The sequence below is a fragment of the Paenibacillus sp. J22P15 genome (assembly GCF_056269345.1).
The window spans coordinates 1-57,671 of record NZ_JBWDNT010000006.1 but is presented as its reverse complement, the minus strand read 5'-3'; the positions used below and the strand labels follow the sequence as shown (position 1 = coordinate 57,671).

The window sequence follows — 57,671 nt, the reverse complement described above, 5'->3', positions numbered from 1 at the left end:
GATAAGAGGGAGCAGCTTAATACGGAGCGGCTGAATGGCATGCTTAAGGACATTGAGGATCAGGGCAAACGGCTTTCTGAAACCGTAACCGTATCTGATTTGCGGAAATATAAGCAATTAGTCAAGCAATTCATGGAAGAAGCGGTTGAGCACGGCTTGAAGCTGGAAGAGCGGAGCGGCTTTAGCCGCCGAGGAAGACCTAAAGTCTATCGAATCGTTACCGAAGTGGATAAGAAGCTGTTGGAGCTTACGGATGCGATGCTTAAGAAACAAGAAAAAGGGATTAGAATACTCGATCTAGTCGGTGAGATTAAAGGGATGCTTCTCAATATTTACGCTTGATCGAAATCGGTAGATATAAGTTTTCGGCTTATCATTTTCGACATCAAAAGATAAGCCGGAAATCACTTCATACCAACGTTGAATCCGCTTACAAGAAATTGTTTGACAATTCCGTAAAGTGGGTGTTATAGTCAAATTGTGGGTTATACGAAGAGATGCCTCACAGTATTTGAAGATGAAGGGAATGTTTGCACATGCAAGGTAAAGTTAAATGGTTTAACGCGGAAAAAGGTTATGGATTTATCGAGACTGAGCAAGGCGGCGACGTATTTGTTCATTTCTCCGCTATCCAAACTGAAGGTTTCAAGACTCTTGAAGAAGGCCAATCCGTCGAATTCGATATCGTTGAAGGCGCTCGTGGTCCACAGGCAGCAAACGTAGTTAAACTGTAATTATTCGGCTGATCCAGCCAAACTATATTTTGGATCACTAAACAAGCAGCTTCCACAAAGCTCCGGGAAACCGGGGCTTTTTTTTGCGAATTAGGATGGCATAGGGTGTACAAGCAGCTGGTGTCAAAAAAATATTTGTTCTATATCAATATTTATCTGAATATTCTAAATTGATAAAAAACTATTTTGATTTGAGTGCCTACATATGCTATAATAAGACTATGTAAAGGAGGCGTTCTACATGAACTACAACATTCGAGGTCAACACTTTCAAGTGACAGACGCATTGAGAGACTACGTCGAAAAGAAACTCAGCCGATTGGATAAATATTTTGAAGCACCAATCACCTCCGAAATTAACGTAACACTATCCGTCACCAAAGGGAAACATGCTGTTGAGGTGACCATACCGCTCATCGGTGTCATGCTAAGAGCCGAGGAGAAAAGCGAGGATATGTACGCATCGATTGATCTGGTTGCGGACAAACTCGAACGACAAATACGTAAACATAAAACTAAAGTAAATCGTAAGTTCCGCCAAAGCAGCGGTGTACGCGCTCTATTTAAGGAAGAAGGCTCCGCAGTGGGCGTTCTGGAAGAAGAGGACGATCTAGAGCTCGTTCGTACTAAGCGTTTTGCACTCAAGCCTATGGATGTGGAAGAAGCGATTTTGCAAATGAATATGGTAGGACATAGTTTCTTCGTCTTTTCGAATGTAGACAACAAAGAGGTTAGTGTTGTGTACAAACGAAGCGACGGGAAATATGGATTAATTGAGCAAGGCTAGCCGTCATTATACATTACATTTAGATGAGCCTTTTCTCCATTATGGAGAGAGGCTTTTTCTTTTACAATGATCCTCGTTGCGGCGGTGTCGACAAACTGATACAATTTAATGCAAAGAGGCGTTACTACGAAAGGGGAATTCCATGCTCGGATTAGTGAAGAAGTTATTTGGTGACCATAACGAGCGCGAGGTAAAGCGGATCCAACGGACGGTAGATGAAATAAATGCGATTGAGTCAAAGTTTACATCTTTATCTGACGAAGCGCTGCGCGCGAAAACTGAGGAGTTCAAAGCAAGAATTGAAAAAGGCGAGACTTTAGATAAACTATTGCCTGAAGCTTTTGCAACGGTTAGGGAAGCATCCAAGCGTACGCTTGGCATGCGTCACTTTGACGTGCAGCTGATCGGCGGTATGGTATTGCATGAAGGTAAGATCGCGGAGATGAGAACGGGTGAAGGTAAGACGCTCGTTGCTACGCTTCCGGTTTATTTAAATGCGCTATTAGGTAAAGGTGTTCATGTTATTACTGTCAATAACTATCTAGCACAGCGTGATAGCGAGCTAATGGGAGAGCTTTATGGTTTCCTCGGCATGACAGTTGGCTGTAATCTTCATGGGCTATCTCATGATGAGAAGCAAGAAGCATATGCTTGTGATATCACATACGGAACAAATAATGAATTCGGCTTTGATTATTTACGCGATAATATGGTGCTTTATAAGGAACAAATGGTACAACGCCCGCTTTATTTTTCCATTATTGATGAAGTGGATTCCATTCTTGTCGATGAAGCCCGTACTCCGCTTATTATTTCTGGACAAGCAGCTAAATCAACAGAGTTATATTTTGCCGCAGATCGCTTTATTAGCCGTTTGAAGCCTGAAGAGGATTTCACGATCGATATCAAGCTGCGCAGTGTTATGCTCACGGAGTCAGGCGTTGAGAAGACGGAGAAGGCTTTCCAAATCGAGAACCTGTTCGACCATGCGAATGTAACGCTTAACCATCATGTTCAGCAAGCGCTGAAAGCTAACTTTATTATGAAGCGTGATGTAGATTATGTTGTCGAAGAAGATGAGGTTGTCATCGTTGATGAATTTACCGGTCGTCTTATGTCAGGACGTCGTTATAGCGATGGCCTTCACCAAGCGATTGAAGCGAAGGAAGAGCTTGAGGTTCAGAACGAGAGCATGACGCTTGCAACGATTACGTTCCAGAACTATTTCCGTATGTATCGCAAGCTGGCAGGTATGACTGGTACTGCGAAGACGGAGGAAGAAGAGTTCAAGCGTATTTATGGACTCGATGTTATTCAAGTGCCTACAAACCGCTCGATGATCCGTAAAGATATTGCAGATGTTGTCTACAAATCAGAACTCGGAAAATTTAAAGCGGTCGTAGAAGAGATCGTAGAACGTCACAGTAAAAATCAACCGGTGCTCGTAGGTACGATATCGATCGAGAACTCGGAGAAATTATCAGATATGCTTAAACGCAGAGGCGTGACGCACAAAGTGCTTAACGCGAAGTTCCATGCAGAGGAAGCAGAAATTATTTCTCGTGCAGGGCAATTTGGCTCTGTTACGATTGCAACGAATATGGCTGGTCGCGGTACAGATATTTTGCTAGGTGACTCGGTTCCTGAACTGGGCGGCTTGCATATCATCGGTACAGAACGTCATGAAAGCCGTCGGATCGATAATCAGCTGCGCGGTCGTGCTGGACGTCAAGGCGATCCAGGTTCATCACAGTTTTATTTATCGCTTGAGGATGAGCTGATGCGTCGCTTCGGTTCTGAGAATATTATGGGCATGATGGATAAGCTGGGCCTTGATGAGGATCAACCGATAGAGAGCAGGATGATTTCTAGAGCGATTGAATCTGCTCAGAAGCGCGTTGAGGGCAACAACTTCGATATCCGTAAAGTCGTCTTGCAGTATGACGATGTGATGAACCAGCAGCGTGAGGTTATTTATAAGCAGCGCCGCGATATTCTCGGGTCGGAGAACATCCGTCAAGAAGTTATGGATATGATTAAGCCAGTAATCGAGCGTATCGTGGAAGCTCACTGTTCGGAGGATATTCCAGAAGAGTGGGACCTTCAAGCTGTTGTGGAATATGCGCATGCGAACTTCCTGCAAGATGCATCTTTGACCAAGGAAGAAATTTGGGGCAAAGAGAAGGAAGAGATTATCGACTATATCTTTGCTAAGGTTGTTGCTTCTTATGATGAGCGTGAAGCAGAGCTTGGTGATGAATCGATGCGCGAATTCGAGAAGGTCGTTGTGCTTCGTGCGGTAGATAGCAAATGGATGGATCACATCGATGCGATGGATCAGCTTCGTCAAGGTATCCACTTACGTGCCTACGGCGGTACGGATCCGCTTCGTGAATATCAGTTTGAAGGCTTCGAGATGTTCAAGGAAATGATTGAGAACATCCAAGAGGAAGTTGCGAAGTATATTATGAAGGCGCGCGTAGAGAGCAATCTAGAGCGTCAAGAGGTGGCTCAAGGCCAAACGACGACGACGAGCGGCGGCGGAGAAGCGGTTGAGAAGCGCCCAGCAAAGCGTGAAGAGCGTGTAGGCCGTAACGATGCATGCCCTTGCGGCAGCGGCAAGAAGTATAAGCAATGCCACGGCAAGTAAAGCACGACACTCGCAGGCATAGCATAAATTATAGAACGAACAATTATTTTGAGGTGAAGCGGACGCTATGATAGACATAACGGTTAAACAAGACCTGCGTGAAATGGCCAAGCGACTCCAAGAGCTAAGGGGGTCACTTTGACTTAGATCTTAAGCAAGAGATTATTGCTAATTTCGAGGAAAAGATGACATTCCCTGATTTTTGGGATGATAATGACAAGGCGCAAAGCGTAATTTCTGAGCTTAATGCGGTAAAGTCAGTCGTGGATCATTACGAGGGGTTGAACAGCGAGCATGAAGACCTTCATATGATGCTGGAGCTGGCGGAAGAAGAAAGCGATGAGTCGCTTGCAGCAGACGTCGTAAGCGGCGTAGAGAAGCTTATGCGCAAGATAAGCGAGTTTGAGCTTCAGCTTCTCCTTAACCAGCCTTACGATAAGCTCAATGCGATTCTAGAGCTCCATCCTGGTGCAGGCGGAACCGAGTCTCAAGATTGGGGCCTGATGCTGTACAGGATGTACACGCGCTGGGCGGAGAAGAGCGGCTTCAAGGTGGAGCTTCTTGATTACTTGCCTGGTGATGAGGCCGGTATTAAGAGTGTCACAATTTTGGTCAAAGGCTTTAATGCCTACGGATATTTGAAAGCGGAGAAAGGCGTGCATCGATTAGTTCGTATTTCTCCATTTGATTCCGCGGGCCGTCGCCACACTTCTTTTGCTTCCTGTGATGTAGTTCCAGAAATCGATGACAGTATCGAGATTGAGATTCGCAGTGAGGATTTGAAGATAGATACGTACCGAGCAAGCGGAGCGGGCGGGCAGCACGTCAATAAGACGGAGTCAGCTATCCGTATTACCCATATCCCTTCAGGCATTGTGGTCGCTTGCCAGCAGGAGCGTTCGCAAATCCAGAACCGGGAGCGGGCGATGAAGATGCTTCGTTCCAAGCTGTATGATCGGAAGATCGAGGAGCAGATGAAGCATTTGGCGGATATACGCGGTGAGCAATCCGAAATCGCTTGGGGAAGTCAGATCCGCTCGTATGTATTCCATCCGTACAGTATGGTGAAGGATCACCGTACATCTGTTGAGACAGGTAATGTCGGAGCAGTGATGGATGGTGACATCAATGCTTTTATTGATGGATATTTGCGTCACCAGATTCGTCATGAATAATATAATGTTATAAACTAATGTATAGATTCAACGGAGAGTTCCAACACGGCAACAACGTGTGGAACTCTTCTTTTTGCGATAATCAGCTTATGAGGAGACTGAAGAGATGAAAGACAGCACGGTTAAACGGGGAAAAGGCAGTCGCAGATTGAGACCGCGGACGCAGTCGGTTTGGAACATTGTTCAGCTTCTGATCGGTTCGGCTATTGTAGCAATTAGCTTCAATATGTTCATGGTACCGAATGGTATTGCATCTGGAGGCGTATCGGGCATATCCATTCTCGTCCAACGAGCTGCAGGTATTACACCGGCGATCACGCAATGGGCGATCAATATTCCTCTGTTTCTCGCAGGATTGTGGCTGCTTGGCAAACGATTTGGGGCGAAAACTGCACTGGGATCAGTCGTTTTGCCTCTGTTTGTGCTGCTCTCGAATGGTTGGCCTTCGCCCACGGATAATCCGCTGCTGGCTGCTATTTATGGCGGAATCGGGGTTGGACTCGGACTTGGCCTTGTCTTTCGCGCAGGGGCGTCTACAGGCGGTCTGGATTTAGCTGCACAAATTTTACATCGTTATACGGGGCTGCCGCTCAGCTTAGCGATTGTATGCTTCGATGGCTGCGTGATTATTGCCGCTGGTATTATTATTTCGCCTGAGGTTGCTTTGTACGCATTGATCGCTTTATTCGTAACGAGCAAAACGATTGATTTTGTGCAAAGCGGATTACAGCTCTCCAAGGTGGCATTTATTATTAGTGAGCATTCGGATGAAGTGGCTGAAGCGATCCTTCATGATTTGAACCGCGGCTTGACGAGGCTTGATGGTAAGGGAGGCTATACGGGCGTCGGACGTACGGTGCTTATGGTAGTTGTTGGTCAGAATGAGGTGCCAAAGCTAAAGCAAATTGTTCGGTCGATTGATCCTGGCAGCTTTGTTATTATTAGCAATACGGCTGAAGTGATTGGGCAGGGCTTTAAGCTGGAGAGCTAGCCAAAAAGACCATCATTTGTTCGTTGTATTATTATTAATTCGAATGTATAATAATACGAAACAATATGCATATTTCCATCAACTGCCGAATGATGTACAATTATAAGTTGTGGAAGAAAACATCCTTTCCGCGTGCGGAAAGAGCAATAGATGAAGCTGCAGTGCAGGGGGAATACAGCGTGCAGCATCTAGTTTCGGGGAGAGATTAATATGAGCACAAAGGTGAAAATAGCGATCATCGGTTCAACTGGCTACGGCGGCGTAGAACTCATTCGATTGCTCGCATCCCATCCGCTGGCAGAGGTGACATCGGTCATTTCGTCATCCAGCGCAGGTACGCCGATTACAGAAGGTTATCCACATTTGACAGGCATCCGCGAGGAGCTACTTGATGATGTAGATCCAGCTGCAATTAAAGCGAAAGCAGATGTCGTATTTCTAGCTACACCTGCTGGTGTGGCAAGTAAACTGGTTCCAGCATTACTTGAGGTTGGCTTGAAAATTATCGATTTGTCAGGAGATTTCCGGTTGAAATCACCTGGTCTATATGAGCAGTGGTATAAGAAGCCTGCTGCAGATGAGGCCTACTTGAAGCAGGCTGTTTTTGGCCTTGCAGAAATATACGGCGATCAAGTAAAGGATGCTCCATTTATCTCCAATCCAGGCTGTTACCCGACAGCAACGCTATTGGGACTTCTCCCAGCGGTCAAAGAAGGATGGATTGATCCGTCTTCCATCATCATTGACGCTAAATCAGGTGTTTCCGGTGCGGGTCGCGGTGCTTCACTAGGTACTCATTATTCCGAACTAAACGAAAATTTAAGAGCATATAAGCTGAATCAGCATCAACATATTCCAGAAATTGAAATGGTTCTATCCGATACGGCTAAACAGCCTGTCGTAACTACTTTTACGACGCATCTCGTGCCAATGACACGCGGTATTATGTCCACGATGTATGCGACTGTTCAAGGCGAACGGAGCACAAGTGATTTTATCTCGATGTATCGCTCTTATTATGAAGGGCGTAAATTCGTACGTATTCGTCCAGAAGGGCAATGGCCGTCTACCAAAGAAGTATGGGGCTCCAACTATTGCGATATCGGCTTTGCAGTTGATGAGCGTACGAACCGCGTGACCATCGTTTCTGTTATCGACAACCTGGTTAAAGGCGCAGCAGGTCAAGCGATTCAGAACTTGAACCTAATGATGGGCTGGGACGAGACGCTCGGTTTGCAATTCGTTCCCGTTTATCCTTAAAATACGAAAACATTCCTTTTGATCTTATAACCATACTCATACAGGTGAAGGAGATACGATTTTACGATGGGACAGGACAATACGACGGCCTTGTTCTCAGTCGTCGCTGACGGCTCGATAACAACGCCTCAAGGCTTTAAAGCAGGGGGATTGCACTGCGGTCTTAAAAAAACGACGCGTCACGATCTTGGCGCAATCGTATGTGAAGTGCCGGCAGCGGCAGCGGGTGTATACACAACTAACGTATTTCAAGCTGCGCCTCTTCAAGTAACACGTGAGAGTATTGCCTCTGGCGGCGTGCTGCGTGCAGTGCTTGTGAACAGCGGCAATGCAAATGCTTGTACAGGTAAGCAAGGTGAAGCGGACGCATACGAAATGCGCTCTAGATTCGCAGAATCAATCGGCGTTTCGGCGGATCATGTTGCAGTAGCGTCAACTGGCGTTATTGGCGAGCTTCTAAAAATGGACAAAGTTCGTACCGGTATCGACGGTCTTGAAGCTAAGCTAGCTGGAAATCGCGAAGGATCAGATGATTTTTGCCAAGCGATTCTAACGACGGATTTGGTTCAAAAGATGGTATGCGTTGAGCTGGAGCTGGATGGCAAAATTGTCTATGTCGCTGGTGCAGCGAAAGGCTCAGGCATGATTCATCCAAATATGGCAACGATGCTTGGATTCGTAACGACAGATGCGGCTATTGGCGGAGAAGCTCTTCAGCAATTGCTGCGTCAAGCGACGGATCTAACGTTCAACATGATTACGGTTGATGGCGATACGAGCACGAACGATATGCTGGTAGCGATGGCGAGTGGTCTTGCAGGCAACAACGAGCTGACAGAAGCGCATGAAGGCTGGGCTGCATTTGCAGCTGCGATCCGTCATGTGTGCGAGGTGCTTGCGAAAGCAATTGCTCGCGATGGCGAAGGTGCAACTAAGCTTGTTGAGGTGCAGGTAAACGGCGCGATAAGCGACGATTCAGCACAAGCGATTGCGAAGACGGTTATCGGATCATCACTCGTGAAATCGGCTGTATTTGGAGCGGACGCGAACTGGGGACGTATTATTGCAGCGGTAGGCCGGGCAGGCCAGCCGGTTAATCCTGAGACAGTCGATATTCGTCTTGGTGATATTTTGACATTGGAGCAGTCTCGTCCCGTCGTATTTGATGAAGAGGTTGCGTTGGAATATTTGAAAGGCGATACCGTAGTGATTCGCGTTGATTTACATAATGGCGAAGGACATGCAACAGCATGGGGCTGCGATTTGACATATGACTATGTTCGCATTAACGCGGCATATCGGACATAAGCAAAGCAGATGCTTGGAGGGTATGGAACAGTGACGGAGCAAAGATTTGTAATGAAATGCGGAGGCAGCACGCTGGCGGCGCTTCCTAACAGTTTTTTTGACGAGTTGCGTGAACTGCAGATCTCTGGCATTCTTCCGGTCATCGTACATGGTGGCGGTCCTGCAATATCGGAAACGCTCGGCAAGCTGGGTATCGAGACTGGATTTGTTAACGGTTTGCGCATAACGAACGATGCTGTGCTGGACGTCGTAGAGATGGTGCTTGCCGGTCGTATTAATAAGGAAATCGTACGCAAAATTCAAATCAACGGTGCAAAGGCACTCGGCCTATCTGGCGTGGATGGCATGCTGATTCAAGCTAAACCCGTTGTGAATGCAGCAGAGATCGGTTTTGTTGGCGACGTTACGGATGTGAATGCTGAGATTATCGAAGGTGTAATGGGAATGGGGTATATCCCAGTTATTGCGCCAATCGGGATTGATGGTCAAGGACAACGCTACAACATTAATGCAGATACGGCTGCAGGCGCAGTTGCCTCGCATCTGGGCGTAGAACGAATGATCGTTGTAACGGACGTACCGGGCATTCTCAAAACAGTAGATGGAAAGAAGCAGGTGCTTCCAGTTGTCTCTGTGGAGGAGATTGAAGAAATGATCACGAGCGGCGAGATTTACGGAGGCATGATTCCGAAGGTACGAGCTGCCATTCAGTGCATACAGGGACGTGTGCGTGAAGTCGTTATCGTAAGCGGCGAGGAGCCGGGGGTACTGACGAGGGCGGTCCGCGAGGGCGGCGTTGGTACTCGAATTATTCAGACGAATGAAGGGCGGGTGTAAGGTCGATGAGTGAAACCAATACAACAGCTGCTGCTGACCAATCTCTTTTTCCAACCTATGCAAGATATCCGATCGCTTTGGTAAAGGGTGACGGCAGCTGGCTTTGGGATGATAAAGGAAATAAATATCTCGATTTTATGAGCGGTATTGCGGTAACCAATCTCGGTCATGCTCCTAAGCAAATCAAAGCGGCGCTAATTAAACAGCTGGATGAGCTTTGGCATGTATCCAACCTGTTCCATATTCCGAATCAAGCGGATGCTGGCAAACTCATAACGGACAATAGCTGTGCAGATGCGGTGTTTTTCTGCAACTCGGGCGCTGAGGCGAACGAAGCGGCTATTAAGCTGGCACGTCGTTACAATCAGAAGGTGCTGAACAATGGCCGCTTCGAAATCATTTCATTTGAGCAATCGTTTCATGGACGGACATTAGCTACGCTTACAGCAACAGGCCAAGCGAAGGTTAAGGAAGGTTTTGCTCCGCTTCCAGAAGGCTTCAAAACTATTCCTCTAAATGACCTAGCAGCGCTTGAAGCGGCTGTTTCTAATCAGACGGCAGCGATCATGCTGGAAATGGTGCAAGCGGAGGGCGGAATTCATCCGGTTGATCCAGAGTACATGAAGGAGCTTGTCGCAATATGCGAGAAGCAAGGCATTCTACTTATTGTGGATGAGATTCAAACGGGAATGGGACGTACAGGCAAGCTGTTCGCCTACGAGCATTACGGTATTGAGCCTGATATCTTCACTATGGCCAAAGGTCTTGGAAGTGGCTTCCCGGTTGGCGCGATGGCAGCTAAGGAGAAGCTTCGTGAAGGCTTTACCGCAGGCAGCCACGGCTCGACGTTCGGCGGAACGCCGATTGCAACAGCGGTCGTGAAAGCTACTCTTGAGACGATCGTAGGCGAGAATTTGTCGGAGCGCGCAGCACAAAAGGGTGAATATTTGATTTCGCAGCTTCAGGAGAAGCTTGCTGGGAATGATTTTGTTCATGAGGTACGCGGTTTTGGCCTACTTGTAGGCATTGCGTGTGCGGAGCCGATTGCGGATATTTTGAATCAGGCACAGGAACGTGGTTTGATCGTCATTTCTGCAGGACCCAATGTGATCCGTTTATTGCCTAATTTACTCGTCACTGATGAAGAAATTGACATCGCTGTTGCGCTGCTAGTAGAACTATTGGAAGCTAAACGGCCCGTCATTAAATCATAAATGCTAGAAGATTGCTTTAAGTTGAAGGAGGGCTCTACGATGCAAGGATTAGTAAATGAAGATTTGGCGCAAAGCTTGAAGGGACGCGACTTTCTAATGCTGGTTGACTTTAAGCCAGAGGAAATTCGTTACTTGATCGACCTAGCCATTGATTTGAAGCAAAAACAAAAAGCGGGCGAAACTCACCATGTGTTAAAGGGCAAGACGCTTGGTATGATCTTTGAGAAATCATCGACACGTACGCGCGTTTCGTTCGAAGTGGGTATGTACCAGCTTGGCGGACAGGGTCTATTCCTTAGCGGGAATGATCTGCAAATCGGCCGCGGCGAGACGATCTGGGATACAGCGCAGACGTTGTCTCGTTACCTTGACGGCATTATGATTCGTACATTCGCACACCGTAAAGTGGTTGAGCTTGCTCGTGGTGCAACGATTCCGGTCATCAACGGTTTGACGGATCTATCCCATCCTTGCCAGGCACTTGCTGATTACCAAACCATTCTTGAGCAAAAGGGCCGTTTGGAAGGCTTGAAAATCGCCTACATCGGCGACGGCAACAACATGACTCATTCTTTGTTGATGGGTGCTGCGAAGCTGGGTCTTCATATGTCCGTAGCTACACCTGAAGGTTATGAGCCGGATGCGGATATTATTCAACAAACGAAGGATCATGCTGCTGAGACAGGCTCGCAAATTCACATTTGCCGCGATCCGAAGGAAGCTATTGCAGATGCGGATATCGTGTACACGGACGTGTGGGCGAGCATGGGGCAAGAAGCAGAGCAGAAAGAACGCGAAGTTGCGTTTGCGGCTTATCAGGTAAATGAGGCATTAACGAAATATGCGAAGAAGGACTACCTCTTCATGCACTGCTTGCCTGCACATCGCGGCGAAGAAGTGAGCGAAGGAGTTATCGACGGCGGTCGTTCGATTATTTTCGATCAAGCAGAAAATCGTCTGCATGCGCAAAAAGCAATTATGGCAGCAATCATGTCCTAGTGAAATCACTCTAAATCGATGAATTTATTCGAAGGGAAGTAAATAATATTATGGCAAAAGAAAAAATCGTACTCGCCTACTCCGGCGGCTTGGATACTTCGGTTATCCTCAAATGGTTGAAAGAAACATATGACGCAGAGATTATTGCATTTACAGCAGATATCGGACAAAAGGATGAGCTCGACGGCTTGGAAGAGAAAGCACTCGCAACAGGCGCTTCCAAAGTGTACATCGACGATCTTCGTGATGAGTTTGCCAAAGACTTCATCTACCCGATGTTCCAAGCAGGAACGCTTTATGAAGGGCAATACTTGCTAGGTACTTCAATCGCTCGTCCGCTTATTGCAAAGCGTATGGTTGATATTGCTCGCGCAGAAGGCGCAGCATATATTGCACATGGCGCAACAGGCAAAGGCAACGACCAAGTTCGCTTTGAGCTGGCAGCTGCTGCACTTGCTCCAGAGATCGGCGTTATCGCACCTTGGCGTCTTGAAGCATTCCGTGAGGAATTCCCAGGCCGTGCAGAGATGATTGCATACGCAGAGAAACATAACATTCCAGTTACAGCGTCTGCGGCTAAGCCTTATTCGACAGACCGCAACCTGCTGCACATCAGCTTTGAGAGCGGCATGCTGGAAGATCCTTGGTTCGATCCTAGCTCCGAAGAAAACGAAAGCATGTATGTGCTAAGCGTGTCTCCTGAGAATGCTCCGGATCAAGCAGAATATGTAGAGCTTACTTTCACAGAGGGCGATTGCACGGCAATCAACGGCAAAGAGCTTAGCCCGCTTGAAGTGATGGACACGCTCAACGAGCTTGGCGGCAAGCACGGCATCGGACGTGTTGATATGGTTGAGAACCGTTTCGTCGGCATGAAGAGCCGCGGCGTGTACGAAACACCGGGCGGAACAATTCTATTCACCGCTCACCGCAAAATGGAATCCTTGACGATGGACCGCGAAGTTATGCATCTTCGTGATTCGTTGATCGCAAAATATAGCCAGCTCGTATACAACGGCTTCTGGTTCGCTCCTGAGCGTCTTGCTTTACAAGCGCTTGTAACGGAATCGCAAAAGAACGTAAGCGGCGTTGTTCGCTTGAAGCTGTACAAAGGAAATGTTATCGGAGCAGGCGTACAAAGCCCAGTAAGCTTGTACAATCCTGATATTGCAACTATGGAAGCTGATCCATCGCAAGCATACGATCAAGGGGATGCAACTGGCTTCATTCGTCTGAACGCATTGCGCCTAAAAGTATCGTCAGCTGTTAGCAATAAATAAGTTTTACAAGGGAGTGTAACGAACCAGTGAGCAAATTATGGGGCGGTCGTTTTACGAAAAAAACAGACCAATTGGTAGAGGAATATACAGCGTCGATTATGTTCGACAAGGAACTCGCTGAAGAGGATATTCAAGGCAGTCTAGCTCATGTAACGATGCTGGGCAAGCAAGGTATTCTTCCTTTGGATGATGTTGAGAAGATTAAGGACGGCTTGCACCGCGTCCTTCAACGCATTAAACGCGACGATATCGAATTCTCCATCGGAGATGAAGATATTCATATGAATATCGAAAAGACGCTGATTGACGATGTTGGTTCAGTAGGCGGCAAGCTGCACACAGGACGCAGTCGGAACGATCAAGTGGCGACGGATATGCATTTGTGGCTTCGCAAACGCGTAGTGGAGTTTGTTGATATGCTTTATAAGCTGCAATTCGCACTAATCGAGCAAGCGAAAGCAAACATCGATACAATCGTTCCGGGCTATACGCATTTGCAGCGTGCACAGCCGATTCTATTTGCTCATCATTTGATGGCTTATGTATCGATGTTTGGACGCGATATCGAGCGTTTGCAGGACAGCTACAAGCGTATTAATGTGCTTCCGCTCGGAGCAGGCGCTTTGGCAGGGACAACGTTCCCGATCGATCGTCATTTTGTTGCGAGCCAGCTGAAGTTTGATCGTGTTTACGAGAACAGTCTGGACGCGGTAAGCGACCGTGACTTTATTGTTGAGTTTCTAGCGGACGCATCGATCATCATGATGCATCTTTCGCGCCTTAGCGAGGAGCTAATTCTATGGTCGAGCACGGAGTTCCATTTTGTTGAGCTTGATGATGCGTTCTGCACAGGCAGCAGCATTATGCCGCAAAAGAAAAATCCAGACGTGCCTGAGCTCGTTCGCGGTAAAACTGGACGGGTTTATGGTGATCTTGTTGGCTTGTTGACGGTGCTGAAGTCATTGCCGCTTGCTTACAACAAAGACATGCAGGAAGATAAAGAAGGCATGTTCGATACGGTGAAGACGCTGCAAGGCGCGCTTCAGTTGTTTGCTCCAATGATTGCAACGATGAAAGTGAACAAGGATCGGATGCGTCAAGCCGTTAATCAAGATTTCTCAAACGCAACGGATATTGCGGACTTCCTTGTCGGCAAAGGCTTGCCTTTCCGTCAAGCGCATGAGGTTATCGGCAAAACAGTATTGTATTGCATCGAGCAAAACAAATACTTGCTAGACCTCACGATAGATGAGTTTAAGAAGTTCTCGTCGTTGTTCGATGATCGTATCTATGCAGTGCTGCAGCCGGAACAGGTTGTAAATGCGCGTAACGTTTACGGCGGTACGGCAAAATCACAAGTACAAGATGCAATTGGTCGCGCAGAGCTCGTACTCGAGCAAACAGCGGCATGGGTGACAGAGTATCTAGAGCGCAGCAGATAATGGGTTAGCCCTTTATAAAGCGATCTAAAATAAAAGCAGTTCAGCGTTGCCCTGAAGGCAACGAGCTGAACTGCTTTTTTTGATATAGACAAGTATTTATCAGTGCAAAAGAATAAGTCAGATTACATTTTACAATGATTCTTTAGGCATCTGTGTGTACGTTGATACACCATAGCTGCCAAAAGAACCTACAATTAAGCAGTTCAAGCTGTGCCATAGTGGAGGCAGAAAACATTCTATTGCAGAAAGTACAATGAAAACCTCACATAGGGTACCCTCAAATGAGCTACATTGCAGAAATGCAGCAGAATAGTAGCCAAACCATACAACCAGAGCCAAATAGAGAGAATCCATTGCAGAAACTACAACGTAGCTTAAATAGGAGAGTCCCATCCGTTAAACCGTTGCAGAAACTACAATGTAGCTCGAACAGACAAACTCAATGACAACCAGTTGTCCGAAGATCAGCATAGTCTAGTCCGATGAATTAGAAATGTACCATTCGATGGAGTATTTGTAGAAACATTTTCACAGCGACTCCAAACAGCTAAATGCGCCGCCCGCACGGCATTACAACAGAGTGTCAAAATCCTCTAATTCTAAACACCCAGCCTCCGTTTCATAACACCTCTTACAATTAAAGCACTCCATCCTCCAACAGCGGTTCTTTCGTTGACGGTGTCGGAGCCGGCGTTGCTGAAGGCCCTTTTGCTCCCTTGAGCGGACCTACTTCGATAATCCTAGGCTGAGCCTTGTAGGTATCTTTGGATAGCCGTTCCCGCGAGACGACTTCCCCGTCACGAAGCAGCGTGCGGAACGTTTCGACAACATAGCCTTCTTTCCCTGATTCCACGGTAACCTTCTGACCCGGTGATAAACGATTGTTCGCAATCTCCTGAACCGCAGGGGCAATCGTTTTGAGTGTTACGGATTCGATATCGTACCTCTCGTTTTCCTTCATTGTTCCGAACAGCTTGACGGTCAGTTTGCGATCCTCCACAGACGTGCGAATAATGAGATGTTTGCCTGTAGTGTTTTTGAAGCGAAAGTTAATCGCTCCACCCGCATAAGTCGCATCTTGGCCAATAGGCAAATAAGCAACGGGCAGAGAATGATTGCGCCGCTCGACAATTTCCAACCCCGCTCGCAGGATCGCATTATAAAGCGTACTGGATACTTGGCAAATGCCGCCGCCGATACCAGGGACAAGCTTCCCGTTTAAAATAACCGGTGCCTCGCGGTATTCGTACAGCTCTTCAGCCCTCGCGATAAGCTTGCTGTAATCAAATACTTCACCTGGCGCGAGCTCCCAATCATTAAGTGCTTCCGCGGTTACAGTGACATTGTGAGCACGTCCCTCTGCGCTCGTCTTGAAATCGGTGGAAAAGGATATGATTTTTCGTTCGATGCCTTCTTCTTTCAATTTCTCAAGCGTCAGCTCAGGGTGCTTAATGGTAATCGGCAGCTCAGCTTCAAAAGCTTTTTTTACTGGTGTACCTACCTGTTCCTTCTTTAGTACAACCCAGTCATTCACCTCACCGGCCAACTTTCCAGTATCGAGGCGATAGGCATCTACATGAGGCTCATAGATAACCTCGTCTTCAGCTGTAATCGAACGTGAAGCATTTTTTGGTTCATTCTTTTCTATCCAGCTCCACTGTTTGCGGACAGCAGCATCAAAAGCGTCAAAGTTCCAGCTTTGTGATAGCTCGTAAGTTTTGGGGAATTGATAGCGGTAAACAGCACGCTCCCATATATCTCCGTCGCTAAGCTTTAATAAGGCTTCGCGAATACTTTTGAATTCCGCTTTATAGCCAAGCTCAGTTACGGTCCATTGCTTGCTGTCGCCAGCATTAGCAGCAGCATGAATTGTAATTGTTCGCTGCAGCAATGAATTTTCATATTGCTCGAGACGCTCTAAGGCGTCCTCTACCGGTATGCCTCCAATGACGATGCCGCCTGCAGTTACCTCATCAGGAACGGTTTTTTGTAGTGCATAATTCCAGACGAAGCCCCAACCAACTGTTGCAATGAGAAGCAGAGAAGCGGCGATGATAATCCCAATATGGATACGTTTTACGATACGAATCACTCCTTTCTGCGTGTTAAAAAAAGCAGTCTTATATGTATATGCTGACTGCTCTGCAATTTTGTCTAATGCACAGAGCAAGCTGAATTCGACAAATGAATTGATTATGAGATTTGTGAAAAATGAGGAAAGCCAGCTGCTTATGAAGGAATTCAGCACAAACTGTCGAAATAGTAGTACTGACTATAAACAGGATGTGATAATGTGATTGAGATGCAGGACATATGGAAAACGTACACCGACGGAACGCATGCGTTAAAAGGCGTCTCTGTTCGTATAGATCGCAATGAATTTGTTTATCTAGTGGGACCATCGGGTGCAGGTAAATCAACATTTATGAAATTAATTTATCGTGAGGAAGTACCGACAAAAGGACAGATTTCTGTCAATGGATTTAATATAGGGAAGCTGAAACCGCGCAAAATTCCATTTGTTAGACGTAATATAGGCGTTATATTTCAGGACTTTAGACTTTTGCCTAAACTAACCGTATTTGAAAACGTAGCTTTTGCAATGGAAGTTATAGAAGCTCCAACTCGTGTCATTAAGAAGCGAACGATGGAGGTTCTGGAGCTGGTTGGTTTAAAACATAAGCATGCAAGTCTGCCAGCACAGTTATCGGGCGGTGAGCAGCAGCGTGTATCGATTGCTAGAGCGATCGTAAATAATCCAACCGTCATCGTAGCGGATGAGCCTACGGGCAACTTGGACCCTGAGACGTCGCTAGGCATTATGAACCTGCTGGAGGAAATCAACTTCCGCGGCGCGACGATCATTATGGCTACGCACAACAAAGAAATCGTTAACTCTATACGTAAGCGCGTCATCGCAATTGAGGACGGCAATATCGTTCGTGACGAGGCAAGAGGGGAGTACGGCTATGAAGCTTAGAACCTTACTCCGGCATCTCCGAGAAGGCGTTAAAAGCATCCTTCGGAATGGCTGGATGTCGTTTGCTTCAATGAGCTCGATCTTTATCTCCTTGTTCATTCTTGGCATATTTTTGTTGCTGGCATTAAACGTAAACCATATGGCTTCACAGATTGAGAGCCAAGTGCAAATTCGTGTGTTTCTTCAGTTGAATGTAGATCAGGCGAAGATAACGGAGCTTCAGAACAAAATCGGCAATTTAACAGAGGTAAGAAAAGTAACATTTGTGTCCAAAGCAGAAGGGCTTGAGCTGCTTCGTAAAAATCTAGGCGATGAGAATAAGGATTTACTGGACGGCTATGAGAAAGAAAAAAATCCGCTGCCGGATTCGTTTACGGTAGAGGTATATGAACCGCAATCGATCGAGGATGCAGCAAAGCAGATCGAAGCGATTAATAAAGCGGATGAGCTCATTCCGATTGCCAAAATCAAATATGGACAAGGCACAGTTGAGACGCTGTTCAAAATTACAAATGCATTACGTTACATAGGTATCGTTATAGTTGTAGGCTTGTCGGTAACCGCAATGTTTCTGATCTCGAACACGATCAAAATGACTATTATTGCAAGACGCAGAGAGATAGGCATTATGAAGCTGGTGGGAGCGACGAATGCATTTATTCGCTGGCCGTTTTTCATCGAAGGTGCTCTGATAGGGATTGTTAGCTCGGTTATTACAACAATAGCTGTGCTCTCGGCTTATTCACAAATTGTGAAATTTACACAGATGGAATTATCGCTCATGATGATTCAACTCATCACGATAGAGGAGTCTGGTACGCTGACCGCCACACTGCTCATTGGACTTGGAACATTACTCGGTATTTGGGGCAGCACGATCTCGATACGAAAGTATTTGAAAGTGTAGGTGGATGCGAACGTGAAGAAAAGTAAATGGCTATTATTCACAGTTACGATGATGCTCACGGTGTTTGTACTGCAACCAACCGGGGGAGAAGCGGCATCGCTCAGCGAAATCAAGAAACAAATTGCAGCTGCCAAGGCGGAAATGAAGGCAGCGGAAAGACGTGCCGCTAAGGCGGAACGGCAGGCCGCTAATGCTCAAAATGAGGCGAAATCGGCAGCAAGTGAGAAGATAAATATTCAGGGTAAGAAAACAGAGGCTGAAGCTTCGATTGCTAACCTGATGGCAGAGATCGACAATGTCGTAATTAACAAAACAAAGATGGAAGCGCAGAGCGATGCAAAGGAAGAGGAATTGTTGCAAACGGGGCTTGAGCTCGAACAGGCGGAAGAACGTGTAATAACGCGCGATGAGCTGCTGCAATCCCGTATGCGTCTTATGTATACTAATGGTTTCGTATCTTATATGGACGTGCTGCTAAGCGCGACAAGCTTTACTGATTTTATTGATCGCTTCGATGCGCTTCAATCGATTCTCTCACAGGACCGAGATATTCTGGCAGAGCAAAGAAAAGAAAAGGAGCTTGTTGCTCTCAAGAAAAAAGAGGTAGAGAAGCAATTTGCAGAAGTGAAAGCCATTTATGAGAAGCTGGAGCTATATGAAGCCCATCTCGTGAAGAAGGAACAAGAGAAGGAAGTCATGGTAGCGAGCTACAATAGCAATATCAAGCAGCTCAACAACAAGATGGAGGAAATCGACCATGAGTTAGAGGCGCTTGAGGGCATAAGTAAGGAGCAAGAGGACCTGCTCATGGCGCTCGCAGCGAAAGTTTCCAAGCTGAATGCAGACAAAAATAAATTTACGAACCCATATTCGGGCGGCAAGCTAGGTATGCCAATTAGGGATAACTACCGTATAACCTCGAAATTCGGTACAAGAACCCATCCGATTACGGGCAAGAAACATACACATACAGGCTTAGACTTTGCAGCACCGCAGGGCACGGCAATATATGCAGCTGAAGATGGTGTAGTGCTCGTTGCCCAGAAGTGGAGCACATATGGCAATACGGTAATGATTGACCATGGTAATGGCCTATGGACGTTATACGCACATATTCGTAATGGCGGAATCGACGTTAATAAGGGTGAATCGGTTAAGAAAGGCCAGAAAATAGCCGAGGTTGGCAGTACAGGCAATTCAACAGGTCCGCATTTGCACTTTGAGGTGCGCAAGAGTCAAGTGACAGTTAATCCAAGCGGTTATTTGAAATAAGGCAATCCTTCATAGCAATCATACATAGGCAGCCCATGTGGCTGCCTTATTTAAAATCGATGAGAAAATAATTTAAAAAATGATCATCTTTACAGAAAAATACAAATAATTGCAAGCAGCTTGTCATATACTAGTGTGGTCTTAAATCTAAGGCCGTGTAAGATGAGAAGGTGGTGTAGACAGGTGCAGTTCAAAGGACGGACAGTGTTCGCGTTCGTTATGCTAACGATGATGGCATCCGTACTCGTTACGCTGACGATCGCGGATCAAATGATTACTACAGACAAGCCATCAGCGCCCGTACTTTCGGCAGCAGCAGCTGATGAGGGTAATAGCTTCAGGCTTAGAATGGAAGAGCTGACGAAGCTTAATGCGGTACTAGAATTAATTGAAACAAAATATTATCAGAAGGTAGATCGCCAGGAGCTGCTTGATGGTGCAGTGAGCGGAATGATGTCGTCCCTCGATGATCCCTACTCTGTTTATATGGAAAAGGGCGCAGCTCAGCATTTTTCAGAATCGATTGAAGGCTCTTTTACCGGTATCGGAGCTGAGGTAACGCTTGAAAATGGGCGGATTGTTGTCGTTTCTCCTATTAAGGGCTCGCCGGCGGAACGCTCTGGTCTATTGGCGAAGGATATTTTGCTCTCGGTTAATGGCGCAAAGCTGGATGGACTGAATTTGCAGGATGCAGTAGCGAAAATTCGTGGACCTAAAGGAACAAAAGCGAAAATTCAGGTGCAGCGGGCTGGTTTTTCTGATCCGATACAGCTCGTTCTCATCCGCGATGATATCGATGTAGAAACGGTATATGGCAGCTTGCGTCCGGATGGAATAGGTATCATTGAGATCAGACAATTCTCTCTGCATACAGCAGAACGATTTAAGCAGGAGCTTGAGAAGCTTGAGAAGCAAGGGATGAAGGGGCTAGTTCTGGATGTCCGCAACAATCCGGGCGGAGTGCTGCCGGTAGTTGTGGAGATTTCGCAGACCTTCCTAGCGAAAGGCACAACTGTTGTACAAGTTGAGGACCGGGAAGGGAATCGGGAAAAGACGCTGTCGAAGGGACAAAGTAAAACGTATCCAATTGCGGTTCTTATGAATAACGGCAGTGCAAGCGCGTCAGAAATATTGGCAGGCGCCTTACAGGAGAGTGCAGGCGCGAAGCTGGTTGGCGAAACCTCTTTCGGCAAAGGGACTGTACAGGTAAGCTATAACAAGGCGCTAGGAGATGGCAGCCTTCTAAAGATGACAATAGCCAAATGGTTAACGCCAAAGGGCAATTGGATTCACGAAAATGGCATTAAACCTGATATTGCCGTGAAGCCACCAGAAATCTATACAGTGGCAAGACTCACGCTTTCGGAGACGCTTAAGCAGGATATGCTGGGTGAACAGGTGCGAAGCGTACAAATTATGCTGCATGGGCTTGGGTACGAACCAAAACGTGAGGATGGCTATTACGGAGTGGAAACGACAGAGGCCGTTAAGAAATTCCAATCCGAGCATAGCTTGTCGGCTACGGGACAGGTCGACCAGCAAACTGGCGAGGCACTAGAGAAGGAAGTCGTCAAATGGATTCAGGACAAAAAGAATGATAAGCAGCTGCTTGAAGCAATTAAGGCAGTAAGCAGGAAATAAAGTGCATATGTCGAATTAATAAAAGGTTGACTCTGTTTAACAGGGTCGGCCTTTTATTTTTTTATCCTTACAGAGATATGTGGAACGAGCAAAGGAGTGTTAGCTTTGGAAACGGCGATCGAGTTATTTGAAATGCTCGGGCAAGCGGCTGTCCAATTAGTTGCACAGCCATTTTATTATATTGCGGTGTTTTTCATTATTTTACAGTATACAAGGCAAATTCGAGTGGAGAGGCAAATGTTTGCAGTTAAGCTGCATCATTGGCCAAGCTTAGTTCTTAAGGCGATGTTAACAGGTCTCGCGATTGGTATATCCGTTTCTATTGCCGGTGCATTCGTTGGTGTATCGTTATCGGGCGAAGCCGTCCTTTGGTTATGGGCAGTTGCTGCTGTTCTGATGCTGATTCGAATAAGGTACTTATGCTTTGCTTATAGTGCCGGAGTCATTACCCTTCTTCAATGGATTCTTGGATGGACAGCACTTTCAGAGCGTACAGACTGGTTAGGGACATTAGCAGCATCGCTCGCTGGTATTGATGCAGCGGGGTTGCTCGTATTGGTCGCGCTGCTTCATCTAGCTGAGGCTGTACTCGTTCGCTGGCAAGGGGATCGATTGTCTACGCCATTGTTTCTCGAAGGCAAACGAGGAAAGCTGGTCGGCGGCTACATGCTTCAAGGTTTTTGGCCAGTACCGCTTCTTATGCTTATACCGACTGATGCTAGCGGAGCGTCAATGATGGCATTGCCGTGGACGCCATTATTTGGTGCAGATTGGACACAGGGCTGGTCGTTCGTAGCGTTGCCTATGATTATTGGCTTTACAGAAATGACAAGATCGTTATTGCCGCGCGAAAAAGCGAAGCATGCTGCGAAAGGCTTGTTTTTGTACAGCATATGTTTGGCAGGTGCAGCTATACTGGCTTGGTGGCAGCCGATGCTGCTCCCGCTTGCTGCATTGGCATCACTATTGCTGCATGAAGCGATCATATGGAGAAGCCGATCAAGGGAAGCGTCTCAATCGCCATTGTATGTCCATGACTCACGTGGACTGCGAATATTAGGAATTGTACCGGGAACACCAGCTGCGATGATGGGGCTCGCGACAGGAGAGATATTGCATAAGGTAAACGGTATACGCGTGCGTACGAAAGAAGACCTTTACGAGGCTTTAGTGCAAAACTCCGCGTTTTGCAAGCTGGAGGTATTAAATCTCGATGGAGAAATCAAATTTGCACAGCGTGCACGATTTGCTGGCGAGCATCATCAGCTTGGCGTAATTCTGGCTCCGGATGAACAGGCGAACTACTACGCATCGGCTGGGCCCGCTTCATTACTGCAGCTCCTTCGCAGCTATCATGCGTCTAATCGGCGTGATGCACGGGTGGAGAGAATAGATAGCTAGTATTAGGTGTTTAGCAATACAAAAAGGTGGATCAGGAGAAATTCCTGATCCACCTTTTTAAGTTTAAATCTACTTAACGTCTTCTTCGTAAGTTGACCTCGCTCTGCGTATTTTTTTGTTTTTCCCACGTTGCACCGCATGATAGTTAACGATATAATAGAGGGGAACAAACATTCTTATTTTAATAAATTGATGAAATGAATTTCCTATAATTGACTATAATGATAAGATAATAAAATTCGGATTGACGGAGGTGGATGATAAGCGTGAGTGGGCTTGCTAAGGAATCGAAGCTGTTTGAGCTGAAATCGGATTATACTCCGCAAGGGGATCAGCCGAAGGCGATCGAGGAGCTTATAGAAGGTATTAATGAAGGTAAGAGGCATCAGACGCTGCTTGGCGCAACCGGAACAGGCAAGACGTACACGATAGCGAACATGATCACGGAACTGAATCGGCCGACACTCGTAATTGCGCACAATAAGACGCTTGCCGCGCAGCTGTGCAGCGAGTTCAAGTCTTTTTTTCCCGATAATGCCGTGGAATATTTCGTGAGCTATTATGATTACTACCAACCAGAAGCCTACATTCCCTCCAGCGATACTTTTATTGAGAAGGATTCAAGTATTAATGATGAAATTGATAAGCTTCGACATTCAGCGACGAGCGCTCTGTTTGAACGTCGCGATGTCATCATCGTTGCCAGTGTTTCCTGTATTTACGGCTTAGGATCACCTTCGGAATACGGTGGTCTTGTGTTTTCCCTCCGTGTAGGGATGGAGAAGTCGAGGGATACGATTTTGCACAAGCTGGTCGATATTCAGTATAAGCGTAACGATATTAGCTTTACACGCGGAACATTTCGTGTTCGCGGCGATATTGTTGAGATTTTTCCCGTTGGGAATAATGAGCGTGCCATTCGAGTCGAGTTGTTTGGTGACGAAATTGAGCGTATATCAGAAATTGATGTACTAACTGGTGAAATTATCGGTGAACGCGATCATATTGCTATTTTTCCTGCTTCTCACTTCGTAACTCATGAAGAGACGATGAAGGTAGCACTCGTCAATATTGAACGGGAATTAGATGAGCGCCTCGCCGAGCTGCGCGAAGAAGGCAAGCTGCTTGAAGCTCAGCGGCTGGAGCAGAGGACAAGGTATGACCTCGAAATGATGGCGGAGATGGGCTTTTGCTCAGGAATCGAGAACTATTCTGGGCCGCTTACCTTTAGGGAGCGAGGGGCTACGCCATACACGCTGCTTGATTATTTCCCTGATGATATGGTAATCGTGATTGATGAATCACATGTATCACTGCCGCAAATTCGAGCGATGTACAATGGTGACCGTGCTCGTAAAGAGATGCTCGTTAATCATGGCTTCCGACTTCCGTCAGCGATGGATAACCGTCCGCTTCGCTTTGAGGAGTTTGAAGGGAAGGCGAAGCAGCTCGTTTATGTATCTGCAACACCAGGTCCATACGAAATTGAGCATACGGACAAAATGATCGAACAAATCATTCGGCCTACAGGTCTAATTGATCCGATTATCGACGTCCGCCCAAGCAAAGGTCAAATTGATGACCTGCTGAATGAAATTCGAGACCGCATAGCAAAGGATGAACGTGTGCTTGTCACGACACTGACTAAGAAAATGTCAGAGGATTTGACTGATTACATGAAGGAGATCGGTATTAAGGTTAGATATCTCCATTCTGATATTAAGACGCTTGAGCGATTAGCTATATTACGTGATCTAAGGCTGGGCGTTTTTCACGTCCTCATCGGAATCAATTTGCTTCGAGAGGGCCTCGATTTGCCTGAGGTATCGCTGGTGACTATTCTCGATGCAGATAAAGAAGGTTTTCTTCGTTCGGATCGTGCACTTATACAAACGATTGGACGTGCAGCAAGGAATAGTGAAGGCCGCGTTATCATGTATGCTGACAAAATAACAGACTCCATGGATCGGGCGATCAAAGAAACTGAGCGTCGCCGTACGATTCAGCTTGCATATAACGAGAAGCATGGCGTTACGCCGCAAACGATTAAGAAAAAAGTTCACGATGTAATTGAGGCAACAAAAGTAGCTGAGCAGAAAGCGGATTACTTAACCGGTGTTGGTGTGGACAAAATGACAAAGAAGGATCGTCTGGCGCTAATTCAAAAGCTGGAGGCAGAAATGAAGGATGCAGCGAAGGGCTTGCAGTTCGAACGTGCTGCCGAGCTTCGGGATGCGCTGCTTGAATTGCGTGCCGAGATGGGCTAAGAAGTAGGGGGAGAAACGATTGGCTAGCGATAAAATAGTGGTTAAGGGCGCTCGTGCCCACAATCTAAAAAACATTGACGTTACGATACCGCGCGATAAGTTTGTAGTACTGACGGGGTTAAGCGGATCTGGTAAGTCCTCGCTTGCATTCGATACCATTTATGCGGAGGGGCAACGTCGATACGTTGAATCATTGTCCGCCTACGCGCGTCAATTTCTAGGACAAATGGAAAAGCCGGATGTCGATTCTATCGATGGACTATCACCGGCCATTTCCATTGATCAGAAGACGACGAGCCGTAATCCGCGTTCTACGGTCGGAACGGTTACAGAGATTTATGATTATTTGCGGCTCTTATTTGCCCGTATCGGCAAGCCGCATTGTCCTGAGCATGGCATTGAAATCACATCGCAGACGGTTGAGCAGATGGTTGACCGAATTATGGAATATCCCGAGAAGACTAAGCTGCAAATTTTGGCTCCTCTTATTTCAGGACGCAAAGGCGAGCATACGAAACTATTGGCTGATATTCAGAAGCAAGGTTTTGTGCGTGTACGTGTGAACGGTGAGCTGCGTGAGCTGAGTGAGAAGATCGAGCTCGAAAAAAATAAAAAACACAGCATTGAAGTGGTTGTTGATCGTATTGTTGTGAAAACAGATATTCAAACGAGGCTGGCGGATTCTCTTGAAACGGCGCTTAAGCTTTCTGAAGGTCGCGTACTCGTTGATATTATTGATCAAGAGGAGCTTCTTTTCAGTTCAAACCTCGCTTGTCCGGAGTGCGGCTTTAGTATTGAAGATTTGGAGCCGCGCATGTTCTCGTTTAACAGCCCTTATGGCGCATGTCCAGATTGTGATGGATTAGGCATGAAAATGATCGTTGATCCAGATCTGCTCGTACCAGATATGAGCAAGTCGATTGCGGATGCTGCTTTCCTTGCTTGGGCAGGCAGTACGTCAAATTATTATCCGCAGTTTCTAAGTGCGGTTTGCGAGCACTATAGCATACCGCAGGATGTGCCGGTATCCGAGCTTGAGCCGGAGCAAATGAAGAAGATTTTATATGGAACAGGCGGAGAGCGTGTTCGTTTCCTATATGAGAATGATTTCGGTCATCGCAAAGAAGCCTATGTTCCATTCGAAGGCATCGTTCATAACCTTGAGCGACGTTATAGAGATACCGCATCGGATATGATGCGCGAGCATATTGAGAACTATATGAGTGCTAAGCCATGCGCAGGCTGTAAGGGACAACGACTTCGCAAGGAAACATTAGCGGTTACTATTAATAAGCAGCATATTTCTCAAGTGACCTCCTTTTCCATTGGCGAGGCACAGCGTTATTTTGAATCACTTGAGCTCTCACCGAAGGAAATAACGATTGCGAGCTTAATTTTGAAAGAGATTAACAGTCGACTAGGATTCCTTGTGAACGTTGGCTTAGAGTATCTATCGTTGAGCAGAGCCGCAGGCACACTCTCAGGCGGAGAAGCGCAGCGTATTCGATTAGCCACACAAATCGGCTCCAGTCTTATGGGCGTCCTCTATATATTGGACGAGCCGAGCATCGGCCTCCATCAGCGGGATAATGACCGATTGATCGAGACGCTGGAGCATATGCGAAATCTCGGAAATACGTTGATTGTTGTTGAGCATGATGAGGATACGATGCTCGCTGCTGATTATATTATCGATATCGGCCCAGGAGCGGGTATACATGGAGGCATGGTCATTGCTGAAGGTACACCAGCGGAAGTAATGGCGAATGAAAACTCGTTAACGGGTCAATATTTAAGCGGACGCAAATTTATTGAGGTGCCGATAGAACGTCGCAAGACGAGCGATAAATGGTTAGAGGTTCGCGGTGCGAAGGAAAATAATTTAAGAAACGTTAATGTGAAAATTCCACTTGGTGTCTTTTCAGCGGTGACGGGCGTTTCTGGCTCAGGTAAGTCGACCTTCGTAAATGAAATTTTGTACAAAACACTAGCTCGTGATTTGAACAAGGCGAAGACGCGTCCGGGGCAGTACAAGGAAATGCGAGGCATCGAGAATTTGGAGAAGGTCATCGATATTGACCAATCGCCAATTGGTCGGACTCCAAGATCGAACCCAGCTACCTATACAGGTGTATTTGATGACATCCGTGATTTGTATGCTAGTACGACGGAATCGAAAGTGCGCGGCTACAAGAAGGGAAGATTCAGCTTCAACGTAAAGGGCGGACGCTGTGAAGCATGTCGCGGAGATGGAATCATTAAGATCGAAATGCACTTCCTGCCTGATGTCTATGTACCATGTGAGATTTGCAAGGGCAAGCGCTATAATCGGGAGACGCTTGAAGTGAAATATAAAGGGAAAAATATTGCAGAAGTATTGGAAATGACGATTGAGGACGGCTGCACTTTCTTTGAGAACCTTCCACGTATTCACCGGAAGGTGCAGACGCTGCTGGACGTTGGTCTTGGCTATATGAAGATGGGGCAACCGGCGACAACTTTATCCGGAGGAGAAGCACAGCGCGTGAAGCTGGCTGCTGAGCTTTATCGTCGTTCCACAGGCAAGACGCTTTACATTTTGGATGAACCGACAACGGGCCTGCATGCACATGATATTGATAGATTGTTGACGGTGCTGCATCGCTTAGTTGATTCGGGTGAGTCAGTACTTGTTATTGAGCATAACCTGGATGTCATCAAAACGGCTGATTATTTAATTGACCTAGGACCAGAGGGCGGCAACGGCGGCGGTATGATTGTTGCGACGGGTACACCAGAGCAGGTTGTTAAGGTAGAGGGATCGTACACTGGTAAATATTTAAAACCAATTTTGGAGCGTGATCGTGAACGGACGATAGCGCGGAGTAAAGAGAATCTAAAGGTTGCTGCGGCAGCCGAATAGTCAATTGAAAAGTGGGAGCAAGCTGAGTTTACTCAGTCTGCTTCCACTTTTTTTGCATATTTACAACCAAACTGAAATATCTCAGCGATGGACGATAGACAAGAAAACGTCATTTGAGAGAAGCTTGTAATAAGATAAAAAGTAAAATTTGTTTCAAAATACAAAGATCTAATTCTTATGAGCTCCCTTTTTATTTTCTACAATGAAGCATATAAAGAAAGTTTGAAGGAGGAGCTTCATGAGAAAGAAAAATACGTTAGTCCAGCTCAGTATGGGAGCAAGGGAGCAAATTGCAGGCTATTTATTCGTTGCTCCTTTAATGATCGGGCTCGTAGTTCTTACGTTGATTCCCGTATTGGGGTCACTACTGCTGAGCTTTACGAGTTGGAATTTTGTTGCGGGAATTGATGCAATAAAATTTGTAGGTTTGGATAACTTTGAGCGATTATTTAATGATGATGTTTTTATGAAAAGCTTGTTAAACAATCTTATCTTCATCATAACGGTACCCATTACGATTGTACTGGCATTGGTGCTGTCCATTATCATTGATAAGCATGTTTATTTGAAGGATATGTTTAAAGTTGTATATTTTTTACCTTACATTTCAAGTGTTGTGGCTGTAGCTATGGTATGGCAGGTACTCTTTCATCCCTCGCATGGACCTGTAAACAACTTCTTAATCTCAATTGGCATCGACAACCCGCCGAAATGGCTGGCTGATATCGATTATGCGATGCCATCGTTGATGATGATTCAAATATGGATTCTGCTAGGCTATAACATTATTATTTTCATTGCCGGTTTGCAGGGTATTCCCAAGGACCTGTACGAAGCTGCTGATATTGACGGTGCGAATACGTGGACTAAATTCCGTAAGATTACGGTGCCTTGCATATCACCGACTACTTTCTTCTTGCTCGTAACCGGAATTATAGGCACTTTCAAAATTTTCGATTTGATTCAAGTATTAACACAAGGCGGCCCTGCTAATTCGACGACCGTTATCGTATATGAGCTATATGATACGGCATTCAATCAATTGAAAACAGGCTACGCATCAAGTATGGCACTCATTCTTTTTGTCATTTGTCTTGCTATTACGGGCTTGCAAATGCTCGCACAAAAAAAATGGGTAAACTATTAATTTAGAAAGGAGGAAATGGCGATGAAAAATGTGAATGTATCCAAAATCGTATGGACGATAATTATGGCAGCTTTCGGCATGTTGTCGTTGCTTCCATTCTTGTGGATGCTGACCACCTCATTCAAACCGGAAGCAGACGTTTTTAATTTCCCTATTGAATGGATTCCAACGAAGTGGCATCTTATCGAAAATTACAAGCAAGTGTGGACAGGAGGATTTCTCCGGTATTACACCAACTCCATATATATTACACTCACGACAACTTTGATTAATGTATTCGTATGCGCGCTAGCGGCGTTCGGTTTTTCCAAATTACGCTTCCGAGGCAGAGACACGATGTTTCTTCTCGTGCTTGCCTTGTATATGGTTCCTCCGCAAGCATCACTTGTACCGCAATTTCTATTATTTAATTGGTTGAACTTAATCGATACGCATATTGGTCTTATTCTTATCAACAGCTTCAGTATTATTGGAGCATTTATGCTCAGACAATTTTTTATGAGTGTGAACAACGAGTTTATGGAATCCGCCCGCATGGATGGTGCAGGTCATTTCCGTTCCTTTTTTCAAATTGCGCTTCCGCTTATTCGTCCTGGCTTAGCGACCTATGCAATACTACGCTTTATATGGACATGGAATGACTACCAGTATCCGCTTATCTTCTTGAAATCTAAGGACCTATTTACGATTCAGCTCGGTATCAGACTTTTTGGTGACCAATACGGAGACATTTACTCACTAATGATGGCTGGCGCTGTATCGGCGATCGTTCCTCTGCTTATCATTTTTGCGCTTGGTCAAAAACAAGTTATTGAAGGAATTTCACTTGGTGGTGTAAAAGGGTAACAAAGTCAAAATAGTTTCTCTTCAGTAAAATTTGGGAACTTCGAACCAGATTTGAACGTGGTAGGATTTGTTTGTAGACGTTTTCATAACGAGTCGTGTTATAAATATTAGGAGGGTTATTATGAAAAAGAGATTAACGATGATGTTATTGGGATTAGCTGTATTCGCATCGGCTTGCTCCGGGGGCAACAATGGCGGGAACTCAAATGCTGGCAGCGCCACAAACGCTGCTAACGCAACGAATGCTCCTAAAGAGCCAGCGGCAGAGCAAGTAACGCTGAAGTTAAGCACATGGCAAACCGACGGCAAGGCAAAGTGGACTGAAGTGATTTCGGCATTCGAAGAAAAACATCCGAATATTAAGGTAGAGCTTGACCTGTTAAATGAAAAAGGTGATTCAATTGCTTCCATGCAAAAGCTAGATCTCATGGCTGCATCGAATGATCAGCTTGATATTATTGAGCTGCCATACACGAACTATTCACAGCGCGCTGATATTGGATTGCTTGAGCCTTTGGATAGCTACATTGAGAAAGACGGCTATAAATACGAAGACGAGTATCTTGTAGATACGAAGGTAAACGATAAAATTTATGCTTTGCCTTCCTCCATGCAGCGTTGGTTCGTACTCTTGAATAAAGAAATGCTCGACGAGGCTGGATTGCCTGTTCCAACGGACTGGACTTGGAGCGAGTTTATGGAATATGCGCAAAAATTAACGAAGGGTGAAGGAACAACGAAGCGTTACGGAGCTTATTTGCATAACTGGCCGGATTACTTCCAATTGCAAATGATGAGCAAACCTTCGGAAAACACATTCCTGAAAGCGGATGGTACTTCCAACGCGACAGACCCTGTGCTTAAAGCAAATCTAGAAATGATGAAAAAAATGATGTACGAAGACAAAAGCGCAAATATGTATGAGGATATTATTTCGCAAAAGCTTGCTTACCGTAACCAATATTTCAACGGTCTAGCTGCAATGCTGCCGATGGGAGACTGGATGGTAGCTGAATCCGGAGGCACGGATGCGATTCCAGCTAACTTCCTAACTGCATTCGCCCCACTGCCTAAACTAGATGGAGAAAGCAAACATTATTCGCCAGTACAACCGACGTATATGGGTGTAGCTGCGAAATCAAAAAACAAAGAAGCAGCCTATACCTTTGTAAGATGGTACACCTCTGAAGGTCTTGCTGTAAGCGGTCGCGTATTCTCAGGCTGGGCGAAGTCTGATTCCAGCAAGCTAATCGATACCATAGTAGCTGCAGCTAAAGATCCTTCGAAAATCGATGTAGAGTCATTGAAGTATACGATGAGTACTACGGTTCCAGGTAATGCGCCAGTTCCTGCGAAATATGCTGATGAGGCCAAAAATACGGTTATTCCTGAGGCGGAGTTGTATATTCTAGGCAAGCAAGACGTGGAAACTACGATTGCGAATATTGATAAAAATATCGCAGAGGTTGTGAAAAACAACGGGAATTAATGATGAACTAAGTTGAAATTGATCTTTCGTAATAAAGGGCATACAATGTTGTGGGACAGGAGGAGCATCAATTTCTGTCCCTATTCTATTCAGATATGAGGCCTGCACTTGTGTTAAAACGACAAGCTACATTACGGATGAAATTAGTATGGTCAGCATTGATTTGTTTTGTCATTCCGCTCGCTGTTATTTATCTCGTCACAAACTATTTAACGAAAGATATCATTTTAGACAAAGTGGTATTGAATGCGGAAGATTCACTTAAGGTCGCGAAGTCAGAGATTAACAGCATATTTGAGCAGACATTAAATTTATCGAATTTTGTGTTGATGAACTCTGAAATACGTCAAATGCTTATGGTAAACAAGACGGGATTAACCTCACAGGAGCAGAAGCGAGAATACGCGGTTAATTTCAGCAAGCTATCACGAATTTTGGACGATCTTTTTATTCAAAAAAACGACTTTCAAGTTACGATTTTAGGGGTAAAGGAACCCTTTTATACAAACTATTCGCATAGTGATTTGAATCCAAGCTTATGGTATGAGAAGAAATGGTTTAATCAATTAAACGAACTACCGATATTTTCTGCCTATTGGCTAGGTGAACAATTTCAAACAGCCAAGATGACGACTAATTTCGTAACGATGGCAAGACCGATCAAAAAGACGGCAAGTATTCCCATTGGTTATATGATCGTTAATATAAATGAGCGCTTAGTTCGTCCCTATCTAACGACAAATGAAAATCAGGAAATGTATTTGTTAGACCCGAACGGTGTCGTGATCTCACAGGCTGATCCATCCCGAATAGGAACAAAGCTGGATTGGTGGAAGCGAGAGGGAATTGAACGAACCATCGAAATAGATAGAAAAAAATATGTTTATGTCGAGCAAAAACTAGAAAGCAACGACTGGCGAGTCGTTAGTCTTATTCCGATGTCAGCAGCAATTGATAAAAACAGACAGGTCTTGTTAATTAGTTTCATCGTTCAAGCGTTATTTTTCTCCTTATTCTTCGTTCTGTTGACGATTCGAATATCTGCATTGACGAAGCCGATTCGTGATCTAAGCGTGTTTGTTACGAAAATTGGACGTGGGCAGCTTGACGAACGCAATGGCATTCGCGGACATAATGAAGTCGGCCATCTTGCCAAAACGATTGATTTTATGCTTGATCGCATTCAGGAGAATTTCGAGCAAATTACGTTAGAGCAAACAAAAAAGCGAAAAGCGGAGCTTGAAATGCTTCAGGCTCAAATCAATCCACATTTTATGTTCAATCTGCTCAATTCGATCAGACTCAATATACTGATTCGGGGGGATAAGGAGAATGCGGAATTAATCAAATCACTTTCCTCTTTATTGCGAATGACAATTAATCGGGATAATGAATTTATACCTTTGGAAGAAGAAGGCGACACTGTACTCCATTATGTGAAGCTGATGAATTTCCGTCATGCCAATCAAGTTAGAGTAGCATATAACTTTGAGGCTGGATGCGAGCAAGCGTTGGTTCCGCGGTTTATGATTCAACCATTAATTGAAAACGCAATTATTCACGGATTCGAGCAATTCGACGGTGAAATTTTTATCGATGCTAATAAAGAGTACGTCAACGGGCGTGAACTGCTTCGAATTATAGTTCGAGATAACGGAATTGGAATGACCGAGGCTAAGCTGAAAGAGCTTCAATTGAAAAGCGAAGATGTGCGCGACCCGCAGGAAAGCGAAAATAAAAGCTTTTCGGGTATTGGCGTGAAAAATGTGTTTCAGAGGCTTCGGCTCGTTTATGGAGAGTATGTGAAAACCTCAATCGAAAGCGAGTCAGGTGTTGGAACGACGATAACATTAACATTCCCATTTGAGTGTAAGAGAGCAGGTGCGCAGCATGTTGACGGCAATTCTAGTGGATGATGATTATCCGGTAGTACGTTATCTCTCTCAAACCGTTTTATGGCATGACCTCGACATTAAGTTGATTGGCTGTTATTCAAACGGCCTTGAGGCATGGGAGGCAGCAAACCAGTGTCCGCCCGACATTATTGTAACAGACATTGGTATGCCGAAAATGAGTGGGCTCGAGATGCTTGAGAAATTTTGTGAAATTAATCCGAAAGGCAGAGCAGTTGTTCTTTCCTGTCACAATGAATTTAAGTATGCACAGCAAGCGCTGAAATTGAATGTGAAAGATTATATTTTGAAAGAAAGCTTGGATGTAGAGCAATTACAAGCAATTTTGAAAAATATAGTGTCCGATTTGCAATTGGAAAACAAAAAAGCGACGGATATGGTGTTGTATAAGCAAAAGAACCAATCCGCGTTTAAAGAAAAGTTTTTGAAAGACACATTGTTTCAGTCCTATTGGACAAACGAGGCATGGATCGAGCAAGCCCGAACCAACGGTATTTCACTGGATGCCATAAGCTATATTCCACTGGTCGTTATTATTGATCGTATGTCGACTGTCGCAAGCAATAGGAAATTGAATGATTATACGATTGCGTTCTCTGTTGAAAATGTATTGCATGACTTATTGGATGCTTCACGCTGGTTGACGTTCCGTTATAGCAATAAGCAGCTAGTTATTTTGTATGGCAGCAATGATCCCGCCAAGGAAAAGCAAATGATTTATTATGCGATGCAGGAAGCGATTGCAGTTATCTATAAGTATTTGAAAATATCCGTTTCTTGTATTCAAGGCAGAGAAACTAGAGGTCCAAAAGAAATGCAAGGTGTCCTCCTTCCAATGCTGAAAGAACCAGAGCATTGCTTTTATCTAAAGGAATCGGCCGTACACAGTTTCGGAGTTGTGTCATTCTCCAAAGATGATATGTATACAGAGTATTCTCAATTGTTTGCGAGCATAAATCAGAGCATTGCACTAAATGAACCCGATAAGCTGAGGGCTGCGATAGTCCAATGGGCGAGTGGGGTTCGAAGCAGAAGATTTCATCCTAGCAACGTAAAGGAATTAGTTTTACAGCTGCTCATGGATTTGCAAATGAAGACGAAAGTTACGCTGCAGTATCACCCTTTCTTATCAGAAGAGAAGTTATACGATACGGTCAATGCAATTGAAACACTGGATCATTTGGAAGAATGGATGATTCAGCATTTGAATGAGCTATCCAGAAGATTAAGTATATTTGCGATCAGCTCCAAAAGGACAGAAGTGATCAAGGCTCAACAGTTTGTCGTATCACATGTAACGGAGAAAATGACGTTAGAGGATATGGCTAACCATTTGAACTTGAATTCGAGTTATTTTAGCCGCCTGTTTAAAAAAGAGACGAATCAAAATTTCATCGAATATGTCAATATGGTCAAGCTTCAGAAAGCGAAGGAGCTTCTCCAGCAATCTAGCAAAAGTGTTGAAGAAATATCTGATCATTTGGGTTATGCCAACAAAAGCTATTTCATTAAATTGTTCAAACGCGAGATGGGTATGAGGCCTAGCGAATATTCAGTTTGGAGTAAAGGTCAATTTGAGTGATCATCGATAATATATTTCATAATGACATTATTTGAGGCGGTGCATATTCATGTGGCAAACTGCAATTGACGATGCGATAGATAAAGTGAAGAAAAATATTAATAAACATCCAGGAAAGCTGCCGCATATTATTGAGGGGCAGCGTTATGAGTGGGGAGAAAATGATGACTGGATTGAGGGCTTTTACATTGGTATGATGTGGCTTGCCTATGAATCTAGCGAAGATTCCTTTTATAAGGAAGCAGCTGAGTCTTTTCTGCCTAACTTTAAAGACCGTCTAGATCGCCATGTAGCACTCGATCATCATGATATTGGTTTCCTATATTCCTTGTCAGCAGTTGCACAGTGGCGAGTGACAGGAAGTGAAGAGGCCCGTACTGTGGCGCTTGAAGCTGCAGAAAAGCTCTATTTACGTTGGCGGCCGAACATAGGGATTATTCAAGCCTGGGGCAAAGAGGATGATCTGGAAAACGGTGGACGCATCATTATTGATTGTTTAATGAATCTTCCATTATTGTTCTGGGCCTATGAGCAGACAGGCGAACAAAAATATTATGATATTGCCTATAAGCATGCTCGTGCTAGCCAAAGGTTTTTGGTTCGAGGAGATCGATCGTCTTATCATACGTTTTACTTTGATCCTAAGACCGGCCATGCGCTTCGAGGCGGGACTCATCAAGGCTATGAGGACGGATCGACGTGGACAAGGGGTCAAGCTTGGGGCATTTATGGATTTGCTCTCGCTTATCGTTATACGAAAGATGCCGATTTTTTGGAAACGTCCAAACGGCTAGCCTATTATTTCATTGAACATTTGCCTGAGAATCATGTTGCTTATTGGGACTTCGATGTACCGATTGAGCAGAGTACACCACGAGACAGTTCAGCATCTGCAATTGCCGTATGCGGCTTGCAAGAACTGCTGGAGCTGCTTGCAGAGGGGGATTCCGACTGTGCTGTATTTGAGCAGGCGATTCATAGCAGCATGGATTCGTTAGTCCATCATTATGCAACGACGGATCTTCCGGATGCGGAAGGGCTGCTCAAGCATGGCTCTTATCATGTGCGGGGCGATCGTGCGCCCGATGATTATATGATTTGGGGCGATTATTATTATTTAGAGGCACTAATTCGTATGAACAAAGGAATTAAAGGCTATTGGTAGATATGAAGAGGTTGTCACTTAAGGTTAATACCTTCTGGGACAGCCTCTTTTCTATTTAGAACAGTAAGCTTCAATTTTATAAACAGGTAAAATTTATATGATATCAGTCAAATCTGTTTATTATAGTGAAGTTTGGTTTGTGACTATAATGGTATAAAGTTTAAATGTAAGTGCTTACATGAGGGAAGGAGATATGATTATCGTGAAAGTGAAAAAGACGCTAATAGCGCTATGCAGCATGCTTATTTTAGTTGTTGCTGGGGCCTTAGTCCTTGGCAATATGCCTTCTCTCAGCAACAAGGAGAAGACTGCTTTTACCATTGATAATTACGTGGTTTCTGATAGTGAATTTAAAGCTTTTTTGCAAAGCAACAAGGCATTAACAACAAGCTATTTCAAACGAACCTACAATGCCGATTATGACAAAGATTTTTGGACAGCTTCTTTCAACGGTGAAAATCCACTAGAGTATGCAAAGCAAAAAGCAATGGATGAACTTGTGAAGATAAAGATTGAACAAATGATTATGAAGGAAAATGGGATTGTCAGTGACATTTCTTACGAAGCGTTCTTGAAGAGCTATGATCGAGAAAATAAGGATAGAGCAAGAAAAGTAGCTAATAACCAGCCTATCTACGGCCCAAAAAAATATGGGAAAGCAGAGTATTACTCCTATTATCAAAGTATGAATGTTCAGAAACTAATTGATAAATGGACGAAGGAAGCGCAGAGTACGCTGTCAGATGATGAGCTTAAACTTTATTATGACAAGGTGAAGCAACAGTATTTTCATAAAGGCTATGAGTTTGATTACGAGAAAATTTCCATCATAAGCGAAGCAGGCGTGAAGGAGCTATGGAATGAAATTAGCCAAGCTGCCTCTTCGGACAATCTATCGATAGACGAAGCAGCAGCTTCACTAGGCATCCCGTTAACCACCGAGCATCTGACACTTAATCTGACGGAAACGTCCAAAGAGGACACACTTTCGCAAAATCTTTACACCCATTTTCTCGGCTTCTCGGAAGGTGAATATAGCGATATCGATCAATTAGGCGACGAAAGGTATAGGTATAGGCTTCTAGAGAAGCGTGATAAAGGCATTGAAAAGTATGACGTTGTAAAGAACGCAGTCACTCAGCTCTATGTACAAGAGAGGTTAGAAGAAGAAGTAAGCAAGCGCTTGAAAGAAACGAAGATCGAAATGAATAAGGAGGTGTTCTCTAAAATAACGATCATGTCGTAAGTTCATCAAAAATAACAGGAGGATGATATTTTTGAAACAATTTATTAAGCAAAAGCTTGTATCTATGGTTCTTTTAGTCCCACTCTTAACGACAATAGCAATTCCCGCTATATCAGCACAGGAGTCGAGTTTCCCATCGGAAGACTCGCAGCCGTTAGCTATAGCGGAACAGACGGTGACAGGCTCAACGTATTATATTAGTAATGAAGGCAATGACGAAAATGACGGCAAATCGGAAGATAAAGCTTGGGCATCGCTAGAGAAGGTCAGTGGCGTAAACTGGCAGCCTGGAGATCGAATTTTATTCAAAGCTGGAGACGTATGGAACGGCTCATTAAAGCTAAGAGGGATCTCAGGCACCAAAGAAGCGCCAATTGTCTTCGATAAATATGGAAATGATGATCCTTCGGTAAGACCGATTATTAACGGGAATGGAACAACAACGACTGAGAAATCAGCTATCATTCAAAATTATACAAGCGTGAAGGATAAGACGTTATCCGCTACGATCGACGTCGTCGACGGCAGCTACCTACAGTTTCATAATTTCGAATTAACGAATAAAAACCCTGACGTTATCTCACAACGGTCTGGCATTAATATTAGAACGGCCTCGACAAATGTAGCGGAATGGGAAGCCAATCCACATCTTGGAATCGTCATTAAAAACAACTATATTCACGATGTCGATGGAAACCCTTCGGGCTGGAAAATAGGCAGTGGAGGTATTCTGATTCTTGGTAATATCGAGGATGTACTCGTTGAGGGAAATACGGTTGAACGGGTAGATATAGAAGGGATTCGAAATGCGGGTCTCTATCGTGAAGGTGATACGAAAGCCAATTTTCCGAGAGTTCTGAGAAATGTGGTGTTCAATAATAACTATGTTGCTGATGTGCAGGGTGACGGCTTCGTTATGAGCAACGTGGGCAGCAACGGCAGAATGGAATACAATACGGTCGTCAGGCATTCTGCGAAAAATGTAGGCAATGTCAATTATGCCGGCCTCTGGGTCATTGGCGTCAAGGATATGGTCATTCAATATAATGAAGTGTATGGCGGTATTTACGGTTACAACGATGGACAGGCCTTTGATGTGGATATGTTTAGTGAAGGGACTCTCTATCAATATAACTACAGTCATAGCAATCGTGGTGGATTCATTCTATTTATGAGCGGCTCTACAAACTCTCTCGTCCGCTATAATATTAGTGTGAATGATGGGGATGGGCGATATATATTCCATTACCTACCGACTACACTCGGTGATGCTCCGCTAATTCATAACAATACTTTCTTTACGGATGCGCATGTACAGACAAAGCTGATCAGCGATCCTGGAAAATACTTAAGGATGTATAATAACATCTTTTACTCCAAAGCCAATACAACGATTGGACAAGATCGTTTTGCTGGCGGCGAAGTGAAAAATAATATCTTTTATCCGGGCAGCGAGTACGTGGATTTGAAGTTGACTGGATTATCATTGGAACAAAACTTGTTCGCGAGTCCGCAATTCGCAAGAGCGGGTGAAGAACCGAAAGATATTATTAATGCTAGTCAAAGCACGTTCGATGTAGAGAAATTGAATGGATACAAATTACTGCCAGGTTCGCCAGCAATCGATGCGGGCATGGATATGACGGCCTTGACGCCATCGGTATGGGCCCCTGCAACAAAAGATTTCTTTAATAATCCGATTACGTCAGCTGCTAAAGTGGATATCGGAGCGCATGAATATTCGGCCGATGCACCAAGTGAGCAGACACCAGAGGTTATGCCTCAAACTATTGTTATTGATAAGCCTGTGATAGAGCTGCATGCTAAGCACAAAGGCGAGAAGATGACAGCTTCAGTTGGGCCTACAAATGCCTGGTTTAAAGGAATCAAATGGTCAAGCAGTAATCCTGCAGTAGCCGCTATTAATTCGCAAGGTTTTGTATCACCGCTGCTTGAGGGCGAAGCGATCATTACGGCTGAAAGCACCATTAATCCAAATGTAAAAGCGGAAGCACGCGTCATTGTTCATGCACCTTCAAAGGTCGTATCTTATATGGTTGCTTCGGATGAAACGGAGCTATCGGACGAGAAGACTACGCTGCAGTTAAGAATTGACGGCGTAACGGAGGATCAAAATACGATCGAATACGCGGATTATCATCAAGTGGAGTATGTGACGGATAATGAGAATGTCGTTATAGATTCGTTGACAGGCAAGCTTGAAGTGATCGGCGAACTAACGGGTGTCACAGAGGTTGAGGTTTCTGCTAAGGTGCAGGAATACAAGGATCTGGTCTACTCGGAGAGTTTCGAGAATGGCTGGAATGACTTCATGCCGGAGACGGGTACGAGTATTACGACGGGCACTATTTCTGATAAAGTCGCTTATCATGGCGATCAAAGTGCGCTATATGTTGTCGGAAACGGCAGTAATGCCATTCAAAAGGTGTTTGGCGGCAAGCAGCAGGGCGTCGTATCAATGATGCTTTATGATGACGGCTCGGAAAGCTCGAAGACGCGGGTTGTTGCGCATGTCGGAAATGCAAGAAGCAGCTTGCTGGCAGGTATGGGCTTATTGTATGATGGCAGCGCCTATGGGTCACTGGATTATTATTCGGTAAGGGCAAGCGCATCTTCAACCGCATGGGAGGCAACGTCGGTCAAGCGAAGTGTTGGCTGGCATGAACTGAAGTGGGACTATACATCGGGAACAGACTTAAAGATGTATATCGATGGTCAATTGGTGAAAACAACGACTGCGATTGCAAGCTTCGACAGAATCGTACTCGGTTACTTATGGGATAGTGCAAATGGACGTACATTTGCTTTCGACAATATTAAATATTCTTCGACTGGCGAATTGATTTCAATGCCAACCAAAGCGCTAACTCTTCATGTGAAACAACCAGAGCCAGAAGCGCCAACATGGGAAAATGGGACATTGACCGCTTCGAATGTGACTCAGACAGGGGTAACTTTAAATTGGACATCGGCTGTCGATGCGCCTAGCATCACAGAGTATGTTATTTACAAAGATGGCGAGAAACTGGCGAGCGTAGCAGGTAGTGTTTACAGCTACCAAGCGAGCGGATTGTCAGCGGATACGTCATACACGTTCAAGATTGAAGCAGGAAACGAAAGCGGTAAGTGGAGCACAGATGGCCCGAGCGTTGTCGTCAAAACGAACGCGGAGACCTCACCACCTGACGGGGGGACAACCAATCCTGGTCCAGTGAGTCCAGGCGGAAAAGATCCTGAGGAACCGACACCTGGCATTGTTCTAACTGATATTGGCGGACATTGGGCGTCAGAAGCCATTAAACAAGCTGTTCAGCTTAAATTCATTAATGGTTATACCGATAATTCCTTCCGTCCAAATGCAAGTGTAACGCGTGCAGAGTTTGCTGCAATGCTTGCAAGAGCGCTGCATCTAGAAGAAAAAGGTAACGCTGAATTTGCAGACATAGATCATATTCCTGCATGGGCAAGACCTTATATTTCGAGTGTGGTGAACGCGGGTATCGCCAGCGGGTTCGAAGATAATACTTACCGTCCGGCTCAAGCCATTACGCGCGTAGAGGTTGCAGCTATGATCGTCCGTGCGAAGAAGCTGCCTCTTGAGAACAATGCAGAGCTATCGTTCAAAGATGCTAATGAAATCCCGAATTGGGCTAAGCCTTATGTGGCAGCAGCATTTAAAGCGAATCTGATTCAAGGCAGAGATGGCGGTATATTCGCTCCTGCGGATAATGCAACAAGAGCAGAAGCTGTGACCTTGATATTAGCACTGCTGAATAGTAAATAGTTGGTTTAAGGATCGGGAAGAGTGTTTGCTTCCCGATTCCTTTTTTAGTTATTTCATTATTTCATAAAGAGTACAAGATCATTCATCATTTTCAAGAAGCTGTTATAGATCATGGAAGAGATGGACAATTTATATGTGCAGGGCTTAGTAATGAAAGCGGACTCCAAGCTAAAGATTCACTTTTTTTAGTAAATCGTGACAAAGTTGTTACGAATGTAGATTCGGACTTGCGCCTAGAGCCACAAAAAGCTAACATATAGTAAAATAGGTTACGTGCGAAAAAAGGAGGTCCCTTCATGTTTTTGGCAGAAGAAGCAGCTAAAACAGCAAGTAAAATTGCTACTTTCGATTGGTTTATGTTGGCCTTTACCGTATTGATCGCAATCGGTTTCGTTCGACTATTGACCGCTCGTCCGAAGAAAAACATTTTTGCAATCGGTTTTACAGCAGTCTCGCTCGCATTGTTCTTGTTGATCGATTTTATTATGATCACAAAAGTTTGGCTCGCGTAACAGCATACATAGAAAAAGGTCTGCCGGACAAGTCCGGCAGACCTTTTTCTGTATTTATAAGCTTTAAACCCACCACATCTCGCCAAGCGGCTCGCGGATAAGGATTTGTTGTAGATTTTGAACGGCTTTCGTGAAGCCTTCGTCAACGGACATCAAGCCGTCTTCATGCTCGATGCTGACAACGTAGTCATAGCCGACTAGACGAAGTGCACTGAGGATATCAGCCCAAGTTTTCATGTCATGACCATATCCAACCGTACGGAACTGCCAAGCGCGATCCAGCATTAGAGCGTAGGATTGCATATCTGTAACACCATGATGATTCACGTTGATTGGATCAATCGTTGTATCCTTAGCATGGAAGTGATGGATTGCTCCAGCGCGTCCAAGGATATGTACCGCTTGAACCGGATCAATACCTTGCCACCACATATGACTAGGATCGAGGTTAGCACCGATTGCATTTCCAGCCGCTTCACGAAGACGAAGCATTGTTGCAGGGCTGTGAACGGAGAAACCACCATGAAGCTCAAGGCCCATCTTCACGCCGCTTGCTTCAGCAAGTTTACCGATCTCAGACCAATATGGAATAACTTTTGCTTCCCATTGCCATTTCAAAATGTCTTGGAAATCATTCGGCCAAGGAGCGACCGGCCAGTTCGGATATTTTGCATCCTCATGATCACCAGGGCAGCCTGAGAATGTATTTACAACGGAAACCTCAAGGCGGTTAGCAAGCTCGATCGTTTTACGAATAACTTCATCATGCTCTGTTGAGATCGCTTTTTGAGGGTGCAATGGGTTACCGTGACAGCTAAGTGCACTGATCATCAAACCACGCGATTCCACCGCATGTTTAAACGCTTTCAGTTTACCTTCGTCAGCAAGCAAACCATCTAGGTCACAGTGTGCGTTGCCAGGGTAACCGCCAGTTCCGATTTCGATTGCATCGAGTCCTTTGGATGCGATATAGTCGAGTGCTTCCTCGAACGGTTTTTGTGCAAAAAGTACGCTAAATACTCCTAATTTCATTGATTCATATACCTCCCGAATCCATCGATATGGATTGATTTAGTAGTCACGTCTAGTATAACACTTCTATTATCAGAACACATACCAGAAAGTATATTTGACAAAATAGCATAATAATTAAACAAAACAAGCGCAGTACGTGAATCGCTAGCGGTATTTAGTAAAATTTTAGGAGATGAAATCTATCGATTTTCATTGTTGGACTTGGGAAATTATGCTATATTACAACGGGTTGCTAGTGCTTCATGCACAAGAAATGATTATTCGAGTGAATGGTCCAAACTATGAAAAATGGGGAGAGTGGCTTCGTGAAAAGCAGCTTGCTGCGTATTTGCGGCTTCCTAGTATTAGGAGCGATTGTTGCAGCAGGAACAGTATGGGGTGCTGGTGCAGGCAGCACTGCTACACATACGATGAATGCTGCTAAGATTAATGGCGAGGTATATGTCAAAGCAAGCTCGTTAACGAATGCGCTTGGCGGAACAGGTACGTTTGATTCAAAGACGAACACGTATGTGTACACGCCAGTCGATATTCCGTCGGTGGTGAAGAAGGTATCGCCTTCCGTCGTTGCTATTATTGGCAAACCGAAGGATATAGGTACAGCGGATCCAAGGTATGCGCTCGCGCATGGAACCGGAGTTATTATCCGGGCAGATGGCTGGATCGTGACGAATGCGCATGTTGTAGAAGACATGACTAATCTGGTTGTCGTTACAGCGGGCGGTAAGCAGTATGATGCAGAACGTACGCATCACGATGAGGCTAGTGATCTTGCGTTAGTAAAAATTAAAGCAACAAAACTTCCCATTGCAAAGCTTGCTCCGTCACCTCTTAAAGTTCAGGTAGGCGAGACAGTTGTAGCTATTGGAACTCCGGTATCTTTCGCGCTTCGTAATACAGCAACAAGCGGCATTCTCAGCGGAATGAACCGAAGTATTTCTTCTGCCTACAATTTGCTGCAAACGGATGCTTCTATTAACCCGGGCAATAGTGGCGGGCCGCTTGTAAATATGAAGGGTGAGGTCATAGGCATTAATTCATTGAAATTTGTAGAGGTTGGAGTTGAGAATCTTGGATTTTCCATTCCCGCGGACACCGTTCAATATGTGACGAATCATTTCTTCAAATACGGGCATGTCAAACGTGCATCGCTTGGTCTCGGACTAGAGGAAAGCTGGTCAGCGATAATCGGCATTCCAACTTCTGATCCGTTAACGGTCAAGTCAGTGACGTCAGCAGCGGCCAAAAAAGCGGGTATTCAAAACGGTGATTTTCTCTATAAGGTGGCAGGCAAGCAGGTATCAACGATCGTTGAGCTTAATGAGCTGCTAAAAAGCTACTTACCTGGTCAACAAGTAGAAGTCATGCTGCAAATCGATGGGGATCTTGTGACCCGTAAGCTAACGCTAGTCGAGGGTTAAGCAGCAAGCAGCAAGATTAAGACAAAGAACATGGCAATTATCTAATGATAAGGGGATATTGGAAATGAAATTAAATAGGTATAAAAGAATGTTAACGATGTTTTTGCCAGTTTTGCTTATTATAGCAATGCTGCCGATGGCCGCATTCGCCGCAGAGACTGACAATAAGGTCGAGGTTCGCTTGAAGGCGGGCAGCAAAACGGTCAAAATTAATGGAACAGCTTCAACAGTAGAAGCTCCATTCGTAAGCAGCGGCACAACAATGGTTCCGCTTAAGGTCATCACTAATGCTTTTGGAGCTGGACTTAAATTGGAAAATGGCAATGTTATAACACTTACTTACAATGACCGCAAGGTTGTTTTGACCTTCGGCAGCAAAACGGTAAAAGTGAATGGTGCAGCTAAAACAGTTGCTGTGGCTCCTGTTGTGGTTAAAGGTTCAACGATGGTACCGCTGCGCGTTATCGTTGAAGCTTTTGGCGCAAAACTTTCAACAGACAATAAGACAAAAGAAACGGTAATTGTGGGAATGCGTGCGCAAACTTCAGGATCTGGCGGCACGTCGATCGATTCGGATTTTGGTAAAACCAAAGTGGGTGACAGCTACCATGGATGGTCTTTGAAATATCCAGCAGGTCTAGTGCAAGTTCTCCAAAGCGATAATGGGGATCATGTGAAATGGGCAGATACAACAGATGATTCCAAGATCGCTGCGCAAGTGAATGTGATGTCTACTCGTATTGGTGATGACATACTGTCAAGCGAAGAGCAGAGAGAATTGTTAATGTCCTATTATGATGAAGATGAGATTACAGTAGACAAACGTACCATCACAGTAGGCGGTTTAACCTTTGAGAAGGTTGTAAGCTATGCGAAACAAACCAAAATGTATTATGAGTATCGCGGAATTCAGAAAAAGGATACGTACTACATCGTTATTGTCGGAGCGAAGGGCGCGGATAAAAAGGTATTGAATAGCTACGATACGTTTTTGAATAGCTTTGTACCTTCCTTCAACCAAGCGGATAAAACGCTCAAAGATATTACGAAGGTGAAGGATGGCTTGATAACATTTAAGGATGCTGATTATGGGCTGACTGTTAAGCTGCCGGCAGACTGGTACAGTGATCTAGAAAGCACGACACCGTGGTATGAGAATGATACAGATGCTTTCTACTTCTCGTTCTCATCAATAACTGCTGGAGTTACGAGTGAAAATTGGGCAGCTCGTCGTGAGGCACGAATTCGTGAAGATTTCGTCAGCTCTAGTCTTCGCAATTTTGCAACGACATCGATTTCCTTGAAGAATGGCAAAGCAGCAGTGCTCAGCTATGATCTGGCGTTCGATGCAGATACCTGGTTTACCTACCATGAGATTGCTTTCTTCTCTGGAGAATATCAATACTCGATAAACTATATGTACCCTTCTTCCAATAGTGAGAACAGTAAACTAATTTTCAATCAGATTATGGCTTCAGTAGATATTAATACAACTTTTATTGAGAAAAATTATGGAAGTGTTGAGGACAACAGTGAATTAGTTGATCGCAGCATAAAAACAACGAAACGCAGCTCTACCTACGGATATTCTATTGAGATCCCTACATACTGGTATGGTTTGCAAAACAACTTTAATGAAGATGAGGTTCTCTATTCCTTTAGTGCGGGTGAATTTAATGTATTCGAGACGGAAGATACAGCAGTAGAGCTCGTTGCTTCGATTACTGATTTCACCAAATCGGCTGAAGGCATCGCTAATGGTATAAGCATTAAAGAATCTAATTCAATTACTATTAATGGTAAACAAGCGCGGCATTTAGTCGTTCAAGCAAAGCAAACAGAAGAAACTCTGCCTTATTTAGAATCGTACTATATCTTTGATTCTTCAAAGGGTGCGATCGTGTTCAGAATTGCGATTTATGATAACCGTGCAACCGAAAGCAATCTTAAAATCGTTAATGACGTGGTACAATCGATTCGCTTTAATTAATTGAGACTGTAACCGAAAGACCGATTCCTTATTGGAGGGATCGGTCTTTTTGACGATTCAATTTGGGTTCAACCATCTATCGCTTCGCGATGCCAGTATTGTGTAGTGGTATAGATGTCTGTGGTTTGTTAAGATAGTAGAAGCAGGTTTCAAGAATGAGAGGGATTGATAGGTAATATGACAGATACAATAATTAGATCGGACATAGAGCTGCTGGCTCCGGCTGGCGATTGGGATTGCATGAGAGCGGCAGTAGCAAATGGCGCAGATGCAATATTTTTTGGTGTGGAGAAGTTTAATGCACGTGCACGCGCGAACAACTTCCGCAGTGAGGAACTGCCGGAAATTATGGCGTTTCTGCATACGTATGGCGTAAAAGGCTTCCTGACGTTTAACATTCTCGTGTTTGAAGATGAGCTGAGAGACGCGCAGAAGCTAATCGAAATGTGTATCGAAGCGGGCGTTGATGCGGTAATTGTACAGGATCTCGGCTTAGTGAAGCTGATTCGTGAGCTGTCACCGGACTTTCCAATTCACGGCTCCACACAAATGACGATAACGTCACCTGAGGCTGTAGAGTTTACTAAGCCATTTGGTCTGGAGCGGGTCGTGCTCGGACGTGAAAATAATTTGAAGCAAATCCGTACAATCGGCGATCAAGCGAAGCTGCCGATGGAAGTGTTCGTACACGGAGCGCTTTGCGTATCGTATTCGGGTCAATGTCTGACGTCCGAGATGTGGGGAGGACGCTCAGCGAATCGCGGTGAATGCGCGCAGGCTTGCCGGCTGCCGTACGACTTGATGGTCGATGGCGAGGTTCAGCCGATGGGAGACATTGCGTATTTGCTGTCGCCGAAGGATTTGGCGGCGATTGATATTGTGCCGGAGCTCATCCAAGCGGGCGTAACGTCGTTTAAAATTGAAGGACGTCTCAAAAGTCCGGAGTATGTTGCGAATGTCGTGAGCAAGTATCGTCGCGCGATCGATAAATATTTTGACGGCGACTTGTCGAAGCCGTCAGTGGAGGATGTGCGTGAGCTGCAGCAAAGCTTCTCGCGCGGCTTCACGCATGGTTTCCTATCGGGAACGAACAACAAGATGCTTGTGGAAGGCACGTTCCCGAAAAGCCGCGGTGTCTACCTCGGCCGTGTAGAGCGCATTATGCGCGATGCAGTTACAATCAAGATCGAAGCGCCGTTAAAGCGCGGTGATGGCATTGTGTTTGACGCAGGCGATCCGACGAAGAAGGAAGAGGGCGGCCGCGTCTACGATATCCGCCGTCAAGGCGTGAAAATCGAAGGCGAAGCGCAGGAAGGCATATTGATCGAGCTGGTAGCTGGACGCAATGATGTTGATTTGCGTAAGGTTCATGTAGGCGACCGTGTATGGAAAACGAACGATCCGGCGCTGGATAGACGCCTGAGAGCGTCATTCGAAACAGAAAAGCCGTACCGTGTATTCCCGCTTCATGTTAGAGTGACGGGTGCGCTTGGACAACCGATGCGTACATGGTGGACGGATGTGCAGAAGGGGACGACTGTTGAAGTCGCGACAGAGATTGATTTGGAACAGGCACAGAAGCGCCCGATGGATGCAGCGCTGCTTGAAGATCAGTTGGGTCGTTTAGGCGGCACTGTATATCAGCTTGAGAAGCTGGAAGTCGAGCTGCAAGGTGATTTGATCGTACCGATCCGTGAACTGAACAGACTGCGCCGTGAAGCTGTTGAGCTGCTTGCGGGTGAGCGTCCGAAGCCGCCTGTCTATGTGAAGAATGCGATGTTCTCGAGCAAGGATGCTGTTTTGGCGGATGCAGCGACAAAGGATGTTTTGGCTCCGAATAACGGAAAAGACGCTAATTTGATTGCATTATGCCGCAGCTTGGAACAGGTGCAGGCCGCAGTCAAAACCGATGTCTCTTATGTCTATGCTGATTTTGAGTTTATTAAGCAATTCCCAGCAGCGGTAGCAGCTGCCCGTGAAGCAGGCAAGCCTATTGCACTGGCTACGCCGCGCATTCATATGCCGGGAGAGAACGGCTACCATGCAAATATATTGAAGCTGCAGCCGGATGCAGTACTCATTCGGAACACAGGAGCGTTGTATTACTATCTGCGTGCTCGCGCTGCTAACCCGGATAAGCCATTCCCTAAGCTGATTGGTGATTTCTCTCTTAATGTAGCGAACCACAAAGCAGTAAACCTGTTCAAGGACGTTGGACTTGATATGATTACACCATCGTATGATTTGAACATTCAGCAGATGGTTGATTTGCTGGAAAACTCGGATACATCGATGCTGGAAGTGGTTATCCATCAGCATTTGCCAATGTTCCACACCGAGCATTGCGTATATTGCACCTTTATGAGCGAAGGGACAGACTTCACGAACTGCGGTCGTCCTTGCGAGGAGAAACGCGCATCTTTGCAGGATCGTATCGGAATGGCTCACCCTGTTCGTGTTGACGAAGGCTGCCGCAATACGGTGTACAATGCTGTTGAGCAATCGGGTGCCGAGTATATTCGCAATTTTGTAGGCATGGGCGTATCCAACTTCCGCGTTGAGTTTTTGGAAGAAACGCCGGAGAAGGTGCTTGAAGTACTTTCGTTATACCGCGATGCACTTGATGGCCGTATAAGCGGCACACAAGTATGGCGCAGCCTGAAAGCTATCAATCAGCTTGGCGTTACGCGTGGACAGCTTGTCAAATAACAAATAGTAAGCTTAACAACTAACAAATGCCGTCTTCTCTGTGATAGGGAGGGCGGTGTTTTTTTTGTGCTATAAAAATAAAAGGGAATGATTTGCAACCATTTGCACATCAAAACGCATCTTTACTTATAGAGAGGGCAGGTGGACGGATGAGCGTGGAGCAACAAGTGACAGAACGACTGAAAAGCGGTGACGGCTCCGCGCTGAAATGGCTGATGGAGCAGTACGGCAATGATATTTTGCGGACAGCTGCTTTGCTGCTGAAGGACCACCACTTGGCTGAGGATGTGAGCCAGGAAGTGTTTATCACTGCCTTTCAAAAAATAAACCAATACCGCGGCTATGGCAGCCTGCGCGGCTGGCTGCTGCAAATGACGATCAATCGCTGCCGCAGCAAGATGAGGCTCGTTTCGTGGAAGAGGCTTCTGTTTCGAGAGACGACCGGAGAAGAAATGAAAGCCCATAGTCACATGATTAATTCAACGGATGCTGAAATAGAGCGATGGGCGCTGAGCTTGTCGCTTCGCGAAACGATAGAGGTTATGCCGCTCAAATATCGTGAAGTCATTGTACTGTACTACTATCAGGAGCTGACCACGAAAGAAATTGCTCAAGTGCTCGGTGAATCCGAGAACACAATCAAAAGCAAGCTGCTGAGAGGGCGCAGACTGCTTCGACATCAATTAGAGGAAGGAGGCTGGCAGGATGAAACAAGAGCATGATACACAAAGCATACGCAAACAATTGGACAGGGAGCTGGCAGATGTACAGTTCAATGACCAGCTTCAGAGGGCTGTACTAACGCAAGCATCTCCTCCTTCATTCTGGAATCGCGAGGTGCGTATTCCTGGAGTTGCCGTTGCCATTATCCTCGCTATGCTTGTAGCTGTACCCGTTATTGGATGGAAGCACTTAACGTCATCCACATCATTCCCCAAAACCTACGAAGCGGAGCGGCCGCTTGAGAAGGATGATAAGCTGATATTTCTAGCTGGAGGCACGTATTACGAATCGGAGCTCCTTGAAGGGTGGTCGAGGGTAAAATGATTCGAATGAAAGTGAAAACAATGGCGATGATGCTTTCGATTCTTATTTTAGGAGCAGGGATTGGTTATTTCACCTTGCCGTACTTGATCTATCAAACTGGGAACTACGATGTTTTATTGAAGTGGTTTCCTAAAAATGACCGTTTGGATTCAGCGCTAATCTTGGAGGCAGAAGCGGGTATGCAGTTCGCATCATCCACTGGAGACGAGCATATCTTTATTTTTCCATCAAGCAGCTCGTCAAGCGGACAGGAATCAACCGAGCAGGATCGTGAACTTGCGATAAACAAACTTCAATTTTTAATACAGAAATATTCAACGTCGCAATATATTAATGGGGTTAAGTTCAATTTGGGAAAGCTGTATATGTGTAATAAAGAGTGGGACAAAGCAGACCAGATTTTTAATGAGCTTGCGTCAGTTACAAATTCGGCGGGGTTCTTTCAATATGAAGAGCTGCGGACCTATCAAGCTATGCTAAATACAAGACACGTCAGACCAGATAACCAAGCGTCTATCACCGGAAAAGTTATGATTGGCGGACAACCGGCAGCAGATGTATTTGTCGTACTGCACCGCAAGGACGACAATGGTTGGAGCTCACCGCCTTTCATGGATTACCCCGTAGCGATTACTGACAAGGATGGCGTCTATCGTTTTTATGATATTGAAGCTAATGATTATGAGGTTGGAGTCGGTGTAATGCCAGCTGAGGTGAGCGGTCATTATTTAACACAATCTGCTCGGGAGTATGTAAGTATTGCAGCAGGGAAAACGGAGACATACGATTTTCACTTCGTGCCTCAAGTAACCGCTGTTTCACCCGTCAATAAGGAACAAATAATAGGGGATAAGCTGCGATTTGTTTGGGAGGCGTACCCGGGGGCTGATTATTATCAGCTGTCGATTACGACGATTTTTTGGAACAAAGAAGGTAAAAGAGTTGGTTCCAGTACGGGACTGCTCTCGGATGAGCGTTATACTGGGACGACTGCTGAGTATAGCTTGAAGGAATTGCGAGGATATTCGAGTGGCTTTAGTAAAAGCATGGACTCTACAGGTGGAGTAACCCTTTCGAATACAGGGGTGCTTGGCGCAGTTTTCCCGGGAGGGGATTTCATTTGGTCGGTCGATGCTTATGATGCCAATGGGCGTAAAATATCGAGCTCTGCCGGTTATTACACGGCGCTATTTCAGAGTACTCCTTTGTTTACGGTGCCGGAGGATGGAATGCTCGAAGGGGATCGCTTCGTTATGAAAGGTGATTATGAGGAAGCAATCGCTTCCTACAAGTCTGAAGGAGATAACGATCATGCGCTGCGCGCATTGTCTAGAATGATTTATCATGGCATAACGAAGGAAGACGGTGACCCTGCGGAAGCTTTAATTTATTTGCAGCGGATTAGTGTTCCTAATGATAGTGACAAAGATCTGATGAAACAAGCGCAAGAGAAGCTTGGGCGGAAGTAACCGTTTGACACGGAAATCTCGCTGACATAGCATAGAAGGATAGCAATTATGCGATAATCGATTTTTTTGAAAAAGCGAGGCGTGGACTTTCATGAATGAGGTTTGGTTTTCTAGCTGGAGGCATGTATTTAAGCTCGATCCCGATCGAGACATATCTGATGAACTGCTCGATGAAATTTGTAATTCAGGTACCGATGCAATTATTGTTGGAGGCTCCAGCGGAGTTACTTTTGAGAATACAGTAGATCTCATGGCGAGGATTCGCAGATATGCGGTCGATTGTGCGCTGGAGGTATCCACTCTAGAAGGAGCTGTTCCCGGCTTCGACGGCTATTTTGTACCTCTGGTCTTGAATACGAACAGGGCGGAGTGGATTACCGGACGGCAAACCGAAGGGCTCATTGAATACGGTTCATTCGTGCCTTGGGAGGAAACAGCGGCGCAGGGATATATTATATTGAATGAAGCGGCTACTGCAGCACAGGTTACGGGAGCGCAAACGGAGCTGACGGAAGCGGAGCTCATTGCGCATGTGCGTATGGCTGACAGGCTGATGCGCTTGCCAATCGTTTATTTGGAATATAGCGGTCGCTTTGGTGATATGCAGTTGGTGAAGCGGGCAAGGATGGAAGTGACGCAAGCGAGGTTATTTTATGGCGGCGGCATTGATAATGCAGATAAAGCCCGCCAAGCCGCGGAAGCCGCTCATACGGTTGTTGTCGGCAATATTATATACAGCGATTTGGAAGCGGCGTTGTCGACTGTGGCGGCTGTTAAGAATATCTAATCGTTTCTATTTCTAGATTTCTCAGTCATAAGATGATCATAAGCATCCACAATATTTGTTTTGTTGCTCAACTGTGACAGCAGGATAGGTATAGTGGATGTTTTTTTGATTTGCAGGTACCTAGAAACAATACCTAGAAACAACGCAATAATATGAAGTGCTTCAAAGGGAGTTCAGCCAAGGATGAACAGGCGAATTCCTATATTCTCAAATTGACACAGAGGTAGCCGTTGTCTACACTGGTAAGAGGCGAACATATGCGAACAAAGGAGTCTGAGCATGTTGAATTATTTAAGTATCGAGCAGGCGGTACAGAAGCTGAACCCGCCGCAGCGTGATGCTGTTCAAGCGACTGACGGACCGTTGCTTATTATGGCTGGAGCGGGCAGCGGCAAGACTCGCGTACTGACACATCGAATTGCATACTTAATCGAAAAGAAGCGTGTGGCGCCATGGAGTATTTTGGCTATCACCTTTACGAATAAAGCATCACGAGAGATGCAGGACCGGGTCAGTACACTCGTTGGACCGTCGGGACGGGATATTTGGGTATCCACCTTCCACTCCATGTGTGTACGTATTCTTAGAAGAGACATTGATCGGATCGGATTTACATCGAGCTTTTCTATACTGGATTCCTCGGATCAGCTGTCGGTTATCCGCGGCTGTATGAAGGATATGAATATCGATACGAAGAAGGTTGAGCCGAAGGCAGTACAAGCTGCAATCAGCGGAGCGAAGAACGAATTAATCTCACCCGAGCAATTCGAGCAAAAGGCTGGCGATTATTTTCAAGGCATCGTAGCTCAAGTATTCACGAAATATCAGAAGAAGCTAAGAAGCAACAACTCCCTCGATTTTGACGATCTTATAATGATGACCATTCAATTGTTCAAGGATGTACCCGAGGTGCTTGAGTTTTATCAGAACAAGTTCAGATACATTCACGTCGATGAGTATCAAGATACGAATAGGGCGCAATATATGCTGACCCGCATGCTTGCGGATAAGCATCATAATATTTGTGTGGTCGGCGATAGCGATCAGTCGATCTATCGGTGGCGCGGAGCTGACATTACGAACATTTTAAACTTTGAAGGCGATTATCCCGAGGCGCGGACGATTATGCTGGAGCAAAATTACCGTTCGACGGCGAACATTCTCGATGCGGCGAATGCGGTTATTAAGCTGAATACAGGAAGAAAGCCGAAGAAGCTGTGGACGGATCAAGGCGCTGGTGATTTGATTTCTCTTTACCAAGCGGATACAGAGCATGATGAAGGTTATTTCGTAACGGGCGAAATTCGTAAAAATGTGAATAACGGCTATAAATTTGCCAATCATGCGATATTATACCGTACGAATGCACAGTCGCGGGTAATAGAGGAAATACTGATTAAATCCGATATTCCATACCAAATTGTCGGCGGAATTAAGTTCTATGATCGCAAAGAGATCAAGGACGTGCTCGGATATTTGAAGCTCGTTTCCAATCCGGATGACGATATAAGCTTGGTGCGTATCATCAATGTGCCGAAGCGGGGCATCGGGGATACAACGGTTGGCAAGCTTGCGGATGAAGCGGCGAGAAGAGGTACGTCTATTTACCGCGTATTGAACAACCTTGGCGAGGTAGAGGTGAACGCTCGGACACGTACGTTATTACGCGAGTTTTATGAGATTATCGACAATCTTGCTCGGATGGTTGAGTATTTGTCGGTGACGGAGCTTACCGAGAAAGTGCTGGAGCTGTCGCAGTACCGTATGGAGCTTCATCAAGAGAATACGCTGGAATCAAAAGCGCGTCTTGAGAATATAGATGAGTTTCTATCTGTGACGATGGATTTCGAGAAGCGCAATGAGGATCGGACGCTCGTCGCGTTTCTGACTGATTTGGCGCTCATTGCTGATATTGACTCCTTGAACAAGGATGAAGAAGAGGCTGAGAAGAATAAGGATGCAATTACGCTGATGACTATGCACAGCGCTAAGGGACTTGAGTTCCCTGTCGTCTTCATTATAGGCATGGAGGAGAGCGTATTCCCGCATAGTCGCGCTCTCGCTGATAATGAAGAGCTTGAGGAGGAGCGGCGCCTTGCCTACGTTGGGATTACCCGTGCGGAGAAGCGGCTGTATCTCACTTGCGCGCGGATGAGGACTTTATTTGGCCGCACGAATAGCAATATGCCTTCACGCTTCCTGCAGGAAATTCCGGAGAGCGTAAGAGAAGGAGCCTCAAGCGGCAGCGGCAGCGGCGGTTATTCTCGCGGGGGCGCCGCTCGCAGCGGTGTTAGCGTCACGGGCGGTACAGGTGCGGCTGCGCAGGGCGCGAGCCGCGGGTTTGCCGGGCGCGCGCCAGCTGGCGGTGCGCCTAGTGCAGGAGGCCGTTCCCCAGGTATGGGGGGAACGGGCCCGGCCGCGATGGGCGGCAGAGGCGGCGTGCGTGTTAGCACGCCGCTGCAGGATGCCGCTCGGGCGGCTCAAAGCAGCGGCGCGGCAGGCGATGCCGCGTCTGGAACATTTGCATCAGGCGATAGAGTGTCGCATGGCAAATGGGGGATCGGCGTCATCGTCTCCGTCAAAGGGACGGGCAAGGATATGGAGCTTAATATCGCTTTTCCGGCACCGGTCGGCATTAAGCGATTGCTTGCAGGATTTGCGCCTATAACGAAAGTATAAGGTTGATCAGCCATTTTGGACGATTAGAAGGAGGAGCCTTCCGTGAACGCTCAATTAGAGAGGATGCAACAGCTTGTTGCGATCATTACAGAGCATAATTATCGCTACTACACGCTTGATCAGCCATCAATAAACGATACGGATTATGACAAGCTCTATGATGAGCTTGTTGCGTTGGAGAAAGAGTCGGGTGTACTATTGCCTGAATCTCCAACTCAGCGGGTAGGCGGAGAATTGCTTAAAGGCTTTGATCCTTATAAGCACCGCGCTCGTTTATGGAGTCTGGACAAAGCGCAAAATGTCGAAGACCTGCTCGCATGGAATACGAGATTGCTCAAAGCGGTCGCTGACTATAATGCGAAGAACCCAGAAGCGGAACCTCTTCCAACCCCAAGTTATGTAGTTGAGCTCAAGTTTGACGGCTTGACTTTAAACCTAACTTACGAGGATGGACAGCTGGTTCAAGCGGCAACGCGCGGAAACGGTGCGATCGGGGAAGGTATTCTGCAGCAGGTTAGAACTATTCGTTCGGTGCCGCTTACGATTCCGTGGAGTGACGGTATTGTTGAAGTACAGGGAGAAGGGATCATGCAGCTCTCTGTACTGGCAAAGTACAATGAAACTGCGGCTGAACCGCTCAAGAATGCTCGGAATGCAGCGGCCGGCGCACTGCGCAATCTCAATCCGCGGGTTACGGCGGAGCGGAAGCTGAACGCATTTTTCTATAATATTGGCTACGCTGACGGGGTTGCCTTTACGGATCACCGCGAGATGCAGCAGTTTCTGAAGGATAACCGATTTAAGGTGAACCCTTATGTTACTTATAAAAATACGATCGAAGAGGTACAAGAAGAGCTGCTTCGCGTGACGGAACAACGGGAACAGCTGGATTTCCTCATTGATGGTGCTGTAATTAAAGTCGTGGATATGAGAACCCGTGAAGCGCTCGGCTATACCGATAAGTTTCCTAGGTGGGCAGTTGCCTTTAAGTTTGAAGCAGAAGAAGCGGCAACTGTTCTTGAAGCAGTATCTTGGGAAGTAGGTCGTACCGGTAAAATAACTCCAGTGGCACGTGTTGAGGCTGTTGAGCTTGCTGGTGTAACGGTACAAAACTGTACGCTTAACAATATTGGCGACATCGAACGCAAAAATCTTAAGCATGCACTCGGCACGCTTGTTACGATTCGCCGCTCAAATGATGTCATTCCTGAAATATTGGGCAAAGCAGATGAGGTGCCCGGTGAAGAAATTGTATTCCCAACAGCATGTCCATCCTGCGGCACGGAACTTGAACAGCGCGGAGCTCATCTGTTCTGTAATAATAAGCTCGGCTGTCAGCCGCAAATTATTGGACGCATTACGCATTTTGCTTCTCGGGATGCAATGGACATCGATACTTTCAGCGTCATGACGGCAGAGCAGCTGTACAAAGACTGCGAAGTTCGTGATCCTGCTGATTTGTACGCACTTCTTTATGATGATTTGATCAAACTCGAACGATTCGGTGAGAAAAAGGCTCTTAAGCTGATCGCTGCTTTCGAGAAGTCGAAGGATAGAGAGCTAGCTTCATTCTTATTTGCTCTAGGTATTCCGAATACGGGTAAAGCAACTACAAAAATGTTAGCGGACCACTATGGCAATCTTGATGCAATTATGCAAGCTGAAGCGGCGGAGCTTATTACTCTTCCCGATGTCGGCGGCATTGTAGCTGAGAGCATCGTTGGATTTTTCCAAGACCCGATTATTATCGCAAGTATCGCTAGAATGCGTGAGCTCGGCGTGAAAGCGGAGGCAGAGCAGCAGCTTGTTGCGAGAAACGATAGTGTGTTTAGCGGCAAGACTGTTGTACTAACGGGTACGCTGCCTACGATGTCTAGGGATGAAGCAGCGAAACTGCTTGAAGCGTGCGGCGCCAAAATCTCAGGCAGCGTGTCGAAGAAAACCGATTTCGTTGTAGCAGGTGAAAGTGCGGGAAGCAAGCTGACGAAAGCTCGCGATCTTGGTATTACGGTTATTGAAGAGGAAGCAGAGCTGTTGCGTCTATTAGGCGAAACGGTTAATTAGTAGTAACGTATCACTGAATCAGTAATAAGAAGCTTCGCATTAGCTTATCGTTATTGCTGTTGTTGAAGGAATGATAAGAGGAGTTGTTTCCAAAAGGCTAACGACCTTGAGGAACAGCTCCTTCTTCTATATAGGGCACTTTCTTTGTTCTATATGAGGAAGACTATATGCTTTATAAGCGTGAATGGTTTGACTTAGAATCCGCGCGGCAGCAAGCACAGAGATTGCTCCTAATCGGATTTTGGTTATTCAAAATTCGGTGATATTAAAATAATAGGCAATTGTCATTTTTTTCAACTTGTATTCTGTTTGCGTAAGTGATATATTATTTCTTGTCGCTTCTGAGACACGGCAAACAACTGAATGAGACACAAACATTTGTGAAACAAACTGTTGACACCGTCGACTGAAGATGATAACATAGTTTCTTGTCACGACAAAATGTGACAAACAAGTTCTTTGAAAACTGAACAAATGGATCACGTCGATCCGATAATGTTTTAAATAGCTAGTTAAGTATTGAGCAAGTCAAACACCAATTTGGAGAGTTTGATCCTGGCTCAGGACGAACGCTGGCGGCGTGCCTAATACATGCAAGTCGAGCGGAGTTGATGAGGTGCTTGCACCTCTGATACTTAGCGGCGGACGGGTGAGTAACACGTGGGTAACCTGCCTGTAAGACTGGGATAACATTCGGAAACGAATGCTAATACCGGAT

40 protein-coding genes and 1 rRNA gene (1 of these 41 running past the window's edge) are annotated in these 57,671 nt (G+C 45.6%); 39 read left to right on the top strand and 2 right to left on the bottom strand.

The window, feature by feature from the left end; translation table 11 throughout:
• The 13 genes from AC0YN6_RS15195 to argH all read left to right on the top strand — a co-directional run.
• Nucleotides 1–342 carry the 3' portion of a YaaR family protein gene (locus AC0YN6_RS15195; RefSeq protein WP_475747839.1) on the top strand. Its footprint begins 96 nt before the window's first position, so 342 of the gene's 438 nt are visible here — the last part of the coding sequence; its start codon lies off the left edge, out of view; it ends in the stop codon at nucleotides 340–342.
• A gap of 194 nt (nucleotides 343–536) precedes the next feature.
• Nucleotides 537–734: a cold-shock protein gene (locus AC0YN6_RS15190; protein ID WP_028608231.1), complete on the top strand. Its 198-nt coding sequence runs from the start codon at nucleotides 537–539 to the stop codon at nucleotides 732–734.
• A gap of 241 nt (nucleotides 735–975) precedes the next feature.
• Nucleotides 976–1,521 (top strand): ribosome hibernation-promoting factor, HPF/YfiA family, encoded by a 546-nt coding sequence (hpf, locus tag AC0YN6_RS15185; protein ID WP_475747838.1) that lies wholly within the window; start codon nucleotides 976–978, stop codon nucleotides 1,519–1,521.
• Between the two features lie 142 nt (nucleotides 1,522–1,663).
• Nucleotides 1,664–4,171 (top strand): preprotein translocase subunit SecA, encoded by a 2,508-nt coding sequence (gene secA / locus AC0YN6_RS15180; protein WP_475747836.1) that lies wholly within the window; start codon nucleotides 1,664–1,666, stop codon nucleotides 4,169–4,171.
• Nucleotides 4,172–4,238: 67 nt separating this feature from the next.
• Nucleotides 4,239–5,346 (top strand): peptide chain release factor 2 gene (gene prfB, locus AC0YN6_RS15175; protein WP_475747835.1). Its coding sequence is split into 2 segments (ribosomal slippage): nucleotides 4,239–4,310 and nucleotides 4,312–5,346, totalling 1,107 coding nucleotides; the frame shifts between segments, so codons are not numbered across the junction.
• 106 nt (nucleotides 5,347–5,452) lie between these two features.
• Complete coding sequence (locus AC0YN6_RS15170; protein WP_475747834.1) at nucleotides 5,453–6,337, top strand: YitT family protein; 885 nt, start codon at nucleotides 5,453–5,455, stop codon at nucleotides 6,335–6,337.
• 210 nt (nucleotides 6,338–6,547) lie between these two features.
• Nucleotides 6,548–7,597: an N-acetyl-gamma-glutamyl-phosphate reductase gene (gene argC / locus AC0YN6_RS15165; protein WP_475747833.1), complete on the top strand. Its 1,050-nt coding sequence runs from the start codon at nucleotides 6,548–6,550 to the stop codon at nucleotides 7,595–7,597.
• 66 nt (nucleotides 7,598–7,663) lie between these two features.
• The gene (argJ, locus tag AC0YN6_RS15160) at nucleotides 7,664–8,905 is read left to right on the top strand and encodes a bifunctional ornithine acetyltransferase/N-acetylglutamate synthase (protein ID WP_475747832.1); all 1,242 of its coding nucleotides are present in this window, start codon (nucleotides 7,664–7,666) and stop codon (nucleotides 8,903–8,905) included.
• Between the two features lie 51 nt (nucleotides 8,906–8,956).
• Nucleotides 8,957–9,742, top strand: coding sequence for an acetylglutamate kinase (gene argB, locus AC0YN6_RS15155; protein WP_475748111.1), 786 nt, complete (start codon nucleotides 8,957–8,959; stop codon nucleotides 9,740–9,742).
• A gap of 5 nt (nucleotides 9,743–9,747) precedes the next feature.
• Nucleotides 9,748–10,956 (top strand): acetylornithine transaminase, encoded by a 1,209-nt coding sequence (locus tag AC0YN6_RS15150; protein WP_475747830.1) that lies wholly within the window; start codon nucleotides 9,748–9,750, stop codon nucleotides 10,954–10,956.
• Between the two features lie 39 nt (nucleotides 10,957–10,995).
• The gene (gene argF, locus AC0YN6_RS15145; RefSeq protein WP_475747829.1) at nucleotides 10,996–11,955 is read left to right on the top strand and encodes an ornithine carbamoyltransferase; all 960 of its coding nucleotides are present in this window, start codon (nucleotides 10,996–10,998) and stop codon (nucleotides 11,953–11,955) included.
• Between the two features lie 50 nt (nucleotides 11,956–12,005).
• The gene (locus AC0YN6_RS15140; protein ID WP_475747828.1) at nucleotides 12,006–13,235 is read left to right on the top strand and encodes an argininosuccinate synthase; all 1,230 of its coding nucleotides are present in this window, start codon (nucleotides 12,006–12,008) and stop codon (nucleotides 13,233–13,235) included.
• A 26-nt stretch (nucleotides 13,236–13,261) separates the two neighbouring features.
• On the top strand, nucleotides 13,262–14,677 hold the full coding sequence (argH, locus tag AC0YN6_RS15135) for an argininosuccinate lyase (RefSeq protein ID WP_475747827.1): 1,416 nt from the start codon (nucleotides 13,262–13,264) through the stop codon (nucleotides 14,675–14,677).
• A gap of 637 nt (nucleotides 14,678–15,314) precedes the next feature.
• On the opposite strand, the gene AC0YN6_RS15130 is transcribed toward argH, so the two are convergent.
• On the bottom strand, nucleotides 15,315–16,769 hold the full coding sequence (locus AC0YN6_RS15130; RefSeq protein WP_475747825.1) for a VanW family protein: 1,455 nt from the start codon (nucleotides 16,767–16,769) through the stop codon (nucleotides 15,315–15,317).
• Nucleotides 16,770–16,970: 201 nt separating this feature from the next.
• Between AC0YN6_RS15130 and ftsE the strand changes: the two genes are divergently transcribed.
• The 16 genes from ftsE to AC0YN6_RS15050 all read left to right on the top strand — a co-directional run bounded on the left by ftsE (nucleotide 16,971) and on the right by AC0YN6_RS15050 (nucleotide 41,752).
• Nucleotides 16,971–17,657: a cell division ATP-binding protein FtsE gene (gene ftsE, locus AC0YN6_RS15125; protein ID WP_475747824.1), complete on the top strand. Its 687-nt coding sequence runs from the start codon at nucleotides 16,971–16,973 to the stop codon at nucleotides 17,655–17,657.
• Nucleotides 17,647–18,564: a permease-like cell division protein FtsX gene (gene ftsX, locus AC0YN6_RS15120; RefSeq protein ID WP_475747822.1), complete on the top strand. Its 918-nt coding sequence runs from the start codon at nucleotides 17,647–17,649 to the stop codon at nucleotides 18,562–18,564. The genes ftsE and ftsX overlap by 11 nt, the downstream gene beginning before the upstream one ends.
• A 12-nt stretch (nucleotides 18,565–18,576) precedes the next feature.
• Nucleotides 18,577–19,836 carry a murein hydrolase activator EnvC family protein gene (locus tag AC0YN6_RS15115; RefSeq protein WP_475747821.1) on the top strand — a complete coding sequence of 420 codons (1,260 nt, stop codon included), beginning with the start codon at nucleotides 18,577–18,579 and terminating at the stop codon, nucleotides 19,834–19,836.
• Nucleotides 19,837–20,019: 183 nt separating this feature from the next.
• The gene (locus AC0YN6_RS15110) at nucleotides 20,020–21,477 is read left to right on the top strand and encodes a S41 family peptidase (RefSeq protein ID WP_475747819.1); all 1,458 of its coding nucleotides are present in this window, start codon (nucleotides 20,020–20,022) and stop codon (nucleotides 21,475–21,477) included.
• A gap of 105 nt (nucleotides 21,478–21,582) precedes the next feature.
• Nucleotides 21,583–22,878 carry a serine protease gene (locus AC0YN6_RS15105; protein ID WP_475747818.1) on the top strand — a complete coding sequence of 432 codons (1,296 nt, stop codon included), beginning with the start codon at nucleotides 21,583–21,585 and terminating at the stop codon, nucleotides 22,876–22,878.
• Between the two features lie 266 nt (nucleotides 22,879–23,144).
• Nucleotides 23,145–25,145, top strand: coding sequence for an excinuclease ABC subunit UvrB (gene uvrB, locus AC0YN6_RS15100; RefSeq protein WP_475747816.1), 2,001 nt, complete (start codon nucleotides 23,145–23,147; stop codon nucleotides 25,143–25,145).
• Nucleotides 25,146–25,164: 19 nt separating this feature from the next.
• Complete coding sequence (uvrA, locus tag AC0YN6_RS15095; protein WP_475747814.1) at nucleotides 25,165–28,047, top strand: excinuclease ABC subunit UvrA; 2,883 nt, start codon at nucleotides 25,165–25,167, stop codon at nucleotides 28,045–28,047.
• Nucleotides 28,048–28,285: 238 nt separating this feature from the next.
• Complete coding sequence (locus AC0YN6_RS15090; protein ID WP_475747813.1) at nucleotides 28,286–29,194, top strand: carbohydrate ABC transporter permease; 909 nt, start codon at nucleotides 28,286–28,288, stop codon at nucleotides 29,192–29,194.
• Between the two features lie 21 nt (nucleotides 29,195–29,215).
• Entirely contained in the window at nucleotides 29,216–30,040 is an 825-nt protein-coding gene (locus AC0YN6_RS15085) for a carbohydrate ABC transporter permease (RefSeq protein ID WP_475747812.1), read from the top strand.
• Nucleotides 30,041–30,161: 121 nt separating this feature from the next.
• Entirely contained in the window at nucleotides 30,162–31,529 is a 1,368-nt protein-coding gene (locus tag AC0YN6_RS15080; RefSeq protein WP_475747811.1) for an ABC transporter substrate-binding protein, read from the top strand.
• A gap of 110 nt (nucleotides 31,530–31,639) precedes the next feature.
• The gene (locus tag AC0YN6_RS15075; RefSeq protein WP_475747810.1) at nucleotides 31,640–33,445 is read left to right on the top strand and encodes a cache domain-containing sensor histidine kinase; all 1,806 of its coding nucleotides are present in this window, start codon (nucleotides 31,640–31,642) and stop codon (nucleotides 33,443–33,445) included.
• Nucleotides 33,420–35,024 carry a response regulator transcription factor gene (locus AC0YN6_RS15070; RefSeq protein WP_475747809.1) on the top strand — a complete coding sequence of 535 codons (1,605 nt, stop codon included), beginning with the start codon at nucleotides 33,420–33,422 and terminating at the stop codon, nucleotides 35,022–35,024. Before AC0YN6_RS15075 ends, AC0YN6_RS15070 begins: the two co-directional genes overlap by 26 nt.
• Before the next feature lie 49 nt (nucleotides 35,025–35,073).
• Complete coding sequence (locus tag AC0YN6_RS15065) at nucleotides 35,074–36,189, top strand: glycoside hydrolase family 88 protein (RefSeq protein ID WP_475747808.1); 1,116 nt, start codon at nucleotides 35,074–35,076, stop codon at nucleotides 36,187–36,189.
• 202 nt (nucleotides 36,190–36,391) lie between these two features.
• On the top strand, nucleotides 36,392–37,435 hold the full coding sequence (locus AC0YN6_RS15060) for a hypothetical protein (protein ID WP_475747806.1): 1,044 nt from the start codon (nucleotides 36,392–36,394) through the stop codon (nucleotides 37,433–37,435).
• A 31-nt stretch (nucleotides 37,436–37,466) separates the two neighbouring features.
• Nucleotides 37,467–41,240 (top strand): S-layer homology domain-containing protein, encoded by a 3,774-nt coding sequence (locus AC0YN6_RS15055; RefSeq protein ID WP_475747805.1) that lies wholly within the window; start codon nucleotides 37,467–37,469, stop codon nucleotides 41,238–41,240.
• Between the two features lie 296 nt (nucleotides 41,241–41,536).
• Nucleotides 41,537–41,752 carry a hypothetical protein gene (locus AC0YN6_RS15050; protein WP_475747804.1) on the top strand — a complete coding sequence of 72 codons (216 nt, stop codon included), beginning with the start codon at nucleotides 41,537–41,539 and terminating at the stop codon, nucleotides 41,750–41,752.
• A gap of 63 nt (nucleotides 41,753–41,815) precedes the next feature.
• On the opposite strand, the gene AC0YN6_RS15045 is transcribed toward AC0YN6_RS15050, so the two are convergent.
• Entirely contained in the window at nucleotides 41,816–42,784 is a 969-nt protein-coding gene (locus tag AC0YN6_RS15045) for a sugar phosphate isomerase/epimerase family protein (RefSeq protein WP_475747802.1), read from the bottom strand.
• Nucleotides 42,785–43,092: 308 nt separating this feature from the next.
• Here AC0YN6_RS15045 and AC0YN6_RS15040 point away from each other — a divergent pair, with 308 nt between their 5' ends.
• The 10 genes from AC0YN6_RS15040 to AC0YN6_RS14995 form a co-directional block, all read left to right on the top strand.
• Complete coding sequence (locus AC0YN6_RS15040) at nucleotides 43,093–44,208, top strand: S1C family serine protease (protein ID WP_475747801.1); 1,116 nt, start codon at nucleotides 43,093–43,095, stop codon at nucleotides 44,206–44,208.
• A gap of 64 nt (nucleotides 44,209–44,272) precedes the next feature.
• Nucleotides 44,273–46,198, top strand: coding sequence for a stalk domain-containing protein (locus AC0YN6_RS15035; RefSeq protein ID WP_475747800.1), 1,926 nt, complete (start codon nucleotides 44,273–44,275; stop codon nucleotides 46,196–46,198).
• 177 nt (nucleotides 46,199–46,375) lie between these two features.
• Nucleotides 46,376–48,907 carry a U32 family peptidase gene (locus AC0YN6_RS15030; protein ID WP_475747799.1) on the top strand — a complete coding sequence of 844 codons (2,532 nt, stop codon included), beginning with the start codon at nucleotides 46,376–46,378 and terminating at the stop codon, nucleotides 48,905–48,907.
• 149 nt (nucleotides 48,908–49,056) lie between these two features.
• Complete coding sequence (locus AC0YN6_RS15025) at nucleotides 49,057–49,629, top strand: RNA polymerase sigma factor (protein WP_475747797.1); 573 nt, start codon at nucleotides 49,057–49,059, stop codon at nucleotides 49,627–49,629.
• Entirely contained in the window at nucleotides 49,613–49,954 is a 342-nt protein-coding gene (locus AC0YN6_RS15020) for a hypothetical protein (RefSeq protein ID WP_475747796.1), read from the top strand. Before AC0YN6_RS15025 ends, AC0YN6_RS15020 begins: the two co-directional genes overlap by 17 nt.
• Nucleotides 49,951–51,423: a carboxypeptidase-like regulatory domain-containing protein gene (locus AC0YN6_RS15015; RefSeq protein WP_475747794.1), complete on the top strand. Its 1,473-nt coding sequence runs from the start codon at nucleotides 49,951–49,953 to the stop codon at nucleotides 51,421–51,423. Before AC0YN6_RS15020 ends, AC0YN6_RS15015 begins: the two co-directional genes overlap by 4 nt.
• 91 nt (nucleotides 51,424–51,514) lie before the next feature.
• Entirely contained in the window at nucleotides 51,515–52,210 is a 696-nt protein-coding gene (pcrB, locus tag AC0YN6_RS15010) for a heptaprenylglyceryl phosphate synthase (protein ID WP_475747792.1), read from the top strand.
• A 279-nt stretch (nucleotides 52,211–52,489) separates the two neighbouring features.
• Nucleotides 52,490–54,889 carry a DNA helicase PcrA gene (pcrA, locus tag AC0YN6_RS15005; protein WP_475747790.1) on the top strand — a complete coding sequence of 800 codons (2,400 nt, stop codon included), beginning with the start codon at nucleotides 52,490–52,492 and terminating at the stop codon, nucleotides 54,887–54,889.
• Between the two features lie 63 nt (nucleotides 54,890–54,952).
• Entirely contained in the window at nucleotides 54,953–56,953 is a 2,001-nt protein-coding gene (gene ligA, locus AC0YN6_RS15000) for an NAD-dependent DNA ligase LigA (RefSeq protein ID WP_475748110.1), read from the top strand.
• Between the two features lie 537 nt (nucleotides 56,954–57,490).
• Nucleotides 57,491–57,671: ribosomal RNA gene (locus AC0YN6_RS14995) — 16S ribosomal RNA — on the top strand; the annotation flags it as partial.

Excerpts from the sequence above, each read along its gene's own strand:
- AC0YN6_RS15090 (WP_475747813.1), top strand. The coding sequence starts at position 28,286 with ATGAGAAAGAAAAATACGTTAGTCCAGCTCAGTATGGGAGCAAGGGAG.
- AC0YN6_RS15045 (WP_475747802.1), bottom strand. The coding sequence starts at position 42,784 with ATGAAATTAGGAGTATTTAGCGTACTTTTTGCACAAAAACCGTTCGAG.
- AC0YN6_RS15030 (WP_475747799.1), top strand. The coding sequence starts at position 46,376 with ATGACAGATACAATAATTAGATCGGACATAGAGCTGCTGGCTCCGGCT.
- pcrB (WP_475747792.1), top strand. The coding sequence starts at position 51,515 with ATGAATGAGGTTTGGTTTTCTAGCTGGAGGCATGTATTTAAGCTCGAT.
- argC (WP_475747833.1), top strand. The coding sequence starts at position 6,548 with ATGAGCACAAAGGTGAAAATAGCGATCATCGGTTCAACTGGCTACGGC.
- AC0YN6_RS15170 (WP_475747834.1), top strand. The coding sequence starts at position 5,453 with ATGAAAGACAGCACGGTTAAACGGGGAAAAGGCAGTCGCAGATTGAGA.
- pcrA (WP_475747790.1), top strand. The coding sequence starts at position 52,490 with ATGTTGAATTATTTAAGTATCGAGCAGGCGGTACAGAAGCTGAACCCG.
- ligA (WP_475748110.1), top strand. The coding sequence starts at position 54,953 with ATGCAACAGCTTGTTGCGATCATTACAGAGCATAATTATCGCTACTAC.
- AC0YN6_RS15020 (WP_475747796.1), top strand. The coding sequence starts at position 49,613 with ATGAAACAAGAGCATGATACACAAAGCATACGCAAACAATTGGACAGG.
- AC0YN6_RS15140 (WP_475747828.1), top strand. The coding sequence starts at position 12,006 with ATGGCAAAAGAAAAAATCGTACTCGCCTACTCCGGCGGCTTGGATACT.
- argJ (WP_475747832.1), top strand. The coding sequence starts at position 7,664 with ATGGGACAGGACAATACGACGGCCTTGTTCTCAGTCGTCGCTGACGGC.
- AC0YN6_RS15190 (WP_028608231.1), top strand. The coding sequence starts at position 537 with ATGCAAGGTAAAGTTAAATGGTTTAACGCGGAAAAAGGTTATGGATTT.
- ftsX (WP_475747822.1), top strand. The coding sequence starts at position 17,647 with ATGAAGCTTAGAACCTTACTCCGGCATCTCCGAGAAGGCGTTAAAAGC.
- argF (WP_475747829.1), top strand. The coding sequence starts at position 10,996 with ATGCAAGGATTAGTAAATGAAGATTTGGCGCAAAGCTTGAAGGGACGC.
- argB (WP_475748111.1), top strand. The coding sequence starts at position 8,957 with ATGAAATGCGGAGGCAGCACGCTGGCGGCGCTTCCTAACAGTTTTTTT.
- AC0YN6_RS15080 (WP_475747811.1), top strand. The coding sequence starts at position 30,162 with ATGAAAAAGAGATTAACGATGATGTTATTGGGATTAGCTGTATTCGCA.
- AC0YN6_RS15065 (WP_475747808.1), top strand. The coding sequence starts at position 35,074 with ATGTGGCAAACTGCAATTGACGATGCGATAGATAAAGTGAAGAAAAAT.
- AC0YN6_RS15085 (WP_475747812.1), top strand. The coding sequence starts at position 29,216 with ATGAAAAATGTGAATGTATCCAAAATCGTATGGACGATAATTATGGCA.
- AC0YN6_RS15070 (WP_475747809.1), top strand. The coding sequence starts at position 33,420 with ATGTTGACGGCAATTCTAGTGGATGATGATTATCCGGTAGTACGTTAT.
- AC0YN6_RS15025 (WP_475747797.1), top strand. The coding sequence starts at position 49,057 with ATGAGCGTGGAGCAACAAGTGACAGAACGACTGAAAAGCGGTGACGGC.
- secA (WP_475747836.1), top strand. The coding sequence starts at position 1,664 with ATGCTCGGATTAGTGAAGAAGTTATTTGGTGACCATAACGAGCGCGAG.
- AC0YN6_RS15015 (WP_475747794.1), top strand. The coding sequence starts at position 49,951 with ATGATTCGAATGAAAGTGAAAACAATGGCGATGATGCTTTCGATTCTT.
- hpf (WP_475747838.1), top strand. The coding sequence starts at position 976 with ATGAACTACAACATTCGAGGTCAACACTTTCAAGTGACAGACGCATTG.
- AC0YN6_RS15050 (WP_475747804.1), top strand. The coding sequence starts at position 41,537 with ATGTTTTTGGCAGAAGAAGCAGCTAAAACAGCAAGTAAAATTGCTACT.
- AC0YN6_RS15150 (WP_475747830.1), top strand. The coding sequence starts at position 9,748 with ATGAGTGAAACCAATACAACAGCTGCTGCTGACCAATCTCTTTTTCCA.
- AC0YN6_RS15035 (WP_475747800.1), top strand. The coding sequence starts at position 44,273 with ATGAAATTAAATAGGTATAAAAGAATGTTAACGATGTTTTTGCCAGTT.